We start from the raw sequence: 53,978 nt of genomic DNA, 5'->3' as shown, positions 1-53,978 counted from the left end.
GCCGGCATCGAAGTCGACCGCAAGGTACTCTCCGATCTCGCCATCCGCGAGCCGGCGGCGTTCCAGGCGATCGTCGAGAAGGCCAAGGCTGCCCTGCCAAAGACCGCGTCGGCGGCCTGACGCCGCGACGGCGGTCGCCCGTTCGGAGCGACGGATGATCGATGCCGCCTATGTTCAGCGGATGGCTCGGTACAACCGCTGGCAGAACGACAATCTCTATACGGTTGCCGACGCACTCTCCGACGACGAGCGCCGCCGCGATCGCGGCACTTTCTTCGGCTCGATCCACGGCACGTTCAGCCATCTGCTCTGGGGCGACCGGATGTGGATGAGCCGCTTCGCCGGCTGGCCGAAGCCCGAATGCGGCATCAAGGGTTCGCCCGCGCTCGTTCCCGGCTGGGACGATCTCAAGCGCGAACGCGCGGCGGCGGACGCAAAACTCATCGCGTGGGCCGACGCGCTCGACCCGCGCTGGATCGACGGCGACCTGACCTGGTTTTCCGGCGCGGTCGGCCGCGAGATCAGCAAGCCGCGCTGGCAGCTCCTGATGCATTTTTTCAATCACCAGACCCATCATCGCGGACAGGTTCATGCCATGCTGACGCAGGCCGGCGGCAAGCCGCACGATACCGACCTGTTCGTGATGCCGGAGTAAAACCATGGCGGATATCTCAACGCTCGAACAGGACCTGATCGGCGCGGTCGACAAGGCCGCCGACGAAGCCGGACTGGAGGCCGTGCGCGTCGCCGCGCTCGGCAAGAACGGCTCGGTGACAGGTCTCCTGAAAACGCTCGGCGCGATGTCGCCGGACGAGCGCAAGACGCAGGGCGCGGCGATCAACGCGCTGAAGGACCGCGTCACGGGCGCGATCAATGCGCGCAAGGATACGCTGAAGACCGCCGCGCTCGATGCAAGACTTGCGAGCGAGACGGTCGACGTCACCTTGCCGCTGCGCGACACGCCGGCCGAGACCGGCCGCATCCATCCGATCAGCCAGGTGATCGACGAGCTGACCGCGATCTTCGCCGACATGGGCTTCGCCATCGCCGAAGGGCCGGACGTCGAGACCGACGACTACAACTTCACCAAGCTGAACTTCCCGGAAGGCCACCCGGCCCGGGACATGCACGACACCTTCTATTTCCCGCAGAAGTCGGACGGCTCACGCATGCTGTTGCGCACCCACACCTCGCCGGTGCAGGTGCGCACGATGCTCGCGCAGAAGCCGCCGATCCGCGTGATCTGCCCCGGCCGCACCTATCGCAGCGACTCGGACCAGACCCACACGCCGATGTTCCATCAGGTCGAGGGGCTTGTCATCGACAAGTCCTCGCATCTCGGCCACCTGAAATGGATCCTCGAGGAATTCTGCAAGGCGTTCTTCGAGGTCAACACCGTCAAGATGCGGTTCCGCCCGTCGTTCTTTCCGTTCACCGAGCCGTCGCTGGAAGTCGACATCCAGTGCAAGCGCGACAAGAACGAAGTGCGCTTCGGCGAGGGCGACGACTGGATGGAGATCCTCGGCTGCGGCATGGTGCACCCGAACGTGCTGCGCAATTGCGGGCTCGATCCCGACGCCGTGCAGGGCTTCGCCTGGGGCATGGGGATCGACCGCATCGCCATGCTGAAATACGGCATGCCGGACCTGCGGCCCTTCTTCGAGGCCGACGTGCGCTGGCTCAACCACTACGGTTTCCGCCCGCTCGACTTCCCGACGCTGGCCGGAGGGCTCAGCGCATGAAGTTCACCCTCTCCTGGCTGAAAGAGCATCTCGACACCGACGCTTCGCTCGGCGAGATCGCCGACAAGCTGACCATGATCGGCCTCGAGGTCGAGGCGATCGAGGACAAGGCAAAGCAGCTTGCGCCCTTCGTGATCGCCTCGGTGATTTCCGCCGAGAAGCACCCGAACGCCGACCGGCTGCGCGTCTGCATGGTCGACACCGGTGATGGCAAACCGATCCAGGTCGTCTGCGGCGCGCCGAACGCGCGCGGCGGGATGAAGAGCGTATTTTCCCCGCCCGGCACCTACATTCCCGGCAAGGACATCACGCTGTCGGTCGGCAAGATTCGCGGCGTCGAAAGCCACGGCATGCTGTGCTCGCCGGCCGAGCTGATGATCTCCGACGACCATGACGGCATCATCGACCTGCCGGCCGATGCGCCGGTCGGCACACCCTATGCCGCATGGGCGAGCTTGGGCGATCCCGTCATCGAAATCGGCCTGACGCCGAACCGCCCGGACTGCACCGGCGTCGCCGGCATCGCCCGCGATCTCAGCGCCGCCAGCATCGGCACCTATCGCGACGGGCAGGCCAAGCCCATCAAGGGCGAGTTTCCCTGCCCGGTGAAGGTCACGCTCGATTTCGGCCAGACCCATCCGCTGTGCCCGGCTTTCGGCCTGCGGCTCGTCAGGGGCATCAAGAACGGCGCCTCGCCGGAATGGATGCAGAAGCGGCTGACCGCGATCGGGCTGCGCCCGATCAACGCGCTGGTCGACATCACCAACTACATCACCTTCGACCGCGGCCGGCCGCTGCATGTGTTCGACGCCAACAAGGTGACGGGCAACCTCACCGTCCGCCGCGCGAAGAACGGCGAGACCGTGCTGGCGCTCGACGGGCGCACCTACACGCTCGACGAAGCGACGTGCGTGATCGCCGACGAGAAGGGCGTCGAGTCGCTCGCCGGCATCATGGGCGGCGAGGAATCCGGCTGCGACGAGAAAACCAGCGACGTGCTGATCGAGTCGGCGCTGTGGGATCCGGTCAACATCGCGCAGACCGGCCGCAAGCTCGGCATCAACACCGACGCGCGCTATCGTTTCGAGCGTGGTGTCGATCCGGCCTACATGCTGCCCGGCCTCGACCTCGCCACCAAAATGGTGATGGAGTTCTGCGGCGGCACGCCGTCGGAGGTCGTCGTCGCCGGCGAGGTGCCGCACCCGGAACTCGTGATCGACTTCCCGCTCACTGAACTGACCCGCCTCACCGGCCTCAAGACGTCGCTGCCGGAGGCGCGGCGCATCCTGGAGAAGCTCGGCTTCTTCGCCGCCGGACAGAGCGACAGGGTGAAGGTCGCGGTGCCGACCTGGCGGCCCGACGTGTCGGGCAAGGCCGACATCGTCGAGGAGCTGGTGCGCATCATCGGCGTCGACAACGTTCACTCGACGCCGTTCGAACGCGACGACACCGCGCGCAAGCCGGTTCTCACGCCGATCCAGCTTCGCACCCGCAAGGCCAAGCGCGCGGCTGCCGCGCGCGGCATGGTGGAAGCGGTCACCTGGTCGTTCGTGTCGAAGCACGAGGCCACGACCTTCGGCGGCGGCGCGGGCACGCTCGCGCTTGCCAACCCGATCGCGGCCGAACTCTCCGACATGCGGCCGAGCCTGCTGCCGGGCCTGATCGCCGCCGCGCAACGCAACGCCGACCGCGGCTATAACGACGTCGCGCTGTTCGAGGTCGGGCAGATCTTCAAGGGCGACAAGCCCGAGGACCAGTTCATCGCCGCGTCCGGCCTGCGCCGCGCGCTGGCGAAGGCGAGCGGAGCCGGCCGCCACTGGTCCGGCGCCAATGCGGGCGTGGACGCCTTCGACGCCAAGGGCGACGCGCTTGCCGTGCTCGCGGCCGCCGGCGCCCCCGCGAACGCGCTGCAAGTGGTGCCCGGCGGGCCGGCCTGGTTCCATCCCGGCCGCAGCGGCACCATCCAGATCGGCCCGCAGAACGTGCTCGGTCACTTCGGCGAGGTGCATCCGCGCATCCTCGAAGCCCTGAAGGCCGAAGGTCCGCTGGTCGCCTTCGAGGTGGCCCTCGACAAAATTCCCGAGGCCAAGGCGAAGCCGACCCGCGCCAAGCCGATGCTCGAGCTTTCGGCGTTCCAGCCGGTCGAGCGCGATTTCGCGTTCCTCGTCGACAGCACGGTGAAGGCCGCCGACGTGGTTCGTGCTGCGCAAAGCGCCGACCGCAAGCTGATCGCCAACGTGACGGTGTTCGATCTCTACGAAGGCAAGGGCATCGATCCGGGTAAGAAGTCGGTCGCCATCGCGGTGACGATCCAGCCGCGCGACAAGACCATGACCGACGACGAGATCGAGGCGTTGGCCGCCAAGATCGTCGGCGAGGTCACCAAGAAGACCGGCGGCACGCTGCGGGGTTAGTGCGGTCGTTCCGTCAAACGCCGCTCACCCCCGCGAGAGCGGGGGCCCATTGCAACGACAAGCGTAATTGCTTGTAACACTGGATTCCCGCTTTCGCGGGAATGAGCGGAGCGTGTTCACCCCGCCAACACCAGGTCCGCATAGACAAACTGATCGCGCCGGACGACCTCGCCCGGCGTGACGACAACGCTGCGTGAAAACATCGGCCCGCCGGTGACGCAGGTGTGAAACTCGCTATTTTCGCCGCACGGGTCGGCGGATGGCGGCAGATCGCGCAACAGCGCCTCGTCGAATGTCCGGCCGGCGAAGTTTTCATCCACCTGCCCGGTGTCGACACAGACCAGCCGCGCCTCCAGTCCACTCGCGATCATGTCGCGCGCCAATTTATCAGTCGGCCTGCCCCACAGCGGAAACACCGGCGCAATGCCGGTGCCGGCGAGTTTCCGCTCCCGATAAGCCCGCACGTCTTCGAGAAACAGGTCCCCGAAGATCATGTGCGTGACGCCCTGCGCCCGCGCGTCGCGCACCGCGTCAGCCATGCGCGCCTCGTAGGTTTCGTTCGGACACGGCCAGGGAATCGGAACGATCAAGGGCGGCAGTCGGGCAGCGGCGAGCTGCGCCCGCAGAATTTCCTCGCGCACGCCGTGCATGCTGACGCGGCCGAAGGTTTCGGTCACCGTCGTCAGCGCACCGGCGATGTCGTAGCCGCCCGTGCGCCGCACCTCATGCAGCGCGAAGGCGCAGTCCTTGCCGCTCGACCACGAGACGATCGCCTTGTGAGGTTTCATTTGGAGAGCATCAGCGGCGGCGGCGACGAGGCGCCGGCTTGTCGTCGTCCCGCTCTTTCAGCGCTCCGATTTTTTTCAGCGCCGCTTCCGCCGCACGATTGCCGGACTCCCAGGCACCGCCGACGGTACCCCACAGCGACTGATGCACCGCCTCGCCGGCGAACCACACGCGCTCGCGCAGCGGCTCCATCAGCACGCGGCGCGCATCGGCGCCGTTCGGCGCGGCGGCGGAGAACGCGCCGAGCGCATAAGGCTCGTCGTTCCAGCGTGTCGCCGCCGTTTTGCCGATCCGTGCGCCGACATCATTGCCGAACATCGTCTTCAGCCAGTCGCGCGCAAAGGCGGCCATCGCCGGCTCGCCCTGCCGCGCAAGATCGCGGCCGAACCCGCCCGCGACATCGACGGTACACAGAGATGTGCCGCCGATATTGGCAAGCAGCGCCGCGGTTTTCGGTCCGGACGACTTCTCGATCACCAGATCGTCGCGGTCGAGGCCGAGCGGATTTCCCGGAAGATCGAGCGCGATGTGATCGTAGCTTCCGAGCGACAACGCATTGATGGCATCCATCTGCCGCTTCGGCAGCGCCGGCTTGAAATTCAGCTTGCCGGCGGCGAGCGCGCCGGTCGAGGCGGTGACGATCGCCGCGCGGGCGCGGAACCTGCCCTTGGAGGTCGCGATGACGACGCCGTTGTCCCAATCGATCTCGTCCACCGGCGTGCCGAGCCGCACCGGCAGCCCGGCCGCGAGCTTGACCAGCAACGCGCCGAAACCCTCGCGGCAGAAGGCATCGCGGCCGCGCTCGACCGCGCGCGACATGTCCGTGGCGGATAGCTGCGCCAGCTCCTTGCCGGTGCTGTAGGGGCCGATGGAAAATTCGATGGTGTCCCGCCAGTCGCCGAGATCGGCCGGCAGCGCGGCGGCGGCCGGCAGATCGCCTTTCGCGCGTCCCGCTTCGACGATGGCGCGGTTGGCATGCACCAGTTTGGTGAAATAGTCCTCCAGCTCGATATCGCGCGCCGCGCGCGGCGGCACCCGCAGCTTCAATCCGCGCGGCGCGTCGTAGAGATCGAGGCCCGTCGAGGGCGCAAGCTGCGCCAGCGGATTGCTGTCCGGCAGGTGAAGCCAGTGCGCACCGCGATCGAACGGCACGCCGAAGATCGCATTGTCCGTGATACAGCGGCCGCCGAGCCGGCCGGTCGCCTCGACGATCACGCAACGCCGCTTCGCTGCGATAACGCGGCGCGCGGCGGCGATACCGGCCGCGCCGCCGCCGATAATCGCAACGTCGACATCGGCAAAGCCTTGCGCGCGCACGGCCGCCGGCGCCGCGACGGTTGCGGACGCAGCGGCGGACCCGGCGAGGAATTCGCGGCGATTAATCGTCGGCATGGTATCCGGATGATTGACGAATGCGGCGCGACAATGCCCGAAGCCATGCGCCATCGCAAATTTCATGGCTAACATGACGTTACACCGGCGCGGCCGATGAACTAATCTGCAATGAGTCCGCCTTACAGTCGCACACGGGGATAAAGCATGCGCCGCATCGCTGGCGTGGCGTCTTGGGGATGCAACATCATGGGTTGGGCGCTCGACGGAATCGGGCAACTGATCGCCCGCTATCTGGAGAAGCCGGAGGCCGGCTACGAGCCGTTCACGCCGAGCGAAGCCGACGCGCTGCGCGAAATCCTGCGCCCCGGCGACGTGCTGCTGGTGGAAGGCAACAATCATATTTCCGGCGTTATCAAGTATCTGACGCAGTCGACCTGGTCGCATGCCGCGCTCTATGTCGGCCCGATCGGCGACCGCGTCACCGCGCAGGGCGAGCCGCTGGTGCTGGTCGAGGCCAATCTCGGCCAGGGCGTGGTCGCCGCGCCGCTTTCGAAATATGCCCGCTACCACACCCGCATCTGCCGGCCGGTGGGGCTGACCGACGAGGACCGCGCGCGCGTCTGCACCTATGCGAGCGAACGCATCGGCTTCGACTACGACCTGAAGAACATCACCGACCTGCTGCGCTACCTGTTTCCGCTGCCGGTGCCGCAGCGCTGGCGGCGGCGCATGATCGCGCTCGGCTCCGGCCATCCGACCCGCATCATCTGCTCGGCACTGATCGCGCAGGCTTTCGAGAGCGTTCGCTTCCCGATTTTGCCGACCGTGACGCAGAGTGCGGCGGCGCATGAGGAATTGCTGGAAATCCGGCACTCGTCACTGTTTGCGCCGCGCGACTTCGACATCTCGCCCTATTTCGAGGTGGTGAAGCCGACCATCGTGCGCGGCTTCGACTACCGGGCGATGCACTGGACCGACACCGTCGGCCGGGAAGAGGCTGAGACCATCATCCCGCCGCCCACCGCGCAGCCGGCAACGTTCAGCCCCGCCTGATCCGGCCGTCGCGCCACTTGCCGGAGAGCGTCCGCCATCCTAACTCTGGCTGATGCTCGACGCTGCTTTCAAAGCCTTCGGCCAGATGGTCACGCCGCCGCTGCGGGCGGTGCTGTTCAAATCCATCGGCCTGTCGCTGCTGCTGATCGTGCTGATCGGCGTCGGCCTGCAACGCCTGTTCGCCTGGCTCGCCGGCAGCGGCGCGGTGTGGGCGGAGGGCACATGGTCGAGCACGTCGCACGCGCTCTGGGAGACGATCTCCTGGATCCTGTCGATCGCGGCGGGCCTCGGTATCGTCACCGGCGCGGTGTTCCTGATGCCGGCGGTCACCGCCTTTGTCGGCAGCTTCTTCGTCGACGAGATCGCCGACGCCGTCGAGCGCGTTCATTATCCCGCCGACGCTCCGGGCCGCGCTTTGCCGTTCGTGACCGCGATCGTCGAAGGCATCAAGATCGCGGTGCTGACGATCGTCGTTTATCTCTGCGCCCTGCCCTTCGTGCTGTTCGCGGGCGTCGGATTTCTGATCCTGTTCCTTGCCAACGCCTATCTGCTTGGCCGCGAATATTTCGAGCTGGCCGCCATGCGCTTTCGCCCGCCGGCGGAGGCCAGGGCGATGCGCCGCGCCAACCGCGGCTATCTCTGGCTCGCCGGCCTGCCGATCGCCTTCATCGTGTCGATCCCGGTGGTGAGCCTGATCACGCCGCTGTTCGCGATGGCCTATATGGTCCACATCCACAAGCGGATGTCGGGCCCGCGCGCGGAGCTGATCGAGCCGGCACGGGCAGAAACACCGGCAAGACGCTAGCCCTTCGCCCTCAGGTCGTTGACGCGCTTCGCCTTGCCCATCGAGCGCTCGACCGAGCCGGGCTGCACCGTTTTGATCTCCGCGGTTACGCCGATCAGGTTCTTGATGTGATGCGCGAGGTCGCGATTGCAGGACGGCCACTCGCCGTCGGCAACGCCGCTGCGCGCCTCGACGATCACCGTCATGCTGTCGAGCCGGCCGTCGCGGCGCAGTTCGATCAGGAAATGCGGCGCGAGCCGCTCGTCCTTCAGGATGATCTCCTCGACCTGGGTCGGGAAGACATTGACGCCGCGCACGATCATCATGTCGTCGGCGCGGCCGGTGACCTTCTGCATCCGCCGCATCGAGCGCGCGCCGCCGGGCATCAGCCGCGACAGGTCGCGGGTGCGATAGCGGATCACCGGCATGGCTTCCTTGGTGAGCGAGGTAAAGACCAGTTCGCCCAGCTCGCCGTCCGCCACCGGCTCGCCGGTCTCGGGATCGATCACCTCCGGGTAGAAATGGTCCTCCCAGATCACAAGGCCGTCCTTTTCCTCGATGCACTCGACCGAGACGCCAGGCCCGATCACCTCGGACAGCCCGTAATTATCGGTGACGTGCATGTCGAAGGCGTCTTCCAGCTCGTCGCGCATCGCCGCCGTCCACGGCTCGGCGCCGCACATCGCGACTTTCAGCGATGAAGCGCGCGGATCGACGCCTTGCTTACGGAACTCGTCGAGGATCGCCAGCAGATAGCTCGGCGTGGCGAACATCACGTCCGGCTTGAAGTCGCCGACGATCTTCACCTGCCGTTCGGTCATGCCGCTCGACACCGGCACCACCGTCATGCCGAGCTTTTCGGCGCCGTAGTGGAAGCCGATGCCGCCGGTGAACAGCCCATAACCGAAGGCGTTGTGCACCAGCATGCCGGGCCGGCAGCCGGCGGCGCGCTGCGTGCGCGCCATCACGCCGGCCCACATATCGAGGTCATTCTTGCTGTAGCCGACAACGGTTGGCTTTCCGGTGGTGCCGGACGAGGCATGCACACGGGCAAGCTGCTCGCGCGGCATCGCCAACATGCCGAACGGGTAGTTGTCGCGCAGGTCGTTCTTGGCGGTGAAGGGAAACTTCCGCAGGTCGTCGAGCGATGTGAGATCGTCGGGATGAACGCCGGCGTCGTCGAACTTCTTTTTGTAGGGCGTGACGTTGTTATAGGCGTGCGCCAGCGTCCATTTCAGTCGCTTCAGTTGCAACGCCGAGATTTCGTCACGCGAGGCAATCTCGATCGGATCGAGTGTCTCGCGGCGCGGCGTCAGGTCGGCGCCTTTCAGGCGTAGTCCCGGCATGGCGTGTCCCGTCGTTGGACGATGAGGCTACATCTTGCGGCTGGCGGCGTTCCAGTGCTTTTCGAGATTGGCGATCAGCGCCGGACTGAAATGGCAGTAAGCCTGCTCACGGCAGTAGGTCGCCATATAGCGGCGGAACAGGTCGAGCGGCTCCTCGCCGACGCGCAGCGCCCGGCGGTTGCCGGAAGCGCTGACGACGCCGGAACTCGTATAGTCCTCGACCACGCCGGCGATCGCGCTGTCCACCTGATCGTCCGGCACCACGAGATCGCACATCAGCTTGCCTTCGGGGCTGTCGCAGTCGATCCGCTTGTCCATCATGATCGCCTGCCGGGCGATGCGCGGGCCGACGAAGCGCGGGAAGCGCAGATTGGCGAGGCCGGGGATGATGCCTTCCTTGCGCGCCGGCAGCGTCATGTAGGCGCTCTTGCCGGCAACAACATAGTCCATCGCCAGCAGATACTGGCAGCCGCCGCCGATGGCGAAAACGTCGACGCCGGTGATCCAGGATTTCTCGCGCGTGCCGCCATGCACCTCGTCCGGGCTCGCCGTGCCGGTCGCAAGCCCGCGCATCATCTTGTTGACGATGCCCATGTCGCGAACGATGTACCAGAGATAGGGAATCTTGCCGTTGTAGATGTGGGTGAGATTGATGCCGCTGCAGAACACCCGGCGGCCGGCATATTTCGGATGCTGCACCGGTCCACCGCGCAGCACGCAGATCTGGCTGTCGGCGTCGAGGATGGCGATGTCCGCCGCCGTCTCGGTGTCATCGAGCGTGCCGGTATCCTCCGCATTGAGATAGCGCGGGTTCTGGATCGTGACGACGGAGGCCTTGCCCTGCCGCTCGACGCGCGCCGCGCCGAAATCGATCAAACCGGTACGCGCGTATTCGGCGGCGCGCTCGAGCGCCTCGGGCTTCGGCCACAGCATCGCCTCGCACAGATGCATACCGTTGGCCGGATCGGCGAGCACATGGGCGAGAAAAATGCCTTGGTCGACCTCGACGCCGTCTTTCTCGCCCTGCTTGAACTGCGCTTCGGCGTCGACCTGCTTGCGACTCGGCACCAGACCCGGCACCAGCTTCGCCGCGTCATAGGCGAGCTGTTCGAGCCGCACGAAGTTCGAGAGATTTTTCGTCAGCTTGCGATAGATCGCATCGGCGTGGCGCATGAGATAGGCCTCGCGCGAGGCGCGGCCCTTCGTCAGGATTGCCTCGGCGGCGCGCTGCTCGGCGGCGCTGCGCGTCGGCTTGCGCGGCAGCTTGGCGAGCAGGTCCGTGCCCGCCTTCCAGAACTTGCCGTGTGCGGCGGTGTCGCGCGCATAGCTCATAGTGACGCGCGGCTCGGACTTCAGCCAGGCCGCGGCGGCTTTCGGCGAAACTCCGCCGGCGGCGAGAATGGTTTTGGGGTCGTCACTATCCGGCACTTTCACGGCTTTGGTCATCGTCTTTCCTCCGGCATCGTTGTTATTGCGCGACCGTTTTGCCCGGCCACTTGCACAAATCGTTGATGATGCACGTCTCGCACAAGGGCTTGCGCGCCACGCAGACATAGCGGCCGTGCAGGATGAGCCAGTGATGCGCATGACGCTTGTAGTGATCGGGAATGACGCGCTCGAGATTCTGCTCGACCTCGAACGGCGTCTTGCCGGGCGCGAGGCCCGTGCGGTTTCCGATCCGGAACAGATGGGTATCGACCGCGATGGTCGGCTCGCCGAAGGCGATGTTGAGCACGACATTCGCGGTCTTGCGTCCGACGCCGGGCAACAGCTCCAGCGCCTCGCGCGAGGGCGGCACCTCGCCGCCGTGCTGCGCAATCAGCTGCCGAGACAGTTCGACGACGTTCTTTGCCTTGGTGCGGAACAGGCCGATGGTCTTGACGAGATCGCGCACGCGATCCTCGCCGAGCGCCACCATCTTCTCCGGCGTGTCGGCGAGCGCGAACAAAGCCGGCGTCGCTTTGTTGACGCCGGCGTCGGTCGCCTGCGCAGAGAGCACGACGGCGACCAGCAGCGTGTAGGGATTGACGTGGATCAGCTCGCCCTTCGGCTCCGGATTGGCGGCCTGAAAGCGGCGGAATGCCTCCTCGATCTCGGCCGGCGTCCAGGGCTTCGATGCGATTGAGGGAACGAAGGGCGCTTTCGCTGACGTCTTTGCGGCGTTTTTTTTCGTGGTCTTTCGGGCGGTTTTTCTGGCGGCCCCGGCCATTCTTGCGACTTTACCGGCCTTGGCCGTCCGTCCGGACTTTCCACCGCGCGCCGGCTCCGTGCGCCTTGCCGCTGTCCGTTGTTTCGCCGTCTTTCGCGTCATATGTCACGCCTACCGAAAGCCACGGTATACTGCCACGATGACGTTGGACAATCTCTCTGGCACAGCCAATGCGATGAATGGCACGCGGCCGATCTTCACTGCGATTATCACGCCGCATCGCTCGCTCGGGCCGCGCGGCTTCCTGATCCTGATGGCGGTGATGTCGGTGTTCTCCTTCGCCGCCGGCATCGCCTTCCTCATCATGGGGGCCTGGCCGGTATTCGGCTTCTTCGGACTCGACGTGGCGCTGCTCTATCTCGCCTTCCGCATCAATTATCGCCGCGCCACCGCCTTCGAGGAGGTCGTCATCACGCCGGAACAGATGACGGTCCGCAAGGTCAGCCACCACGGCAAGGTGCGGGAATGGAGCGCCAATCCGCTGTGGGTCCGGCTCGAGCAGGAAGTCGACGCCGATTATGGCGTCGAGCGGCTCGATCTCGTCTCGCGCGGCGAGAGGGTCAGCGTCGCCGGCTTCCTCGGCCCCGACGAGAAGGTGAGCTTTGCCCGCGCGCTCGACCGCGCGCTGGCGCTGGCCAAGCGCGGCCCGGACCGCACTGTGCTCCCCTAGACCGCTGAAAAAGCCAGAAATCGGGTGGTTCGGCGCTGGCCCGCTCCCTAGATTTCCGGCCATGATGACAGCAACGCAAAACAGCCAGACCGCCATGTCCGTGAAAGACTTGTCCGCGAAAAAGCTCGCGCTCGCCAAAACCTCGCTCGTCAGGAACCTGCCCGGTTTTGCCCCGCTCACGACGGCTGCCGCCGACTACGACATCGTGCGCCGCGCCATCGCACATATCCGCGGCAACTGGCGCTCGCAGCCGGAGATCGACACCATCGCCGACGCCGCCGGCGTCACCGCGACCGACCTGCATCATCTGTTCCGCCGCTGGTGCGGGCTGACGCCGAAGGCGTTTTTGCAGGCGCTGACGCTCAACCACGCGCGCGACCTGCTGCGCGGCAAGGCGAGCATTCTCGATGCGGCTTACGGGGTCGGCCTGTCCGGTCCCGGCCGGCTGCACGATCTGTTCGTCACGCATGAAGCGATGTCGCCCGGCGAATGGAAGGCCGGCGGCGAAGGCCTGACCCTGACCTACGGTTTCCATCCTTCGCCGTTCGGCATGGCGCTGGTGATGACGACACCGCGCGGGCTCGCCGGTCTTGCGCTCGCCGACGCCGGCAAGGAGCGCGCCGCGTTGAAGGACATGAAATCGCGCTGGCCGCGCGCCAGATATGTCGAGGACTTCGCGGCGACCGCACCGACCGCGCGGCGCATCTTCGACACCGGACTGTGGAAACCGAACCAGCCGCTGCGCGTCGTGCTGATCGGCACCGACTTCGAGGTTCGCGTCTGGGAGCAGCTGCTGTCGATCCCGATGGGCGGTCTCGACACCTATTCGGGCATCGCCGGCAAGATCGATGCGCCGAAGGCGGCGCGCGCGGTCGGCGCCGCGGTCGGCAAGAACCCGATCTGCTTCGTGGTGCCGTGCCATCGCGTCGTCGGCAAGGACGGCGATATCACCGGCTATCACTGGGGCATCACCCGCAAGCGCGCGATGCTCGGCTGGGAAGCGGGACAGGCGGCGACGGCGGCTTAAGCCGCGAGGTCCTTGCGGTCCTGCACCGTGGAATCGGCATTGAGCCGGTAGACGATCGGCGCGCCGGTGCCGATCTCGCGCTTCAGGATGCCTTCCGGCGTCAGCCGTTCCAGCACCATCACCAGCGCGCGCAAGCTGTTGCCGTGCGCGGTGACCAGCACGCGCTCGCCACGCAGCACGCGCGGCTGAATTTCGGTGACGTAATAAGGCAGCGTGCGCGCCAGCGTATCCTTCAGACTCTCGCCGCCCGGCGGCGGCACGTCGTAGGAACGCCGCCAGATGTGCACCTGCTCCTCGCCCCATTTCGCGCGCGCGTCATCCTTGTTGAGACCGGAGAGATCGCCGTAGTCGCGCTCATTGAGCGCAAGGTTGCGGATCACCGGGACTGTCGTCTGCCCCATCTCGGTGAGGATCAGCTCGTTGGTGCGCTGCGCGCGCTTCAGCGCCGACGTATAGGCGACGTCGAACACGATGCCCTGCGCCTTCAGCTTGCGGCCGGCCTCCTGCGCCTCGCCGACGCCCTTCTCCGTCAGATCGACATCGCGCCAGCCGGTGAACAGGTTTTTCAGATTCCATTCGCTCTGGCCGTGACGCACCAGCACAAGCAAGCGTTCGCTCATCACAATCGTTCCTGGCTTGGTATCAAATTCAGATCGCACCGAGACCGAGCACGTCGGCCATCGAATAAAGTCCCGGCTTCTGGCCGCGCGCCCACAGCGCTGCATGCAGCGCGCCGCGCGCGAAGATCATGCGATCCTCGGCCTTGTGGGTGAGTTCGATGCGCTCGGCGGGCCCCGCGAACATCACCGTATGCTCGCCGACCACCGTACCGCCGCGCAATGCGGCAAAGCCGATGTCGCCGGGATTGCGCTTGCCGGTATGACCGTCGCGGCTTCTGACCGAACGCTGGTCGAGATTGACGCCGCGGCCTTCCGCCGCCGCGCGACCCAGAAGCAGAGCGGTGCCGGAGGGTGCATCGATCTTCTGATTGTGATGCATCTCGACGATTTCGATGTCGAACGTATCGTCGAGCGTCTTGGCGACGCGGCGCGCCAGCGCGGCGAGCAGATTGACGCCGAGACTCATATTGCCGGATTTCACGATCGTCGCAGTCTTGGCGGCGAGCACGATCTTCGCCTCGTCGGCCGCGCTCATGCCCGTCGTGCCGATGACATGAACCTTGCGCGCCTTGGCCGCGATCTCGGCGTAATGCAGCGTCGCAACCGGCACGGTGAAGTCGATCACGCCGTCGGCCTCGGATATCGCCTTCTCCGCATCGCCGGTGAGCTTGACGCCGATCTCGCTGATGCCGGCCAACATGCCGGCGTCCCAGCCGATCAGCGGCGAGCGCGGATCCTCCAGCGCACCCGCGAGCGCAAGCCCTTTCGTCTCGGCGATCGCCTTGACCAGCGTGCGGCCCATGCGCCCGCCGGCGCCGGCCACCACCAGCCGCATATCGCCGGACTTTTCGCTTCTGCTGTCGGCCATGTACCCGCTCCCGGATTTCAGGCCGGTATAGCGGGCCGGCAGTTCGATGGAAAGCCGCGCCGGAACCGCCGGGTCAGGCGCCGGGCTGCGGGCCGTCGTAGCCTTCGACCACGACGATGTCGGCCTCGGCGGCGGCCATGCGCACCGCCTTGAGCTTGGCGTAGTCGGCCGAGCGGTAGCACTCCAGCGCCGCCTGGTAGCTCGGAAACTCCAGCACCACGACGCGGCTCTTGCCCTTGCCTTCGACCTGCTCGGTCTGGCCGCCACGCGTCACGTATTTGCCGCCGAATTTCGCCAGCACCGGCCCAAGCACCGCGGCGTAGTTGGCCTTGTAATCGTCCGCGTTCTTCACCTCGACCTGCGCGACCCAGTAACCCTTGGCCATGTCCTGCTTCCCTTCAGTCAGCTTTTCGCGGTGGCAATTTCGGCGACGATCGCCTCCGCCGCCGTCTTCGGATCGGCGGCTTCCGTGATCGGCCGTCCGACCACCAGATAATCGGCGCCGGCGGCGATCGCCTTCGCCGGCGTCATGATGCGCTTCTGGTCGCCGGTCGCGGCGCCCGCCGGCCGGATGCCCGGCGTTACCAGCGCCATCGACGGGCTGACGATGCGGCGCAGCGCGGCCGCTTCCTCGGCCGAACAGACGATCCCGTCGATGCCGGCGTCCGCGGCCTGGCGCGCGCGCGTCGCGACCAGGTCCGTGACAGTGCCGCGGTAACCCGCAGTCGCGAGGTCATTGTCGTCGTAGGAGGTCAGCACCGTCACCGCGAGAATTTTCAGCGACGAGCCGCGCCTGCCGGCAACGGCGGCTTTCATCGTCTGCGGATAGGCGTGGACGGTGAGAAACGTCGCGCCGAGTTTCGCGATACTCTCGGTGCCTTTTTCGATCGTGTTGCCGATGTCGTGCAGCTTGAAATCGAGAAAAACCTGCTTGCCCTCGCCGATCAGCTTCCGGGCGAACGACAGGCCGCCGGCGAAGCCGAGCTGATAGCCGATCTTGTAGAAACTCACCGCGTCGCCGCAGCGCGTCACCAGCGCCTGCGCCGCCTCGACCGAAGACAGGTCGAGCGCGACGATCAGACGGTCTCTTGCAGTCATCGCCATTGCTTGCCTTGTTGCTTGCAGGGTCTCACGTCATCAGCCGGGCGGTGTCGATAAGCCGTTGCGCCACGTTACGCAACTGATTGGCGGAGCGGGTATCCGCCAGTTCGTCCCGCTCGTTGAACGCATGCTCGGCATTCATTACCGAGATCTGTTCGGGGATCACGGTCGCGCCGCAGCCGATTTCGAGCGACTGGCGCAGCGCGAGCAATCCCCGCATGCCGCCGAACGGGCCCGGCGAGGCCGAGCCGAGCGCGAACACGCGGCCCTTGTAGGCGGCGAGCGGCGGATCGTTACGCTCGCGGACGCGCGACACCCAGTCGATGCTGTTCTTGGTCAGCGGATTGATCGACGCGTTGTATTCGGGGCTCGCGAAAAACACGCCCTGATGCGCGCAGATCATCTGCTTGAGCGCCAGCGCGTTGGCTGGCGGGCCGGCCTTGTTCTCGAGGTTCGCGTCATAGATCGGCAGCGGGTAGTCCTCGAGCGAGATGCGCGTCACCTCGACGTCGAGCAGCGTCAGTTCCTTTACCATCAGAGCGGCGAGCTTGATGTTGTGGGAGCCCGCGCGAAGCGAGCCCGGAATGACGAGAATTTTCGGTGACGGCATGGAGCCCCCGGCGAGTGACGCGAGGGCTTCCATAGCACAAAAGCCGATCAGTGGCCGCGATAGACCCAGACGCGCGCCGGGGGCAGGTTGAGCCAGATCACGTCGGAGCCTTCGGCGGAGACCGCATCGAAAGCCCGCGGGATCGGCGGCACCACGGCATAGGTGAACTGGATGAAGGGCGCGCTCTTCGCCAGGAAGTGCATCGCATCAGCAAACAGCCGAAGCCGCGTGCGCATCGGCTTGGTCATCAGCGGCAGGCCGGACACCATCGCCGCCGCGGGATCGCGGACCAGCGGGCCGAGCAGCGAACGCAGCCGGTAGGCGTCGCCCTGCACGACGGTCGCTGCCGGATAGCGTGCGCGCAGCAGGCTGCAGAAGGTCGGATTGAACTCGACGAGCACCAGACGCGCCGGATCGACGCCGCGCGCCACCAATGCTTCGGTGACCGGACCGGTGCCGGGACCAAGCTCGATCACCGGACCGTTCGAATTCGGATCGACGTAGTTCGCCATGGTGCGCGCGAGCGCGCGGCCGGACGGCATGACTGCGCCGGTTGCCAAGGGCTTTTCAAACCATGAGCGAATGAAGCGCATTTCGTCGTCGAGGCGGAGCGACTTCTTCTCGACGCGAGCGACGGACGGGAAAGACATTTCGACCTTACCGGAATGTCACGGGTCTGAACCGACTGTTGCAGCAACGTGACGCACCCAAGCGGTATAGCGGGGCGGAATTAGGGTCAAGATCGTCAGTGCGCAGAGCTGCCACCACCGCCAAGCCCATCAATAAACTCTTTGACTTTACTGAAGAATCCGGCGGACTCGGGCTGCGTATCGGTGGATGACAGGCTTTCGAACTCGGCCAGCAGCTCGCGCTGCCGCTTGGTCAGATTTTGCGGCGTTTCCACCGTCACCTGCACATACATGTCGCCCATCCGCTTGGCCCGCAGCACCGGCATGCCCTTGCCGGCCAGCCGGAATCGCTTGCCGGACTGGGTGCCCGGCGGGATTTTGACGCGCGACTTCGAGCCGTCGACGGTCGGAACCTCGAAGTCGCCGCCGAGCGCGGCGGTCACCATCGAGATCGGCACGCGGCAATAGAGATCGGCGCCGTCGCGCTGGAAGAACGTGTGGCTGGCGATGGACAGGAAAATATAGAGGTCGCCGGCGGGGCCGCCACGCAGGCCGGCCTCGCCCTCACTCGACAGGCGAATGCGCGTGCCGTCTTCGACGCCGGGCGGAATGTTAACCGACAGCGTACGGTCGCGCGTCACCCGGCCGGAGCCGGAGCAGGACGTGCATGGATTATCGATGGTCTGGCCGCGGCCCTGACAGGCCGGGCAAGTCCGCTCCAGCGTGAAGAACCCTTGCTGATGGCGGATGCGCCCCGCGCCGCCGCAATGGGCGCAGGTGGTCGGCTGGGTGCCGGGCTTTGCGCCCGAGCCGGAGCAGGCTTCGCAGGTCACCGGCGTCGGGATGCGGATCTGCGCCGTCTTTCCCCGGAAGGCGTCCTCGATCGAGATCTCCATGTTGTACTGGAGATCGGAGCCGCGTTCGCGGCCCGAGCCGCCGCCGCGCTGACTGCCGCCCATGCCGAAGATGCCTTCGAAAATATCGGCGAAGGCGTCGCCAAAATTCGATCCGAAGCCGTGGCCCTGCCCGCCGCCCATACCCTGCTCGAAAGCCGCATGGCCGAACCGGTCATAGGCCGCGCGCTTGTTGCCATCCTTGAGGACGTCGTAGGCCTCGTTCAATTCCTTGAAGCGATGCTCGCAGTCCTTGTCGCCCGGATTGCGATCCGGGTGATGCTGCATGGCGAGCTTGCGATAGGCGGTCTTGAGTTCGATTTCCGTGCAGGTACGCGTGACGCCGAGCACTTCGTAATAATCGCGCTTGGACATCGCCGCCCCGATTCAAAAAGCCGTCACCCCCAGGCTTTCGCCCGGGGGTGATGTCGTCGCGTTGTCGGTTGCCTTGGACACGGTTCAGCGCCGCACGTCAGGCGGATTTCTTGTCGTTCTTGTCGTCGTCGACCTCGGTGAACTCCGCGTCGACCACGTCTTCCTTCTTGCCGTCGGCGCCGGTAGCGCTCTCACTGTCGTCCGCCGGCTGGCCTTCGGCCTGCTGTGCCTTGTACATCGCCTCGCCGAGCTTCATCGATGCCTGCGCCAGCGTGTTGGTCTTGGCCTGAATCTCCGCGGCGTCGCCGCTCTTGAGAGACTCCTTCAGATCGGCAAGCGCGTTCTCGATCGCGTTGCGATCGGCCTCGCCGACCTTGGCGCCGTGCTCGGACAGGGCCTTCTCGGTCGAATGGACCAGCGTCTCGGCGTGGTTCTTCGCCTCAACCTCGGCCTTGCGCTTCTTGTCCTCTTCGGCGTGCGCTTCGGCATCCTTCACCATCTTTTCGATGTCGGTTTCCGAAAGGCCGCCAGAGGCCTGGATGCGGATCTGCTGTTCCTTGTTGGTCGCCTTGTCCTTGGCGTTGACGTTGACGATGCCGTTGGCGTCGATGTCGAAGGTGACCTCGATCTGCGGCACGCCGCGCGGCGCCGGCGGAATGCCGACCAGGTCGAACTGGCCGAGCATCTTGTTGTCGGCCGCCATCTCGCGCTCGCCCTGGAACACGCGGATCGTCACCGCGTTCTGGTTGTCCTCGGCGGTCGAGAAGACCTGGCTCTTCTTGGTCGGGATCGTGGTGTTGCGGTCGATGATGCGGGTGAACACGCCGCCCAGCGTCTCGATGCCGAGCGACAGCGGAGTCACGTCGAGCAGCAGCACGTCCTTGACGTCGCCCTGCAGCACGCCGGCCTGAATGGCGGCGCCGATGGCGACGACTTCGTCAGGATTGACGCCCTTGTGCGGCTCCTTGCCGAACAACTGCTTCACGACTTCCTGCACCTTCGGCATGCGGCTCATGCCGCCGACCAGCACAACCTCGTTGATCTCGGCCGCCGAAATGCCGGCGTCCTTCATCGCCTGCTTGCAGGGCGCGATGGTCTTCTGAACGAGGTCGTCGACCAGCGCCTCGAACTTCGCGCGGGTCAGCTTCATGGTGAGATGCTTGGGGCCGGAGGCGTCCGCCGTGATGAACGGCAGGTTGATCTCGGTCTGCGTCGTCGAGGACAGCTCGATCTTCGCCTTCTCGGCGGCTTCCTTCAGCCGCTGCAGCGCGAGCTTGTCCTTGCGCAGATCGATGCCCTGCTCCTTCTGGAACTCGTCGGCGAGATAGCCGACCAGGCGCATGTCGAAGTCCTCGCCGCCGAGGAACGTGTCACCGTTCGTCGACTTCACCTCGAATACGCCGTCGCCGATTTCCAGAATCGAAATATCGAACGTGCCACCGCCGAGATCGTAGACCGCGATGGTGCCGTTCTGCTTCTTGTCGAGGCCGTAGGCGAGCGCGGCCGCCGTCGGCTCGTTGATGATGCGCAGCACTTCGAGGCCGGCGATCTTACCGGCGTCCTTGGTGGCTTGACGTTGCGCGTCGTTGAAGTAGGCCGGGACGGTGATGACCGCCTGCTCGACCTTCTGCCCGAGATTGGCTTCCGCCGTCTCCTTCATCTTCTGCAAAATGAAGGCGGAGATCTGCGAGGGCGAATACTGCTTGCCGTCCGCCTCGACCCAGGCGTCGCCGTTCGACGCCTTCGCGATCTTGTAGGGGACGAGCTTCTTGTCCTTCTCGACCATCGGATCTTCGTAGCGGCGGCCGATCAGGCGCTTCACCGCGAAGATGGTCTTTTCCGGATTGGTGACGGCCTGACGCTTGGCCGGCTGGCCGACGAGACGCTCGTTGTCGTCGGTGAATGCGACGATCGAGGGCGTGGTGCGCGCGCCTTCGGCGTTCTCGATGACTTTCGGCGTCTTGCCGTCCATGACGGCGACGCAGGAATTGGTGGTGCCGAGGTCGATCCCGATGACCTTGCCCATGACGTAATACCTCTCAATTTGCGGCAGGCCGGCCGGACCGAATGAGCATCCGGATAGAGCGCCGCGGGCTTCCCGCGGGTCCCTTCACCGACCCCCTGGGGGACGCGATTTGCCGCGTATTTGCGGCCTCGAAGCTCATATAGGAGGGCTGCCCTGCCCTGCAAGACAGATGGTCACATTTCCGTGTCCCGATGGGCGGCAGACACCGCGGAAACCGTTAACAGCCCCTTCAAACCGGCCGTTCAAACACCTTGGCGCGGCGCCCGATCGGCGCTTCGATTGCATGGGCGGCGCGGGGCGGGCGCAAGAGGAGCGAGATGGCGATGATCGACCGGCAAAGACGGCTTCTCACCTTCGGATTGATCGCAGCCGGCATGGCCGGCGGTTTGACCGGCCGGACGGCCCCGGCCCTCGCCGCCACCGTCCGGCCCGACGGCAGGAGCGTGCTTCTCGTCGTCGACGTGCAAAACTGCTTCCTGCCGGGCGGCAGCCTCGCCGTGAAGGACGGCGACCAGATCATTCCCGTCATCAACCGCATCGCCCGCGGCTTCGCGAATGTGGTTCTGACGCAGGACTGGCACACGCCGCGTCACACCTCGTTCGCCTCGCGCCATCCCGGCAAGGCGCCGTTCGAGACGACGAAACTGTCCTACGGCACGCAGGTGCTGTGGCCCGACCACTGCATTCAGGGGACGCCGGACGCGGAGCTGTCGAAAGACCTGAAGCTGCCGCAGGCGCAGCTCGTCATCCGCAAGGGCTATCACAACGACGTCGACAGCTACTCGGCCTTTCTCGAAGCCGACCGCAAGACGCCGACCGGGCTCTACAGCTATCTGAAGGAGCGCAATCTCGGCACGGTCTTCATCGCCGGCCTCGCCACCGACTTCTGCGTTGCCTGGTCGGCGATCGACGCGCGGAAAGCCGGCCTGACCGTCTATGTGATCGAAGACGCCTGCCGCGGCATCGACGTCAAAGGCTCGCTCGCCAAGGCGTGGGAAGACATGCGCAAGGCCGGCGTCAAGCGCATCCAGTCGCGGGATCTCGCGATCTGAGGATCAGTCGTCGTTGGCCGAAGCGGCCGCGGCCTTCGGCGGCGCCTTGAAGACCGCCACCATCGCAGGGCGCAGTACGCGCTCGCCGATCTTGTAGCCGTCCTGGATCACCTGCGCGACGGTGCCGGGAGCAGCGCTCGCATCCGGCACTTCGTACATGGCCTGATGCATGTTCGGATCGAACTTCTCGCCGAGCGGCGAGAACCGCTTGACGCCGTGCTTCTCCAGAACCTTGAGCAGTTCGCGCTCGGTCAGTTCGACGCCCTCGACGAGCACCTTCACGGACTCATTGCCGCGCAACTCATCTTCGAGCGCCTGCATGGCGCGCTGCATATTGTCGGCAACGCCGAGTACATCGCGGGCAAAGCCTGAAATGCCGTAAAGACGGGCATCCGACACCTCGCGCTCGGTGCGCCGGCGCAGGTTCTCCATCTCGGCGAGCGTGCGCAGCAGCTTGTCCTTCATCTCTGCGGCCTCGCGCTGGGCTTCGGCCAGCGGATCGCGAACCGCTTCGGCGCCGGGCGCGGCCGCCGCATCGGCGGGCTCGGGCGCTGCCTGATCTTTGTGATCTTGCGGGCGCGCTGTCGGGTCCGTCATTATCCTCATTCCGTCAGATTGATCGTCGTCAGACCGCCATATCAGGTCTGCGGCGGTAAAAATCAAGCGATCAGCCGGACAAGAGCCGGCTCACCACCCGCGCCGTGTAATCGACCATCGGGATGACGCGGGCGTAATTGAGCCGCGTCGGGCCGATCACGCCGATCACGCCGACGATACGGCCGGCGCCGTCGCGGTAGGGCGCGACGATGGTCGAGGACCCCGACAGCGAAAACAGCTTGTTTTCCGAGCCGATGAAGATGCGGGCGCCGTCGGCCTGCTCCGCGCGGCCCAGGAGGTCGATGACGCCGCGCTTGGTTTCCAGCGCATCGAACAGCGAACGCACCCGCTCGAGATCCTCGACCGCTCTGAGATCTTCAAGCAGATGGGCGTGGCCGCGCACGATCAGCTGGCGCTCGTCGGCGCCGCCGCCCGACCAGCTGGCAAAACCCGCCGCGACGATCTTCTGCGTCAGCGCGTCGAGTTCGGCGCGGCCCTGCTCGACCGTGCGTTCGAGTTCCGCGCGCAGCTCGGCCAGCGTCTTGCCGCGGATGCGGGCATTAAGGAAATTCGCCGCTTCGGTAAGCGAGGAGGTCGGCAAGCCCGCCGGGACGTTGAGCACGCGGTTTTCGACCGTGCCGTCCTCGGCGACCAGCACCGCGAGCGCGCGCTCCGGTTCAAGCCGCACGAACTCGACGTGCTTGAGCCGCGTCGTGGTCTTGCTGGTCAGCACGATGCCGGCGGAGCGGGTCAGGCCCGACAGCAATTGCGAGGCTTCGGTCAGCACCGTCTCGAACGATTTCGCCGCGCCGGCGGTCGCGACCTGCGCTTCGATCGACTTGCGATCCTGCTCGGTGACGTCTCCGATCTCCATCAGCGCATCGACGAAGAACCGCAGGCCGAGTTCGGTCGGCAGCCGGCCGGCCGAGGTGTGCGGCGCCCAGATCAGGCCGAGCTGTTCGAGGTCCGACATCACGTTGCGAACGGATGCCGGCGACAGTGACAGCGCCAATTTACGCGACAGATTGCGCGAGCCGACCGGCTCGCCGGTGGTCAGATAGGATTCGACGATCTGCCGGAAAATCTCGCGCGAACGCTCGTTGAGCGCGGTGAGGCTGACCTGTGTCGATCCGATCGGGATGTCGTGGGACGCCACCGTAAACTCCTACCTTTCCGCAAGAATTGACCATATGGACCGTCTTGTTCAAGACCGCCTTGCCGCGATGCTGCCGCAATGGCACATTTCTAATGAGAGAACGACAGGTTCCCGGGTATCGCATCCGCATGTTTCACCGGTTCACCAGTGCAAGCCGTATCCGCCTCGCGGCGGCGTTTGCGCTCGGCTATGCGCTTTGCGTCGCCTCGCCCGCAGCCGCGCTCGCGATCAACGGTCCTGCGAACGCCCCGGCACACTGCATGACCGAGTATCAGGGCGTCGCCGCCACCCATATCCACATGGCCGACACGTCGCATCACGCCGGCGCGGCGCACCACCCGGACGCCGCACCGGGCAAAGCCATGCCCGATACGGCGAACTCGCCGGCCAAGTGCTGCGGGCTGTTCGGCGTCACGGCGATCCCGCAGGCGCAGACCGTTATCGCGCTTCCGGCAATCATACCGGCAAAGTGCCGCGTCGCCGCGGCCGACAGCCTGTTCGGGCAAGGTCCCGGCCGCATCGACCGTCCTCCGATATCCCTCGTGTTGCTGTGAACCGCGGCGCGGGCCGGCTTCCGCCGCCCGCGCACAGGATCATTCGACACATGAGGGACAACTATGTCCGCGTTCATCCGCGCGCGCGTGGCCGCCAGCCGGCGGCACGTCAGCCTGTGGCAACTCCATATCGTCGTTTCGTTGATGCTGCTCGCGCTTGCGGGCTGCGCCGCGCCGCAAGCGTCAAGCCGCATATCCGACCCTTCCAACGCCGAAGCCGCGGCACCCGGCACAGCCTATCGCGGCGTGCTCCGCAATTATCAAAGCCGCCGTCCCGCGACGCCTGCTGACTGGCGCAGCACCAACGACGCCGTCGCCCCGAACAAGGATTCCAAGTGATGCAACCGCGTGTCCGAACGGGCGCGGTAGCGCTCATTGCTTCGCTACTGCTGAGCGGCTGCGCGGCGTTCTCTCCCGACGGCGGCATGAGCTTTGTCGCCGACACCGCAGGCCACGAGCTTCGCAAAGATGTCGCGGCTATCCGCAGTGACGAGGATGCGAGCGCCGCTCGCGAGGCAGTTACGCGGCTGCTCAAGCGCCCGCTCACCGCCGATGCCGCGGTGCAGGTCGCACTGCTCAACAATCGGGGCCTGCAGGCAGCCTATGCCGAACTCGGCATCGCCGAGGCGCGCATGGTTGCTGCAAGCTTGCCGCCAAGCCCCACACTGTCGGTGTCGCGACTCGCCGGCGGCGGCGCATCCGAAATCGAAGGCAAGCTGCTTGGCGATATTCTCGCGCTCGCAACCCTGCCGGCACGCAGCGAAACCGCCCACAAGCGGTTTCGTCAGGCGCAGCTCCGCGCCGCAGAGGAGACATTGCGGCTCGCGCAGGAGGCGCGGCGCACGTGGTATCAGGCCGTCGCGAGCCAGCAACTTGTCGGATACCTGTCGCAAGCGCAGACCGCGGCCGACACCGCCGCCACTCTTTCGGAACGGCTCGGCAAGACCGGCGCAATCAACAAGCTCGATCAGGCGCGGCAACAGACCTTTTACGCGGAGACCGCCGCGCAGCTCGCGACCGCCCGGCAGGGCGCCGCGAGCGATCGCGAACGGCTTGTCCGCGCGCTGGGTCTGTGGGGACGCGACCTCAACTTCCGGCTACCTTCGACGCTGCCGGCACTGCCGCCGCGGCCGCTGGTGCAACCCGCGATCGAGCGGGAGGCGATCAAGCGGCGCATCGATGTGCAGATCGCGAGACTGGAAACCGAGGCGCTCGCGGCCACGCTCGGCCTTACCCAAGCGACACGCTTTCTCGACGTGTTCGAACTCGCGGGCCTCGGCAAGCGCACCAAGGCCGGAGACGAGATCGAGCGCGAGCGCGGGCTGGAGGTCGAGCTGCGGATTCCGCTGTTCGACTTCGGCGAGAGCCGCGTTCGCGAGGCCGAGCAACGCTACACGCAGGCGATCAACCGTCTTGCCGAAACCGCGGTCAATGCACGCTCGCAGGCCCGCGACGCCTATCGCAGCTATCGGGCGACCTACGACATCGCCGGTCACTATCGGCGCGAGATCCTGCCGCTTCGGCAGATCATCTCCGACGAAATGCTGCTTCGCTACAACGCGATGCAGATCGACGTCTTCACGCTGCTCACCGAAGCGCGGCAACGCATTGCCGCAAACACCGCCGCAATCGAAGCGAAGCGCAATTTCTGGCTCGCCAGCACCACGCTGTCGGCAGCCGTGATCGGTGGCATGCCGGCCGGCGCCTCGTCATCGCCCGCCATGGCGATGGCTGGCGGCGGCGAAGCAGAAGGGCACTGACATGACATCCGACAATCCACGGAGAAAAACCATGATCTCTCGCCGCAGCCTGGTCGGTGGATCGGCCGTTCTCGCCGGGGCCGCCGCTATCAGCGGACGGGTGCAGGCAGCCGGCATTCCAGAGGCGCCAACCATGACGTCGCCGGCGATGCAGCCGCCGCTCCATCCCGCAAGCGGTCCGGACTATCAGCCGGTGGTGACGCTGAACGGCTGGACGCTGCCGTGGCGGATGAACGGCGACTGGAAGGAGTTTCATCTCGTCGCCGAGCCTGTGGTCCGCGAGATAGCGCCCGGCATGAAGGCGCATTTGTGGGGCTACAACGGTCAGTCGCCCGGCCCGACCATCGAGGCGGTCGAAGGCGACAAGGTGCGCATTTTCGTCACCAACAAGCTGCCGGAACACACCACGATCCATTGGCACGGCATGCTGCTGCCGAATGGAATGGACGGCGTCGGCGGCCTGACACAGCCGCACATCAAACCCGGCAAAACCTTCGTCTATGAATTCGTGCTGAAGAAAAGCGGCACGTTCATGTACCACCCGCACGCCGACGAAATGGTGCAGATGGCGATGGGCATGATGGGCTCCTTCGTCGTGCACCCGCGCGATCCGAAATTCATGCGGGCCGACCGCGACTTCGTGTTCCTGCTCAACGCCTACGACATCGACCCCGGGGCCTACATGCCGAAGGTCATGACGATGACCGACTTCAATCTGTGGACCTTCAACAGCCGGGCGTTTCCCGGCATCGACCCGCTGGTCGTGCGCAAGAGCGACCGCACGCGTATCCGCGTCGGCAACCTGACGATGACCAACCATCCGGTGCACATGCACGGCTATCACTTCGCCGTCACCTGCACCGACGGCGGATGGGTTCCGGAGGGTGCGCGCTGGCCGGAAGTCACCATCGACATTCCGGTCGGCGGCATGCGCGCGTTCGAATTCGTTGCCGACGAGCCGGGCGACTGGGCGCTGCACTGTCACAAGTCGCATCACACCATGAATGCGATGGGACACGGCGTGAAAACCTTCATCGGCGCGCAAAAGCGCGATCTCGTGCGCGCGATCCGCGGCGTCGCCTCGCCGGACTACATGCCGATGGCGACAGCGGGCATGGCCGACATGGGCGAGATGGAAATGCCGATGCCGGACAACACGCTGCCGATGATGACGGGCTTTGCGCAATTCGGCCCCGTCGAGATGGGCGGCATGTTCACGGTGGTGAAGGTCCGCGAAGGCCTCGCCGCCAATGACTACAAGGATCCGGGCTGGTTCAAGCACCCGCCCGGCACGGTCGCCTACGAGATCGCCGCCGCTCCCGGCGGCGAACCGCCGCGTCAACGCGGCGAAGCACCGAAGAAACCCGCCATCGAAGTCGATGTCGTCAAGCCGGGGGCACGCAGACCGCACTCCGGTCAGCATTAAATCAAGGAGAGAAAGCACATGCTGAAAACGACACTTGCGGTTCTGACCGTCGCAACGGCGCTCGTTGCAACCGCGGCTCCTGGCTCGAGCCATGAATCGAAATCGGGCCACCCGCAATTCTCCGCGGGCGAGCCGGGCGATCCGGCAAAGCCATCGCGCACCGTCAAGGTCATCATGCGTGAAGACGGCAAGAAGATGCTGTTCGAACCGAACAGCATCGCCGTCCGCAAGGGCGAGCAGATTCGCTTCGTCCTCGATAATGCGGGCGCCAAGGATCATGAGTTCGTTCTCGCCACCGTGACGGAGAACAAGAAACACGCCGAGATGATGAAGAAGCATCCGCACATGGAGCACGACGATCCGAACGCCAAGCAGCTCGCCGCGTCGCTGAGCGGCGAAGTTCTCTGGAAGTTCACCAAGACCGGGACCTTCGAGTTCGCCTGTCTTATCCCCGGCCACTACGAGGCTGGGATGCGCGGCTCGATCACCGTGAAGTAGCTAACCGCAATCGGAGAAAGGACGTTGAAATGAAATCTATCCGCCGCTCGCTCCTCGCCGGCATGCTGTGCCTGAGCGCCGTTGCAGGCACTACGGCATTTGCGCAGTCGAGGCTGATTCAGGGCCAGGTTACCAAGGTCGACCAAAGCGCCGGCAAGATCACGATCAAACACGGCCCGGTCAAGAAGTTCGACATGGACATGGGCATGACCATGGTGTTCCGCGCCGCCGACCCGTCGATGCTCAAGGCGGTGAAGGCGGGCGACAAGGTCAAATTCGACGCCGACAAGGTGAACGGGCAGTTCACCGTCACCAAGATCGAAAAGGCGAAATAACCCACCTTGAAAATGGCCGGACCGCACTTGTCCCTGCGGTCCGGCCCGCCTAAAAGGCGGCTTGCCCGTGCTCAACCCGCACACGGGCGGACACGAGGTTTTTCATGCGCCCCAGCCGCCGCCAGCCCGACGATCTTCGCGCGGTGTCGCTCGAGCGGGGCGTGGTCAAATACGCCGAAGGCTCCTGTTTCGTGAAATTCGGCGACACCCATGTGCTGGTGACGGCGAGCCTCGAGGAGCGCCTGCCGCCGTGGCTCAAGGGCCAAGGCCGCGGCTGGGTCACCGCCGAATACGGTATGCTGCCGCGCGCGACCTCCGAGCGAACCCGCCGCGAGGCTTCCGCCGGCAAGCAGGGCGGCCGCACGGTGGAAATCCAGCGGCTGATCGGACGCTCCTTGCGTTCGGTGATCGACCTGCCCGCGCTCGGCGAACGGCAGATCACGGTCGACTGCGACGTCATCCAGGCCGACGGCGGCACCCGCACCGCCTCGATCACCGGCGCATGGGTCGCGCTTGCCGACTGCCTCAACTGGATGAAATCGCGCGACATGATCAAGCAGCCGGTGCTGCGCGATCACATCGCGGCGGTGTCGTGCGGCGTCTATCGCAATGTCGCGGTGCTCGATCTCGACTATGCGGAAGACTCTGAAGCCGAGACCGACGCCAATTTCGTCATGACCGGCAGCGGCAACATCGTCGAGATTCAGGCGACCGCCGAAAAGACCCCCTTCAGCGAGGACGAGTTCAATGCGCTGCTCGGTCTCGCCCGCAAGGGCATTGCGCGGCTCGTGGACCTGCAGAAGCTGGCGGTGACGTGAGCGAGCAAGCGACCTCTCGCGATGAAACGGCGCATCGGCAACTGACCGACCGCGTCGTCATCGCCACGCATAATTCCGGCAAGCTCGTCGAGATGCGCGACCTGCTCGCACCCTATGGCGTGTCGGTCGTCTCGGCCGGCGAATTGAAGCTCGCGGAACCGGAGGAAACCGGTACCACGTTCCGCGCCAATGCCCGCATCAAGGCGGAAGCCGCGGCAAAGGCGACCGGCCTGCCCGCATTCGCCGACGACTCAGGTATTGTCGTCGACGCACTCGGCGGCGAGCCCGGCATCTATTCGGCGCGCTGGGGCGGCCCCAACAAGGACTTTCAGTTCGCGATGCGCACCATCGAGGACAAGCTTCAGGCCCTCAAGACCGCCGATCGTCGCGCGCATTTCGTCTCGGCGCTGTGCATCGCCTGGCCGGATGGCCACCTCGAAGAATTCGAGGCGCAGGTCGACGGCGTGCTGGTGTGGCCGCCGCGCGGCACGCAGGGCTTCGGCTACGATCCGATGTTCCTGCCCGACGGTCATGACCGCACCTTCGGCGAGATGAGCGCGGATGAGAAACACGGCCTGCCGCCGCGCGGCAAAGGCCTGTCGCACCGTGCCCGCGCTTTCGTGAAACTGGCGGAGGCCTGCCTTGTCCGCCACTGAGAACAACCAGGATTTCGGCGTCTACATTCACTGGCCGTTCTGCCTGTCGAAGTGCCCCTATTGCGACTTCAACAGCCATGTCCGCCATCAGCCGCCGGACGAAGAGCGCTTCCTGCAAGCCTTCGCAGCCGAGATCGCGACCACTGCGGCGCGCGCGCCCGGCCGCAAGGTCTCGACCATCTTCTTCGGCGGCGGCACGCCGTCGCTGATGAAACCGGCAACCGTCGGCGGCATTCTCGACACCATCGCGCGGCACTGGACGATCGCGCCGAATGTCGAGGTGACGCTCGAAGCCAATCCGTCGAGCGTCGAGGCGCAGCGCTTCCGCGGCTATCGCGGCGCCGGCGTCAACCGCGTCTCGCTCGGCGTGCAGGCGCTCGACGACGCCAGCCTGCGCGAGCTCGGCCGGTTGCACACCGCGGAGGACGCGCTGGCCGCCGTCGCCACCGCGCGCGGCATTTTCCAGCGTTACTCGTTCGACCTGATCTATGCCCGGCCGCAGCAGACGCCGGAGGCCTGGGCCGCCGAACTCAAACGCGCCATCGCCGAGGCCGCCGAGCACTTGTCGCTTTACCAGCTCACCATCGAGCCCGACACGCCGTTCGCCGCGCTGCATAAGGCCGGCAAGCTCGTCACGCCGGACGAGGACACCGGCCGCGCGCTCTATGACGTCACGCAGGAGATTTGCGCGGCGGCGGGCCTGCCGGCTTACGAGATTTCCAACCATGCGCGGCCCGGCCGCGAATGCCGGCACAATCTCGTCTACTGGCGCGGCCACGACTATGCCGGCATCGGACCCGGCGCGCATGGCCGCCTCACCGTCGACGGCGCGCGCCTCGCAACCGAAACCGACAAGCGCCCCGAAGGCTGGCTGATGCGCGTCGAAGCGAACGGCCACGGCATCACCGTCGAGGAAGAGCTGACGCATACCGAGCGCGCCGACGAATATCTGCTGATGGGCCTGCGGCTTGCCGAGGGCATCGATCTCGACCGTTTCAAGGCGATTGCCGGCCGCGACATCGATCCGGAGAAGATCGCCTTCCTGCGCGAGCAGGGCGCGGTCGAAACCACCGCGGACGGCAAGCTGCGCGTGACGCTCGAAGGCTTCCCGATCCTCGACGCCGTGGTCGCGGATCTCGCCGCCTGATCTGCGATTAAAGTTTTAAGAGCCGAAGCTGCGCGGCGGCTGACTGATGACGACCGAACCGGTCGGCTTGATTTCCATCACCGCGAGACCGCGCTCATTGGTGCCATCGGCGCGGAAACGGAATACGCCGTCGATGCCGGCGAAGCCCGACGAATTCGTCAGCGACTGGTCGTTGAGACTCTGCGGCCCCTGCGTCTTCACCAGCGCCGCGATCAGCGCCACCGCGTCATAGGCGAGCGAGGACGTGCGCACCGGCTCCTGCCCATAGCGCGCGCGATAACGCTGCGAGAAATTGCGGAACCCGTCCGCGCCCGGCGCGGCAAACCAGCCGCCGTTCATCGACGGATTGGCGAACAGAGCCGGCTCGTCCCACAGCCCCGTGCCGATCAATTGCGCGCGGCGCAGATTGGCGCCGGCTGCGGTGAGCCCCTGCACGACCTGCGGAACTGTTTCGGCATTGTCGGGAATGAAGATCGCGTCGGCGCGGCGCGCGGCCTGTGCGATGCGGCGGATCGCCTCCTGCCGCCGCGCCGGATCGGCCGGATAGCGCTCGAGCGCAACGACGCGTCCGCCGCGGCGCGCCGCCGCCTGCTGCAACGCCGCCTCGACCACCGTGCCATAGGCATTGTCGGGAATGAGCGCGGCGAAGGAGCGTTTGCCGCGGCTGACCGAGTAATCGACGATGCGATGAACGTCGGTCTCCGGCAGGAAGCTCAGGAGATAGACGCCGCGCGCTGCGACATTGGTGTCGGTCGAGAATGCGATGATCGGAACGCCGCGCTGACGCGCGATCGGCGCGACCGCGCTGACGGATTGCGCGAAGATCGGCCCGACGATGATGCGCGCGCCTTCGTTGAGCGCCTGCTGAACCGCGTTCTGCGCGCCCTGCGGCGTGCCGCCGTCGTCCTTCACCAGAAGCTGAAGATCGGGATTCTTGAATTCGGTGATTGCGAGTTCCGCCGCGTTGCGCATCGAGGTCGCGGCGATGCCGGCATTGCCGGGCGCCGACAGCGGCAGGACGAGGCCCACGCGAACCTGGCCGGTTCCGATCGCGGTCGCGCCCGGCGCTTCACCCGGCGCAGGCGCACCACCACCCGGCGTTTCGACGCCGAGACGGTCGAACGTGCCGCTCGTGCAGGCGGCCAGCGCGGTGCTCGACAGGAAAGCGGCGGTCAGACGAAGCACGCTGCGGCGCGAGACGCGCATATCGGTTTCGCTGTGCGGCTTCCCCATCATAACCCCTTGCGACGCTCTCGGCCTTCCGTCCGCGCCCGCCCCCGGACGCACGCTGCGCAAAATACTGGCGTTTGAAGGTTAAGTAAATGAAAAGGAACGGGAATTTGGCGACCCGATGACGCGGCGGAAAGCGCTGTTTAGATTGCCGGAATGACAAGCGAAAGCAGCACAGCGACGCGGCCGAGCCGCCGCTACACGGTGGCCGGCGCCGAGATCGAGGCGCCGCCGCTCGCGCTCGGCCTCCACGTCGTGGCAACACCGATCGGCAATCTGCGCGACGTGACGCTGCGAGCGCTCGAGGTGCTCGCCGCGGCGGATGTGATCGCCTGCGAGGATACGCGCATCACCCGCCGGCTGCTCGATCACTACGGCATCGCGACGCCGCTGACGCCCTATCACGAGCACAATGCGGCGGACGTCCGGCCGAAGATTCTCGCGCGGCTCGCCGCCGGCGAGCGCGTCGCGCTGGTCTCCGACGCCGGCACGCCCTTGATTTCCGATCCAGGTTTCAAGCTGCTGCGCGAAGCGAGCGAAGCCGGTCACGCCGTCACCGCCATACCCGGCGCGTCCTCGGTGCTCGCCGCGCTCAGCGTCGCGGCGCTGCCGACCGACCGGTTTTTCTTCGAAGGTTTCCTGCCGCCGAAACAGACCGCACGCCAGAAGCGCATCGCCGAACTTGCGCGCATACCGGCCACGCTGGTGTTGTTCGAGACCGGACCGCGGATGGCGGCCGCGCTCGCCGACCTCGCGGACGGTCTCGGGCCGCGCACGGCCGCGATTTGCCGCGAACTGACGAAGCTTCACGAAGAAGTCCGGCGCGACGAACTGCCGAAACTTGCGAGACATTACGCAGGTGACGCCGAAACGCGCGGCGAGTTCGTTCTCGTCATCGCTCCACCGCCCGACGAAGAGCCCGGAAGCATCGATATCGATGCGATGCTGCGTGCGGCGCTGGCGCGCACGTCGGTCAAGGACGCGGTCGGCGAAGTCACGATGGCAACCGGCCTGTCGCGGCGCGAGGTTTACCAGCGCGCGCTCGAGCTTGCGAAAGAGGCCGGCGATGGCGTCCCGTAGCAGACCGCTCGGAACCCCGCGCGCCGCAGCGCCGGAAAGGGTCGCGGCGTTCCGCACCGGATTGTCGGCGGAAAGCCGCGCCGCGGCTTACCTGATCGCCAAGGGATTTCGTATCCTGTCGCGCCGCTGGAGAAGCCCGCTCGGCGAAATCGATATCGTCGCGCGCCGGCGCGGCCTGCTGATCTTCGTCGAGGTGAAGGCGCGCGCGACACTCGATGAAGCCGCAGAGGCCGTCACGCAGCGTCAGCAGCGGCGCATCGCGCAGGCCGCGGAAGCCTGGCTCGCGACGTTTCCGAAAACGGCCTTCACCGACGCGCGTTTCGACGCGGTGCTGGTCGCACCGGGCAAACTGCCGCGTCACATTCCGGCGGCGTTCGAAAGCTGAAAAACCGAAGCCGCCTCAGGCGGCGGCCGATGTCGTCTGCGCGCGCGACGCGATCTGCGGCAGGTCGATCAGCGTGATCATGCCGTGCTCGTCGGTCAGCAATCCGCCGAACAGGTTGACGTCGCTGTCGCGCGTGACCTGCGGCACCGGCTGAATCTTGCTCGCCTCATAAGGCACGATATCCAGCACCTGATCGGCGAGCAGGCCGACGAGCTGATCGGCGATGCTGACGATGATGACGATGTGCGTCGCCGTCGCGTCGGTCATGCCCTGGCCGAAGCGGCAGCGCAGATCGACGATCGGCACCATGACGCCGCGCAGGTTGAGGACGCCGCGCACGAAGTCGGGCTGGCCGGCGAGCGGAGAAACGCCCGACCAGCCTTTGATCTCGCGAACCGACATGATGTCGACGCCGTAGCGGTCATCGCCGATCGCGAAGGTGACGAATTCCTGGATGCCGGCTTCGTTGCCGCGCGCGCCGGCAACCGCATGATTGGCGGCTTCGAGCGCAGCGGTCTGATCCTGATGATGCATGGTCGGTTCCCGAAGGTGGGCGGGTCAAAACGGAGGGAGCCCCTTGCGGGCGAACCATCCTGCGGACAGTCCCATCATGTCGGATGCCCCCTTATGACTGGTAAACTTGAGGGCGCGGAGGCCGCATTTTTCCGAATCACCGACCGCCATCCCGCCGGACCATGGCAGCAATGCCGGGACCGGGTGCTTTCTTGCTGCAGCCAATGGCGATCTTCTGCTAAAACGCGCGAAATTCCCGATGCGCAGGCTCTTTGCGCAGCGTTCTTGCGGACCTTCCATGACACTTTCCGTTGCCGTCCAGATGGACCCGATCGAGCGGATCAACGTCCGCGGCGATTCGACCTTCGCCATGCTGCTCGAAGCGCAGAAGCGCGGGCACGCTCTGTCCTATTACACGCCGGACAAGCTCGCGATGCTGCAAGGCGAGGTGTTCACCACCGCGCAGGCGCTGACGGTGCGCGACGAGGTCGGCAACCATTTCACGCTCGGCGAGGCAAAACGTCGGCCATTGGCTGAGTTCGACGTGGTGCTGCTGCGGCAAGATCCGCCGTTCGACCTGTCCTACATCACCACGACGCACATGCTGGAGCGCGTCCATCCGAAGACGCTGGTGGTCAACGATCCCGCCCATGTGCGCAACGCGCCGGAAAAGGTCTTCGTCACCGAATTCCCGGACTTGATGCCGCCGACGCTGGTGACGCGCGACCTCGCCGAGATCAAGGCGTTCCGCAAAGTGCACGGCGACATCGTGATGAAGCCGCTCTACGGCAAGGGCGGCGAAGGCGTGTTCCGCCTCGCGCCGGAGGATCTCAATTTCGGCTCGCTCTACGACCTGTTCGCGGTGACGTTCCGCGAGGCCTGGGTCGTGCAGAAGTTCCTGCCGAACATCAAGCACGGCGACAAGCGCATCATCCTGGTCGATGGCGACTATGCCGGAGCGGTCAACCGCGTGCCGGCGGCGGACGACCTGCGCTCCAACATGGTGCGCGGCGGCACGCCGAAGGACACTCAGTTGTCGGCACGCGAGAAGGAGATTTGCGACCGCATCGGCCCGGCGCTGCGCGAGCGCGGCCTGCTGTTCGTCGGCATCGATGTGATCGACGGCTGGCTGACCGAGATCAACGTCACCTCGCCGACCGGCATCCGCGCGATCAAGAATCTCGGCGGCCCCGATATCGCGGCGCTGCTCTGGGACAAGATCGAAGCGAAGCGAAAGGGCTGAGGCGGCCCGGAGACTTGTCAGGCCGCCCGCGGCGCCTGATCGAGATCCTCGTCGAAACCGGCGATCGAGAACACCAGACGCTGGTGGCCGGGCCGGAAGTCCTGAATCTCGCGGATCATGTCATCGACATCGGTGAGCGCCGCTTCGGCCTCGCGCCGCGCCGCCCGGGCAAGCTCAAGCTCGCTGTCCATCATCTGCCTGTCGATCATCGCGATCACCTTTGGTTGGTCCGCGCCGACCCGGAACCTAGCCTGAGTCGTTTTGTTCTGCAAATGTTCTTGTCGGCCACTGGCCGATGGGTTACAATTTTTGCGGGTGCCGAGGTCGGCCAACGACCTTGTGCGGCTTTGGGCTGGGGCTGGCCGATGGTTCAGCGGGTGAGCACGGTGGCGTTCGAGGGGATCGAGGCCCGCGCCGTCGACGTTCAGGTGCAGGTCGCGCCCGGCCTGCCCGCCTTCACCATCGTCGGCCTGCCCGACAAGGCGGTGTCGGAAGCCAAGGAGCGGGTCCGCGCCGCGCTGATCGCCTCAGGCCTCGCGCTGCCGGCGCGGCGAATCACCGTCAATCTCGCGCCCGCCGACCTGCCGAAGGAAGGCAGCCACTACGATCTTCCCATCGCGTTGGGGCTGATGGCGGCGATCGGCGCCATTCCGCCGGACGCGCTCGCCGGCTTCACCGTGCTCGGCGAACTCGGCCTCGACGGTTCGATTGCGCCGGTCGCGGGCGTGCTGCCGGCGGCGATCGGCGCCAATGCACGCAGCGAAGGCCTGATCTGTCCGGTGGGTTGCGGACCGGAAGCGGCCTGGGCTTCGCCGGAGATCGAGATCGTCGCGGCGCGCTCGCTGATCCAGCTCGCCAACCATTTCAAAGGCACGCAGGTGCTGACACGGCCGCAGCCGAAGGTGCGCGAAACCGAAGGCGCGCCGCTCGACCTCGCCGACATCAAGGGGCAGGAAAGCGCCAAGCGGGCGCTCGAGGTCGCAGCCGCCGGCGGACATAACCTGCTGATGGTCGGTCCACCCGGCTCCGGCAAGTCGATGCTGGCCGCACGGCTGCCAACCATCCTGCCGCCGCTGTCGCCGACCGAACTGCTCGAAGTGTCGATGATCGCCTCGGTCGCCGGCGAGATCGAGGGCGGCGCGCTGACCAACCGCCGGCCGTTCCGCGCGCCGCATCATTCGGCGTCGATGCCGGCGCTGGTCGGCGGCGGCTTGCGGGCGCGGCCCGGCGAAATATCGCTGGCGCACAACGGTGTTTTGTTCCTCGACGAGATGCCGGAATTCGCCGCGCAGGTGCTCGACTCGCTGCGCCAGCCGCTCGAAACCGGCGAGGTCGCGATCTCGCGCGCCAACCACCGCGTCACTTATCCGGCGCGCTTCATGCTGGTCGCGGCGATGAACCCCTGCCGTTGCGGCCGCGCCAACGATCCGGGCTTTTCCTGCAAACGCGGCGCGAACGTGCGCTGCGCGGCGGATTATCAAAGCAAGCTGTCCGGGCCGCTGCTCGACCGCGTCGACCTGCATATCGAAGTGCCGGCGGTGACCGCCGCCGACCTGATCCTGCCGCCGCCGGCGGAAGGCTCGCGCGAGGTTGCCGCCCGCGTCGCGCGCGCCCGCGACATCCAGGCCGAACGCTATGCCGCGCTCGGGCTCGAAAACGTGCGCACCAATGCGCAGGCCAACGGTCCGGTGCTGGAGGAAGTAGTGTGTGCCGACGCCGCCGGCATGACCTTGCTGCGAGACGCAGCCGACGCCATGCAGCTCTCCGCGCGCGGCTATCATCGCGTGCTGCGGGTCGCGCGCACGCTGGCCGATCTCGACGGCGCCGAGAAAGTCGGCCGCGTGCATCTCGCGGAGGCCCTGTCCTACCGCGCGCTGGCCGACGAAATCCGCCGCGCCGCCTGAGCGCCGGCTGGCCCAAGAGCCTGCCTTAACTCTCCGTTCACCATACCGACCGGCCCCGGCCGCCTCGCCTTTATGGTGAAGAAAATCTCAATCACTGCGGCGTCAAATGCGCCCCGACAAACGAACTGTGCCGCCCGAAGCGTTCAGGAGTACGGGACCGCATGCGAGCCGACCGCCCCGGCAATGCCGCCGGCAAGACCGATATCAAATCCGATATCAAGGCCGACCCATCTCACCCGCCCCTGACGAATTCCGGCCGCGTGGTCGTCGGCGCGCTGTCCGTCATCGCCGCCGTGCTCGGCGCGATCGCCATTATCCGCCTGCAATACGCGGTCACCGATCCGTTCGCCTACACCGCTGGCGTCGCGGCGTTCCTGGCGACGGCCTGCGCCTATATCGCCTTGCTCGGTTTCCAGCGCCGCGCGCTCGCCGCGCGTGTCGAAACGCTCGAAGCTCAAAATGAAGCACTGGCCGACGGCAACTGGGAACTGCGTGAAGAAATCGAGCACGCACAAAGCCTGATCGAAACGCAGGGCGACCTGATCGTGCGCCGCGACGCGATGGGCCGCATTACCTACGCCAACAACGCCTACTGCAAGCTCGCCGGCAAGACGCGCGACGCCCTTCTCGGAACGATGCAGAAGCTGCCGGTCGCCATTCAGGCAAACATCGTCGTGCTCGGCGACGGCAGCCGCACCCACGACCAGAAGATAGGCACCGGCGAGACCGCCCGCTGGATCGCCTGGCATGACGTCACCGTGCGTAGCGAGGCCGGAACGGAAATCCAGAGCGTCGGCCGCGACATGACGGCCCGCATCACGCTCGAGCGCGAGCAGGCCGCGACGCGCGAACAGGCGCAGGCCGCCAACCGCGCAAAATCGCAATTCCTCGCGATGGTCTCGCACGAGATCCGCACGCCGCTGAACGGCATTCTCGGCATGAGCGATCTGCTACTCGACACCAAACTGACGGCGGAACAAACGAACTACGCTCGCGCCGCGCGCACGTCCGGTGAAACGCTGCTGGCGCTGATCGAGGATGTACTCGACTTTTCCAAGATCGAAGCCGGCAAGTTCACCATCGAGCAGCGTCCATTCTCGCTCGCGCACCTGATCGAGAACGCGGTCGAGCTGCTTGCGCCACGCGCGCAAGCCAAGGGCATCGAGATCGCTTCGCTGATCGACGAACGTCTGCCCGACGAGGTGACGGGCGACGGTGCACGACTGCGCCAGGTATTGCTCAATCTGGCCGGCAACGCAGTGAAATTCACCGAAACCGGCGGCGTCGCCATCATCGTGGAACCGGCGGAAACCGCCGGCCATATCAGGCTTTCGGTGCGCGATACCGGCATCGGGCTGAAGAACGAGGACAAGGAGCGGGTGTTCCTCGATTTCGAGCAGGCCGACAATTCCTCGACGCGAAAGTTCGGCGGCACCGGCCTCGGCCTTGCCGTTTCGAAGCGGCTCGTCGAGCGCATGGATGGCGCCATCGCGGTCGAAAGCGAATTCGGCAAAGGCTCGACCTTCTCGGTCACGCTGCCGCTGCCGGCCACCAGCAGCGCGGAGGTGGCGCGGTTCGACATTCCCGACCTCGCCAGCGCGTCGGTGATGATCGTTGCCTCGGCGCAGATCGAGGCGTCCCTGCTCGCGCAACGGCTGACACGCTGGGGCGCGCAGGTGTCGCTTGCCGCGGATGCCGCGATGGCGGCGGCGCTGTTGCCCGAACGCACATGGCATACGCTGCTGGTCGATCATGCGCAGGCCGCTGCGCTCATCGAATCCGGCGCGCTTCGCAAGCTCGACGGCACCCGGCGCATTGTCTTGATCACGCCGGCACAGCGCGGCGATCTCGGCCGCCTGCGCGAAACCGGCTTCAACGGCTATCTCGTCAAACCGGTGCGCGCGGTATCGCTCGCCGCGCGGCTGCGGCCGGACGACGCCTTCGATCAGGCGCCGGCCGACACGGCCGACGAAACAGCGGCTGTCGAACCGGCCGCAAGCGGCGGCGGCCTGTCGATCCTCGTCGCCGAGGACAACGAGATCAATGCGATGCTCACGCGCGCACTGCTGACGCGGCTCGGTCACCGCCCGACAATGGCGAGCGACGGCGCCGCCGCGGTCGAAGCCTGGCTCGCCGCGCGCGCGGCCAACGACCCGTTCGATCTCGTGCTGATGGACGTACAGATGCCGGGCACCGACGGCCTTGCGGCCACCAAGCAGATACGCGCCGTCGAGCTGGAAGGCGGCGGCCACACGCCGATCGTCGCGCTGACCGCAAGCGCCTATCCGGAGGATCGCGACGCATGCGCCGCCGCCGGCATGGACGACATCCTAACCAAGCCGCTCGACCGCGACCGGTTGAGCGCCCTGCTGAAGACAACGTCGCGGCGCGTGCGCGCGCAAGCCGCAGCATAGACATGCCGTAAAGACAGGCCTGCCAAAAGACGGCGGACTGGCAGCGGAACGGGCTTTGTCATAAATTAGTGGTGGAGCCGTGGTCTACCGGCACCCGCGAATTCTCAGTGATTCGCCGCCGTGACCCGGCTCGAACCCGGACCGGCGCCCGCAAGAGGACAACAGCTTCCATGGACATTCGCGACCGTGATGGCCTGCGCGACCATGACGGCCTGCCGCGGCGAATGCTGGGGCGGCGCCGGCTGACGCCGGCCACAATCGGCATTCCCGGCTGGCTTCCGGCACTGCAGGCCTATAGCGGCGTGCAGCCGTCGGCGGCGCGGGCGCTGCGGCCGACGCAGACACTGGGGCGAATCGGCTCGCTGGAGGTGCGGCTCGCGCAGACGGCGGCCGAAATCCGCAAGGCGCAGAAGCTGCGTTACCAGGTGTTCTATCAGGAAGGTTCCGCGCTGCCGGACCCCGGCCGCATGTTCGCGCGGCGCGACATCGATTCCTTCGACGCGATCTGCGACCACCTGCTGGTGCTCGACCACGCCGAGCGCGACAACAATCTGCGCGGCGGCCCCGCGGTGGTCGGCACCTATCGCCTGCTTCGCCAGCAGCTCGCTGAGGACTATGGCGGTTTCTACACCGCCGGAGAATTCGACATCTCAGGCCTGCTGTCGCGCCATCGCGGGCTGAGCTTCCTTGAACTCGGCCGCTCCTGCGTGCTGCCGCCTTACCGCAACAAGCGCACGGTCGAGCTGCTGTGGCACGGCATCTGGACCTATGTGCTGCAGAACCGCGTCGACGCGATGTTCGGCTGCGCAAGCCTCGAAGGCACCGATCCAAGCCGCCTCGCGGTGCCGCTGTCGTTCCTGCATCACAACGCCCGCGCGCCGGAAGCCTGGCGCGCCCGCGCCCTGCCGGAGCGCTATGTCGAAATGAATCGCATCGCCAGGAACGCGATCGACGCCAAGGCTGCGCTGCGTGCGCTGCCGCCGTTGATCAAGGGATATCTGCGGCTTGGCGCCTATATCGGCGACGGCGCGGTGATTGACTATCAGTTCGGCACCACCGACGTGCTGGTGGTGCTGCCGGTGTCGGCGATCAACAGCCGCTATATCGACCACTTCGGCGCCGGCGCGGAGCGTCACGCCGCCTGATTTTTTTGGACGGCGGAGCGTTTTCAAGCGAAGTGGGCTTCCGGTTCGCGTTAAGAAAACGCGACAAACAAAAAATCACAGTCGCCGCAGCGCTACCTGCTCGACCAGGTGGCTCATGCTCTTCTTCAGAATGAGATCGGCGCGCTGCCGGGTCGGCAGAATGTTCTCGTGCAGATTGACGAGGTTGATCCGCTGCCAGATCGAGGTCGCGGTCTCGGTCGCCTCATCGTCCGACAATCCCGAATAGCGATGGAAATACGACTTCGGATCGCGGAACGCCGTGCCGCGCAGCGTCAAAAAGCGGTCGACATACCAGGACTTCAGCACGTCCTCGTCGGCATCGAGATAGACCGAGAAGTCGAAGAAGTCCGACACGAAGGGAATCGCCTTGCCGTCCTTCGGCAAGCGACCCGTCTGCAACACGTTGAGACCTTCGACGATCAGAATGTCCGGCCGGTCGACCTCGACCCACTGGTTCGGTGTCACGTCATAGGTCAGATGCGAGTAAACCGGCGCCCGCACCGGACGCCGGCCTGCTTTTACATCGGACAGGAAACGCAGCAGCGCCGACAGATCGTAGCTTTCCGGAAAGCCTTTTTTCTCCATCAGGCCTTCGCGCTCGAGCACCGCGTTCGGGAACAGAAAACCGTCGGTAGTGACGAGATCGACCTTCGGCACGTTCGGCCAGCGCGCCAGCAGCGCCTGCAGCACGCGCGCCGTCGTCGACTTGCCGACCGCGACCGAACCGGCGACGCCAATGATATAGGGCATCTTGACGTCTTCGGTGCGCAGGAAGTTTTGCTCCGCGCGAAACAGCCGCTGCGTCGCCACCACGTAAAGTGAAAGCAGCCGCGACAGCGGCAGATAGATCTCCGCGACCTCTTTCATGTCGAGGCGGTCGTGCAGCGAGCGAAGCTTTGTGACCTCCTCCTGCGTCAACGTCATCGGCGCGTCTTCGCGCAATTCAGCCCACTGCGGCCGCGTGAAAACGCGGTAGGGCGAAACGTCGTCGTCGATGCGGTGTTCCATGGCCGGCGCCGTCCGTTCAGGCCCGCGAGCGCTTGCGCGACTTGTTCTTGCGCGCCTTCTTGCGCAACTGGGGCCGCTTCTTCTTGCCCTTGCCCGCGCGGGAGGCTTTCTCGGCCAGTCCGCTCTGCGCCATGCGCTTCGCCAGCGCCGCCTCGACGTCCTTCAGCGCGATCCTGCGCGCGCGAAGAACGACCAGCAGATGATAGAGCAGATCGGCAGCTTCGGAGGTCAGCCGTTTGCGGCTTTCTCCGACGGCGGCAAGCCCGGTCTCGATCGCTTCCTCGCCGAGCTTCTTGGCGCATTGCGCCACGCCACGATCGAGCAGCTGTCGGGTATAGGACACCGCCGGGCTCGCCTTCGCCCGCGCCGCGACGCGTTTCTCGAGATCGTGCAGGGTGAACTTCGTCATACCGGAACCTTTAACATTTCCACGGTCGCACCGGGAGTGGACCGACGGGCATGATCTCGAAAAGTGGAAACCGGTTTTCGGATAAGATCATGCCCAAAAACTTACGGATCGAGCCGCATCGGCAGGCCGGCCTTCGCCATGTAATTCTTCGCCTCACGGACGCTGTATTCGCCGAAATGGAAGATCGAAGCCGCCAGCACGGCGGTGGCGTGCCCGTCGCGAATGCCGCCGACCAGATGGTCGAGATTGCCGACGCCGCCCGAGGCGATGACCGGCACCGCGACTGCATCGGCCACTGCGCGGGTCAGCGCGATATCGAAACCGCTCCGGGTGCCGTCGCGGTCCATCGAAGTCAGCAGGATTTCGCCGGCGCCGAGCGACACCACCTCGCGGGCGTAGTCGACCGCATCGATGCCGGTCGGCTTGCGGCCGCCATGGGTGAAGATTTCCCAGCGCGGCGGCGCGCCTTCCTGCGACACCTTCTTGGCGTCAATCGCCACCACGATGCACTGATCGCCGAACTTCTCGGCCGCTTCCTTGACGAAGGCGCGGCGCGTCACGGCGGCGGTGTTGATCGAGACCTTGTCCGCGCCGCAGGTCAAAAGCTTGCGGATGTCCTCGACGGTGCGCACGCCGCCGCCAACCGTCAGCGGCATGAAGCAGGCTTCCGCCGTGCGCGTCACCACGTCGAAGATCGTATCGCGGTTCTCGTGACTCGCGGTGATGTCGAGAAAGCAAAGCTCGTCCGCGCCCGCCGCATCATAGGCAATGGCGGCTTCGACAGGATCGCCGGCGTCGCGCAGGTCGACGAAGTTGACGCCTTTGACGACGCGGCCATCCTTGACGTCGAGACAGGGAATGACGCGGACCTTGAACATGCTCAGGCCCGCGCCGCTTTGAGAACGTCGATGGCTTCAGCAGCGTCGATTCGTCCGTCATAGAGCGCACGGCCTGAAATGACGCCTTCGACATTCGGATGCGCACGCTGCACGGCGGCGCGCAACTCGGCCACATTGGAGAGGCCGCCGCTCGCGATCACCGGAATGCGGGTGTGATCGGCAAGCTCGTAGGTCGCGTCCCAGTTGACGCCCTTGAGCACGCCGTCACGATCGATGTCGGTATAGACGATGGCGGCAACGCCGGCATCGCTGAAGCGATCGGCAAGATCGAGCGCCGTGATTTCGGATTTCTCGGCCCAGCCTTCGACGGCGACCATGCGCTCGCGCGCGTCGATGCCGACGACGATCCGGCCGGGAAACGCCTTGCAGGCTTCCTTCACCAGCGCCGGATTACGCACCGCGGCGGTGCCGATGATGACGCGATTGATGCCTTTCGACAGCCAGCCTTCGACCGTCTTCATGTCCCGGATGCCGCCGCCGAGCTGGACGCTCATGCCGATGGTTTCGAGAATGCGTTCGACCGCCGCGGCGTTCATCGGCTTGCCGGCAAAGGCGCCGTCGAGATCGACGACATGCAGGTGCTTGAATCCCTGGCGCTCGAAGGCCTGCGCCTGCTGCGCGGGATCGCGATGGAACACGGTCGCGCGCGCCATGTCGCCCTGTTCGAGGCGCACCGCGAGGCCTTCCTTCAGATCGATAGCGGGAAACAGGATCACGGCGACCACTTCAGAAAATTGGCGATCAGCGCCAGGCCGAGCTTCTGACTCTTCTCGGGATGGAATTGCGTGCCGACAATGTTGTCGCGGCCGACGATCGCGGTGAGCGCGCCGCCATAGTCGGCCTGCGCGACGAGATCGGTCTTCTGCTGCGGGCGCAGTTCATACGAGTGCACGAAATAGGCGTGCAGGCCGTCCGGGCCGGTGGCGATGCCGTCGAGCAGCTTGTGCGGCTTGGTCACGTTGAGCGTGTTCCAGCCCATGTGCGGAATCTTGAGGGTTGCGTCGCTCGGCGCGATGCGGTCGACGTCGCCCTTGATCCAGCCGAGGCCGGGCGTGACGACATATTCGCGGCCACGCTCCGCCATCAGCTGCATGCCGACGCAGATGCCGAAAAACGGCCGGCCGTTTTTCGCCACGCTCTGCTCGAGCGCGTCGATCATGCCGTCGATGGCATCGAGACCCTTGCGGCAGTCGGCAAAGGCGCCGACGCCGGGCAGCACGACGCGGTCGGCTTTTGCAACTTTGTCCGGTTCGCTGGTGACGACGATCGGCTGATCGTGCCCGCTTTCACGCGCGGCGCGCTCGAAGGCCTTGGCCGCCGAGTGCAGGTTGCCGGAGCCGTAATCGACGATGGCGACCGTCATCGCGGCAGTCCCGGCTGCGGGAACAGCCCAATGACGTCCGGCGTCGCGCGCTGCGGCAGCGGCGCGGAGACGACCGGCGGCGGCTTTGGAATTGACGGAGGCGGCGCGGAGGGCGGCGGCGGCACGGCCCGCGCGACACCCTCGACCCATTGCGCGAAGAAGCGCCGCTCGGCGAGTTCCTCATCTTCCGCGACCACGTAACCGAGCTGCGTCCACTTGCGGAGCGTCCAGCGGCGCAGCGACGCCGCTTCAAGCCCGATCAGAATCCCGAGCAACAGGTTCGCGACTGCATCCGCCCATTGCGGAACATCGGCGACGGCAAACTCAACCGTCATCGCGATCACGACGACGATGTAGCCGATCAGCACCAGCCACATCCGGTGCAGCAGCATCCACAACGGCGGCAGCAGAAACGCCCAGACATGGAAACCGTCACGTACAAAGGCAAAGCGCTCCGGCCCGGGAACGGGCCGGCCTTCGCGCTGCGGCGGTTGGTGCACGGTATAGGTTGGCATCTCGGTTACGCTTTACGGAAACGACGGCGAAAATCAGCCGCCGAGCGAGCCCTTGGTCGACGGAATCTCGTCCTTCGCCCGCGGATCGATGGCGACGGCAGCGCGCAACGCCCGCGCCAGTGCCTTGAAACAAGACTCCGCGATATGATGGTCGTTGCTACCGTAGAGGCACTCGGCATGCAGCGTGATGCCGGAATTCATGGCGAACGCCTGAAACCACTCCCGCACCAGCTCGGTGTCGAAGGTGCCGATCTTGTCGCGCACGAACTCGGCCTTGAACACCAGGAACGGCCGGCCGGAAATGTCGAGCGCGACGCGGGTCAGCGCCTCGTCCATCGGCACATGCACGTCGGCATAGCGCGTGATGCCCTTCATGTCGCCGAGCGCCTGCTTCACCGCCTGGCCGAGCGCAATGCCGGTGTCCTCGGCGGTGTGGTGGAAATCGATGTGCAGGTCGCCCTTGGCTTTCACCGTGATGTCGATGCGTGAATGCCGCGCCAGCAGGTCCAGCATGTGATCGAGAAAGCCGATGCCGGTCGCGACCGACGAGCGGCCCTGACCGTCGAGATTAATCTCGACCTCGATGTCGGTTTCCTTGGTCTTGCGCTTGACCTGGCCTGTGCGCATGTCGTGATCCTTGTCGAAAGCGCGCCCCGGACCTTGCCGGGACGCCGATTTGCGGGCCTTTTATCAGGGGTGCGGCAGCTTGGCCACCGCACCGCACGGCAAAACCGGGCCGAAGCCCGGCAGCGTTAACCGACGCGCAGCACCGAAAGCGAGCGCAAGCCGCCCGCCGGCGTCTGCCATTCGATGGACTGCCCGGCCGACAGGCCGATCAGGGCGGCGCCGATCGGCGTCAGCACCGAAATCCGACCGATCGAGATATCGGCCTGCTCCGGATAAACGAGCGTTACGGTCCGCACATGGCCGGTGACGTCGTCCCGGAACTCGACCTGCGAGCCCATGGCGACGGCGCCGTTCAGCGGGAATCCTGAGGGCACCACCGTCGCACGCGCGACTTCCCGCGCGAGGAAATCGGCAGTCTCCGGCACCCGGTCGGACGCCAGTTCGGCGAGCTTGGACAGTCGGTCGGAGTCAATTCCGCTGATGGTGATCGGCGGCAGTTCTTTGCGTGCGGTCGTCGTGGTCATGATGCTTTGCCTTTCGGTGGCATACCTTCTGCTGGTCGATGGACGCGCGCCCAGCACCGGTGCGAAGCACCCGTGAAAGCGCGCTCTGGTGTGGTGATGGACGTTAAGAGAACGAGAATCGGCCCGGGCCGACGACAAAGGTCGCCCGGGCTACCTGCCTGCTTGCAGGTGACCCGCGCGCGAAAAGCGGCGAAGGCGATGGCCGAGCGGTCCGTTCATAACGCCGGAATGTAGGGTTGAGGCACCGGAAGTCAATGCGGCAGGTGGCCTCCGCTTGCGCCGGTTTGCAACGCCGGGCCGCGCGCCCTACATCTTCAAGCACTCGCGAGGATTAAAGGCATGTCTTCCAACGAAATTCCGAGCTGGCACGGCACCACGATCCTGACCGTGCGCAAGAACGGCGCCGTGGTGATCGGCGGCGACGGCCAGGTCTCGATCGGACAGACCGTCATTAAGGCGAACGCCAAGAAAGTCCGGCGGCTCGGCAAAGGTGACGTGATCGGCGGCTTCGCCGGCGCGACAGCCGACGCCTTCACGCTGTTCGAGCGGCTCGAAGCGAAGCTCGAGCAATATCCCGGCCAACTCACCCGCGCCGCGGTCGAGCTTGCGAAGGATTGGCGCACCGACCGCTACCTGCGGCGGCTCGAAGCCATGATGATCGTCGCGGACAAGGATGTGTCTCTGGTGCTGACCGGGACCGGCGACGTGCTTGAGCCCGAGAACGGCGTGATGGGCATCGGCTCCGGCGGCAATTACGCGCTCGCCGCCGCGCGCGCCCTGCTCGACAGCGCGCACGATGCCGAGACGATCGTACGCAAATCGCTCGATATCGCCGCCGATATTTGCGTCTACACCAATCGCAACGTGACCATCGAATCGCTCAAAGCCTGAATGGACACCCGGTGACCGACTTTTCCTTCTCACCCCGCGAGATCGTCTCCGAGCTTGACCGCTACATCGTCGGCCAGGCCGACGCCAAGCGCGCGGTCGCCATCGCTCTGCGCAACCGCTGGCGGCGGCTGCAGCTCGACGACAGGCTGCGCGAGGAAGTGCTGCCGAAGAACATCCTGATGATCGGGCCGACCGGCGTCGGCAAGACCGAGATTTCGCGGCGGCTCGCCAGGCTCGCCGGCGCGCCGTTCCTGAAAGTCGAAGCGACCAAGTTTACCGAGGTCGGCTATGTCGGCCGCGATGTCGAGCAGATCGTGCGCGACCTCGTCGAGATTTCCATCGCACTGACGCGCGACCGCAAGCGCAAGGACGTCACCGCGCGCGCCGAAAAGGCGGCCGAGGAGCGCGTGCTCGACGCGCTGGTCGGACCCGGCGCCAGCGCCGCGACCCGCGACAGCTTTCGCCGCAAGCTTCGCGCCGGCGAACTCGACGACAAGGAAATCGAGATCGAGGTGCAGGCCTCCGGCGGCGGCATGCCGCTGATCGATATTCCCGGCATGCCCGGCGCGCAGATGGGCGCGATCAATATCGGCGACATCTTCGGCAAGATGGGCGGCCGCACCAGAACGCGCCGCATTACCGTCAAGGACTCGCACCCCATCCTCGTCAACGAGGAATCCGACAAGCTGCTCGACAACGACAATATCGTGCAGGAGTCGATCCAGGTCGTCGAACAGAACGGCATCGTGTTTCTCGACGAGGTCGACAAGATCTGCGCCCGCGAGGGCCGCCACGGCGCCGACGTTTCGCGCGAGGGCGTGCAGCGCGACCTCCTGCCGCTGATCGAAGGCACCACCGTCAGCACCAAGCACGGGCCGGTGAAGACCGACCACATCCTCTTCATCGCTTCCGGCGCGTTCCACATTTCCAAGCCCTCGGACCTGCTGCCAGAACTGCAGGGCCGCTTGCCGATCCGCGTCGAACTCAACGCGCTGACGCGTGACGACTTCCGCCGCATCCTCACCGAGCCGGAAGCCTCGCTCATCAAGCAGTATGTCGCGCTGATGCAGACCGAAGGCGTGACGCTCGACTTCACCGACGACGCCATCGACGCGCTGGCCGACATCGCGGTGTCGGTGAATTCCTCGATCGAGAATATCGGCGCGCGGCGCTTGCAGACCGTGATGGAGCGCGTGCTCGACGACATCTCCTATCGCGCATCCGACCTCGGCGGGCAGACCATGACGATCGACGCCGACTATGTGCGCCATCACATCGGCGACCTCGCCAAAAACACCGATTTGTCGCGGTTTATTCTCTAGGGCCGTCAGCGCGCGCGCCGCAGCCGCACATAAAGCGCGCCGTCGCCGCCGTGACGGACATGCGCGGTCTCAAAGCCGATCGTCAGTGCGCGAAACTCCGGCAGCGCGAGCCACTGCGGCACCTGCCGGCGCAACACACCGCTCTTGCCGGTGATGACGAGGACGAGCCGCGCATCGCGCGCCGTCGCGCTGCGCAGGAAATGCAAAAGCTCCGTATGCGCTTCGCTCTGCGTCAACCCGTGCAGATCGAATCGCGCGTCGATGGCGTCGCGGCCCGACGCGACGCGGCGTTTCGCCCGCCGGTCGAGCGGCGCAAGCGAGGGCGGAAGCGGCGGCGCAGCGGATGAGCCGGCGCGCGCGGGCGGAGCCTGCGACGCGGCGGCGCGCTGCCGAGACGTCTTGGCGGCGGGCGGCGGTACGTCCTGCGCGTCGTCAGGCGCCTCATCGAGGGCCGCACGCTTCGGCAACGGCATAATGGCTTTGGTGAAAGTCGTCCAGATCACGCGTTCTTCGCGCGTCAGAATACGCCGGCGGCCGCTTTTGTGATCCGGATCGCGACCCTTGCCGCTCATGAAGATGATCAGGTTTTGGGGCGCGTCGCCACGGCCGGCAAGGACGGACTATTGCTGTCGTCTTTCTTCTCGGCCCCGTCATTCTCCGCGGACGCCTTCGGCGGCCGCGATTTCGGCGTCGGAACGGTGGCGACCGTCGGCTCTTCGACCGCGATGCCTTTCGGCACCAGCATGACGAAGCGGCCGAACTGCTTGATGCGGCCGGCGACGCTCGGCGCGTCGCCGCCATAACCGAAATAGATATCGGCGCGCGCCGGCCCGCGAATTGCCGAGCCGGTGTCCTGCGCGATCACGAGATGCTGGAACGCATCGATCGGCGCGTCGCCTTTGATCGGCAGCTTCGCGTCGATCCAGATCGGCGTGCCATAGACATGGATCGAGGGATCGACCGCGATCGAGCGTCCCGTCGTCAACGGCACGCCCTGCGCACCGATCGGCTCTTCGTGCGGCTTGAGCGACGTCTCCCGGAAAAACACATAGGAACGATTCTTCAGGCGCAGCTCCGCGCCTTTCTCCGGATTCGTCTCCATGTATTCGCGGATCTTGTCCATCGTCATGTCTTCGGCGGAGATAATGCCGTCATCGATCAGGATGCGCCCGACCGGCGTGTAAGGCTTGCCGTTGCTGGCGATGTAATTCAGCCGCAGCATGTCGCCGGTGTCGAGCTTGACCCGCGTCGAGCCCTGGATCTGCGCGAAGAACGCATCGATCGGGCTTTTCACCCAGCAGATTTCGAGACCCTTGCCGGCAAGCGCGCCCTCGACGATGTCCTTGCGGTCGAGATGCCCGAACACCGTGCTTTTCTTGCCCGCGACTTTGCCCGGCACGCGATAGAGCGGATATTTGTATTCCTCGCTCGGCAGCCGAGAACCTTCGACCTGCGGCTCGTAGTAGCCGGTGAAGAAGCCGTCGGTGCCGGTGTAGAAACCGTAAGAGCGCGTTGGCGGCAAAATGCGCACCGGCTGGAAATTGTCCTCGAAGAACTTGCGCGCGCCGTCCCCGTTCGGCTGCTTGATGAGCTGCGCCTGCTGGCAGGCTTTGTAGAGCTTGCCGAGCAGCGGCTTCTTGCGGTGCATTGCCGGCGTGCTGTTGAGAATGGCGCGGCAGCTGTTGAGGAAGGAGCCGAACGCGGCGGCCTGATCGTCGTCCTTCCAGCCTTCGAGCGTCGCAAAAGACAGCGGCTCGAGCCTGGCGCCCGGAATGTGCACGCTGCTTTTGGCATGAGCCTTTTTGGCGTGCGCCTTCTTGGCCTGCGCGATCGCCGGACTGACGACCCATGCGCCGGCCGCCAGCAATCCGATGGCGGCGATGCCACTCAATCCCGATGTGAGGCGTCGACGGCCAGCCATCCGGTCACTGCCCGGGTTCGGTCGCAACCAGTTTCCAGTTCGGGTCGCGCGACGACACATCGCGCGCAAAGGTCCAGCTGTCGGTGACGTCGGTCACCTTCTCGTCGCTGCCGTCGATCACTTCGCCGTCCTTGTTCCGCGTCGCGGTGACGAGTTGCGAATTGAACTTCACGGTGATCTGCGCGACGCGGCTGCGCAATTCCGCCGCCACCACGTCGGCATTGTCGATCGAGACGAAGCGGCTTTCGACTTTCTCCCCGCGCCGGTCACGTTCGGCGATGGCCGACTCGAAGCCCTCATAGACTTCCTTCGAGAGCATGCCCTTCAGGGTCCGGGTGTCGCCTTCGGCGAAGGCGGACACGATCATCTCGTAGGCGCTGCGCGCGCCGGTGAGAAAGTGCTTGGCATCGAATGCCGGATCGGCGGCGGCAATGGCATTGAGCCCGGCGAACTGCGGCGAGCCGGGTTTGGCAATGCCATTCCAGCGATCGCCGCTGTCGGCGGCCTTTTCGGGCTCGGCCGGCTCAGCCGGTTTGTTGTCTTTGTTGTCTTGGCCGTTCTTGGCCTGCTCCGCGGAGCGGTTCGGCAGCGCGACAACCTTCTCGGAGGCCGGCCGCATCGCGTCGCGCGCGGAATAAGGATCGTAAGGCGGCCGCTCGCGGCCGGTACGCTGCCCCAAGACGCTCCGCAGCCGCAGGAAAATGAAGACTGCAAGCGCCAGAAAGATGATGGTGTAAATGTCGAACACGTCTCGCATGCTTTCGCGGTCGGCCTGTCGGCGCTCTCCCGCGGTCCAGCGGGCCGACAAACACTCGCAGACGGACCTTGCTCTGCTTATCTAGGCCTCGGGTTCAGGCAATCCAGTGGCGCGGAAGGATTCCGAAGCGATGTTGCATTGCACCGACGGACTCTAGACGATTGCGCCGGACAGGCCAACACGATCCCCCGGAATATGGATAAAGCATGACGTTGCTTCGCGGTCTGATTTTGGCGGTTCTGGCGCTGCCATTGCTGGAAATCGCCGCCTTCGCGCTGGTCGCCGCGGCTATCGGCCTCGGCCCGGCCTTCGCGTTGATTGTCGCACTCTCCGTCCTTGGGGCGCTGGTGATCCGATATGGCGGGGCGGCGCACATTTCGCGCGTGCGGGTTGCACTCGGCGAAAACCGGCTCTCGGCGCTGCAGGCGGACGGGTCCGGCGTGCTCACGGTGATCGCCGGCATTCTCTTGCTGGTCCCGGGCTTCATCACCGGCCTGATCGGGCTGCTGATGCTGATCGTGCCGCTGCGCCGTCTCGCCGCACGGGCGGCCGGCTGGCGGCCGGCCGGAGACAGCGCAGCAAACGACAACGTGGTCGACCTTGCGCCCGAGGACTGGCGGCAGGTGCCCGATCCGCAGATCGGCCGCCGCCGCGATCGCGACGATGCACGCTAAAAGCCCGATCCTTGTTCGCCTTCCGGTGCTGTGTTAGCCAACCCGCCGTCAACCGGCCGCGGCCGAAGGAGAGACCATGACGAACGGTAACGGCAACGGCGGTGCGGCCCAGACCCCGTCTCAGGCGCAGGCGGTCGCGCCGCAGATCAATATTTTCGCGCAGTACACCAAGGATCTGTCGTTCGAGAACCCCCATGCGCCGCGCTCGCTGGCGCCGTCCGGCCAGCAGCCGGAGATCAGCATCCAGGTCAACGTCTCGGCCAACCCGCTGCAGGACGGCACCGTCGAGGTCGTTCTCAAGATCGACGGCAAGGCCGAGTCGTCCGGCACCGTCCTGTTCAATTTCGAGCTGACCTATGCCGGCATCTTCCGCATCCAGAACGTGCCGCAGGAAAATTTCCACCCGGTCGTGATGATCGAATGTCCGCGGCTGCTGTTCCCCTTCGCGCGCGAGATCGTGGCGACGGCGGTGACCAATGGCGGCTTCCCGCCGCTGCTGCTTGACCCGATCGACTTCGTCAGCCTGTATCGGCAGAACCTGTCGCAGGCGCCGGCCGCGCCGCCGCCGACCGCACAGGCGTGACGTCGGCGACCAATCGTTTCTTCGACTGAAGACGCTTTAGTTTCCCGCCGCGTATTTCAGCCAAACCGCATCCTCGCCGAGCGTCGCGACGAATTCGTCGTGCGCGGCGCGTTCCGCGTCGGTGAGGCGCGGGCTGAGCGGAACAGGCCGTGGCGCAATGGGCGTGCCGCGCGAGGACGACCGGATCACGGTGGTTTCCGACAGGATAAGTTGCGCCTGACGCGCGCCGATCAGTTCGAGATAGACCTCGGCGAGCAATTCGGCGTCGAGCAGCGCGCCGTGCTTGGTTCGCTGCGAGTTATCGATCCCGTAACGCACGCAAAGATCGTCCAGCTTGTTGGAGCCGCCGGGATGCTTGCGGCGGGCAAGCAGCAGCGTATCGACCAGCCGTTCGCGCGCGATCGCCGGCTTTTTCAGCCGCGCCAGTTCGGCGTTGAGAAAGCCGTGATCGAAGCTTGCGTTGTGAATGACCAGCGGCGCGTCCTCGCCGATGAATTCGAGAAACGCATCGGCGATCTCGGCGAACAGCGGCTTGTCGGCCAGAAACTCCGCCGACAGGCCATGCACCGCGAAGGCTTCCTTCGGTACATCGCGCTCGGGATTGAGATAGAAATGGAACCCCTGCCCGGTGGGAATCCGGTTGATCAACTCGACGCAGCCGACTTCGACGAGCCGGTGACCCTGCCCCGGATCGAGGCCGGTAGTTTCGGTATCGAGAACGATCTCGCGCATCGCCATCGGGCAGCCCTTCGAATCAGTCGCGCCGCTTCGGCATTGTAGCGACGGCTTTGAGGATATCACGGACCTGCGCCCGCGCGGCATCGAGGCCGCGCGAACTGTCCACCACGAAGTCGGCGCGGCGGCGCTTCTCGGCGTCGGGCATCTGGCGCGCCAGCAGCGCGGCGTATTTTTCATCGGTCATGCCGGGCCGCTCGAACACACGCGCGCGCTGCACGTCCGCCGGCGCCGAGACGACGACCACCGCGTCGCAGCGGCTTTCGCCGCCGGTCTCGTAGAGCAGCGGAATGTCGAGCACCGCGATTGGCGCGCCGCTTTTCTCCGCCGCCGCGAGAAAATCCCGTTCGGCGGCACGGACCAGCGGATGAACGATTGCTTCGAGTTGTTTCAGCGCGGCGGGGTTACCGGCGATGCGCTCCGAAAGTTTCGTGCGATCGACTTTGCCGCCGCCGGTCACGCCCGGAAAAGCGGCCTCGATCGGAGCGACGGCCGCGGCTTCATAGAGACGATGAACGGCAGCGTCGGCGTCGTGAACGGGCACGCCCTCCTCGGCAAAGAATGTCGCCGTGGTGGACTTTCCCATTCCCATCGAGCCGGTCAGGCCGAGCACGAACATCGTCGATCAATCTCCATTCACGCCGCGATGAAGCCGTTGCGCCGCAGCCAGTCGAGCAGCGGCAGCAGCGGCATGCCGAGGATGGTGAAGTAGTCGCCCTCGATGCGCTCGAATAGCTGAATCCCGACGCCTTCGATCTGATAGGCGCCGACGCTCAAGGATACCGCCTCGCCCGCCGCGTCCAGATAGTGCTCGATCGCCGCCGCCGACAAGGAGCGCATGGTGAGGCGCGCCACGCTGCAATGCTCGAACAGAATGGCGCCGTCCCGCGCCAGCGCGAAGGCCGAATGCAGTTCGTGCGCATGACCGGAGAGTTCCTGCAGCTGCGCCTGCGCGCCGGCGCGGCCGGCCGGCTTGGAAAACCGCTTCTGTCCCAGAGCCAAAGTCTGATCGGCCCCGAGCACCAGGCGGCCAGGCAACGCTGCCGACACGGCAAGCGCCTTGGCGCGAGCGAGCAATTGCGCTGCTTCGCCGGGACCGGACGGCCCGGCGGCCGCCTCGACCGCGCGCTCGTCGATGTCCGCGGGATGGATGTCGACGGAAATACCTGCGTTCTCCAGAACGCGCCGGCGCGACGGGCTTTTCGAGGCGAGCACCAGCGGCTTGCGCGCGATCCAGAGCGTCATCGCGTCATCCGGGCCGACGGCGGCGTTCGGTGAGAAGCTTCATGACGGCGGCCGCGGTTTCCTCAATCGAGCGCCGGGTCACG

The 53,978-nt window shown here is 65.8% G+C and carries 60 protein-coding genes and 1 pseudogene (2 of these 61 running past the window's edge); 28 read left to right on the top strand and 33 right to left on the bottom strand.

Translation table 11 applies throughout. The features are described 5' to 3' along the window. The 4 genes in view from rplT to pheT are tightly spaced (at most 34 nt apart) and all read left to right on the top strand, a layout consistent with a single transcriptional unit that may run on beyond the window. On the top strand, window positions 1–120 hold the final stretch of the coding sequence (rplT, locus tag AB7F10_RS12170) for a 50S ribosomal protein L20 (RefSeq protein WP_428561228.1). It extends 255 nt beyond the left edge of the window; only the last 120 of its 375 coding nucleotides appear in the window; its start codon lies beyond the left edge, outside the window; it ends in the stop codon at window positions 118–120. A gap of 34 nt (window positions 121–154) precedes the next feature. Next, window positions 155–655 (top strand): DinB family protein, encoded by a 501-nt coding sequence (locus AB7F10_RS12165; RefSeq protein ID WP_428561225.1) that lies wholly within the window; start codon window positions 155–157, stop codon window positions 653–655. A 4-nt stretch (window positions 656–659) separates the two neighbouring features. Then, entirely contained in the window at window positions 660–1,742 is a 1,083-nt protein-coding gene (pheS, locus tag AB7F10_RS12160; RefSeq protein WP_428561222.1) for a phenylalanine--tRNA ligase subunit alpha, read from the top strand. Then, window positions 1,739–4,156, top strand: a complete 2,418-nt coding sequence (gene pheT / locus AB7F10_RS12155) for a phenylalanine--tRNA ligase subunit beta (RefSeq protein ID WP_428561219.1) — start codon at window positions 1,739–1,741, stop codon at window positions 4,154–4,156. Before pheS ends, pheT begins: the two co-directional genes overlap by 4 nt. 116 nt (window positions 4,157–4,272) lie before the next feature. On the opposite strand, the gene AB7F10_RS12150 is transcribed toward pheT, so the two are convergent. Further along, entirely contained in the window at window positions 4,273–4,944 is a 672-nt protein-coding gene (locus AB7F10_RS12150) for an ATP-binding protein (RefSeq protein ID WP_428561217.1), read from the bottom strand. A gap of 10 nt (window positions 4,945–4,954) precedes the next feature. Further along, a complete protein-coding gene (locus AB7F10_RS12145; RefSeq protein WP_428561214.1) occupies window positions 4,955–6,409 on the bottom strand; it encodes a flavin monoamine oxidase family protein in 1,455 nt (484 codons plus the stop codon). A gap of 114 nt (window positions 6,410–6,523) precedes the next feature. Here AB7F10_RS12145 and AB7F10_RS12140 point away from each other — a divergent pair, with 114 nt between their 5' ends. Further along, entirely contained in the window at window positions 6,524–7,330 is an 807-nt protein-coding gene (locus tag AB7F10_RS12140) for a YiiX/YebB-like N1pC/P60 family cysteine hydrolase (protein ID WP_428561594.1), read from the top strand. A 52-nt stretch (window positions 7,331–7,382) separates the two neighbouring features. Then, entirely contained in the window at window positions 7,383–8,135 is a 753-nt protein-coding gene (locus AB7F10_RS12135) for a sulfate transporter family protein (protein WP_428561213.1), read from the top strand. Here AB7F10_RS12135 and paaK read toward each other — a convergent pair. From paaK to nth, 3 genes are read right to left on the bottom strand one after another with little or no spacing between them, the layout of a single operon-like run. Further along, on the bottom strand, window positions 8,132–9,460 hold the full coding sequence (paaK, locus tag AB7F10_RS12130) for a phenylacetate--CoA ligase PaaK (protein WP_428561211.1): 1,329 nt from the start codon (window positions 9,458–9,460) through the stop codon (window positions 8,132–8,134). The two genes, AB7F10_RS12135 and paaK, sit on opposite strands and share 4 nt — an antisense overlap. A gap of 27 nt (window positions 9,461–9,487) precedes the next feature. After that, entirely contained in the window at window positions 9,488–10,906 is a 1,419-nt protein-coding gene (locus AB7F10_RS12125) for an enoyl-CoA hydratase/isomerase family protein (protein ID WP_428561208.1), read from the bottom strand. A gap of 22 nt (window positions 10,907–10,928) precedes the next feature. Next, window positions 10,929–11,669 carry an endonuclease III gene (gene nth, locus AB7F10_RS12120; protein WP_428561205.1) on the bottom strand — a complete coding sequence of 247 codons (741 nt, stop codon included), beginning with the start codon at window positions 11,667–11,669 and terminating at the stop codon, window positions 10,929–10,931. Window positions 11,670–11,808: 139 nt separating this feature from the next. Between nth and AB7F10_RS12115 the strand changes: the two genes are divergently transcribed. Further along, window positions 11,809–12,339 (top strand): DUF2244 domain-containing protein, encoded by a 531-nt coding sequence (locus tag AB7F10_RS12115; protein ID WP_428561202.1) that lies wholly within the window; start codon window positions 11,809–11,811, stop codon window positions 12,337–12,339. A gap of 94 nt (window positions 12,340–12,433) precedes the next feature. Beyond that, window positions 12,434–13,366, top strand: a complete 933-nt coding sequence (locus tag AB7F10_RS12110) for a methylated-DNA--[protein]-cysteine S-methyltransferase (RefSeq protein ID WP_428561199.1) — start codon at window positions 12,434–12,436, stop codon at window positions 13,364–13,366. Here the strand turns inward: AB7F10_RS12110 and AB7F10_RS12105 are convergent. From AB7F10_RS12105 to dnaK, 8 genes are all read right to left on the bottom strand, one after another. After that, window positions 13,363–13,986, bottom strand: a complete 624-nt coding sequence (locus tag AB7F10_RS12105; protein ID WP_428561196.1) for a 2,3-bisphosphoglycerate-dependent phosphoglycerate mutase — start codon at window positions 13,984–13,986, stop codon at window positions 13,363–13,365. The two genes, AB7F10_RS12110 and AB7F10_RS12105, sit on opposite strands and share 4 nt — an antisense overlap. Before the next feature lie 28 nt (window positions 13,987–14,014). Further along, window positions 14,015–14,854, bottom strand: coding sequence for a 4-hydroxy-tetrahydrodipicolinate reductase (gene dapB / locus AB7F10_RS12100; protein WP_428561193.1), 840 nt, complete (start codon window positions 14,852–14,854; stop codon window positions 14,015–14,017). A 73-nt stretch (window positions 14,855–14,927) separates the two neighbouring features. Then, the gene (locus tag AB7F10_RS12095; protein ID WP_428561191.1) at window positions 14,928–15,239 is read right to left on the bottom strand and encodes a DUF1330 domain-containing protein; all 312 of its coding nucleotides are present in this window, start codon (window positions 15,237–15,239) and stop codon (window positions 14,928–14,930) included. A 17-nt stretch (window positions 15,240–15,256) separates the two neighbouring features. Continuing rightward, window positions 15,257–15,952: an orotidine-5'-phosphate decarboxylase gene (gene pyrF, locus AB7F10_RS12090; protein ID WP_428561189.1), complete on the bottom strand. Its 696-nt coding sequence runs from the start codon at window positions 15,950–15,952 to the stop codon at window positions 15,257–15,259. A gap of 31 nt (window positions 15,953–15,983) precedes the next feature. Next, on the bottom strand, window positions 15,984–16,565 hold the full coding sequence (locus AB7F10_RS12085; protein WP_428561187.1) for an NADPH-dependent FMN reductase: 582 nt from the start codon (window positions 16,563–16,565) through the stop codon (window positions 15,984–15,986). Between the two features lie 47 nt (window positions 16,566–16,612). Beyond that, complete coding sequence (locus AB7F10_RS12080; RefSeq protein WP_428561185.1) at window positions 16,613–17,215, bottom strand: class I SAM-dependent methyltransferase; 603 nt, start codon at window positions 17,213–17,215, stop codon at window positions 16,613–16,615. Window positions 17,216–17,310: 95 nt separating this feature from the next. Beyond that, on the bottom strand, window positions 17,311–18,462 hold the full coding sequence (dnaJ, locus tag AB7F10_RS12075) for a molecular chaperone DnaJ (protein WP_428561182.1): 1,152 nt from the start codon (window positions 18,460–18,462) through the stop codon (window positions 17,311–17,313). 97 nt (window positions 18,463–18,559) lie between these two features. Continuing rightward, window positions 18,560–20,488 carry a molecular chaperone DnaK gene (gene dnaK / locus AB7F10_RS12070; protein WP_428561180.1) on the bottom strand — a complete coding sequence of 643 codons (1,929 nt, stop codon included), beginning with the start codon at window positions 20,486–20,488 and terminating at the stop codon, window positions 18,560–18,562. 323 nt (window positions 20,489–20,811) lie between these two features. Between dnaK and pncA the strand changes: the two genes are divergently transcribed. Then, the gene (gene pncA, locus AB7F10_RS12065) at window positions 20,812–21,540 is read left to right on the top strand and encodes a bifunctional nicotinamidase/pyrazinamidase (protein ID WP_428561592.1); all 729 of its coding nucleotides are present in this window, start codon (window positions 20,812–20,814) and stop codon (window positions 21,538–21,540) included. Window positions 21,541–21,543: 3 nt separating this feature from the next. Here the strand turns inward: pncA and grpE are convergent, their stop codons facing one another. Both grpE and hrcA read right to left on the bottom strand, forming a co-directional pair. Next, a complete protein-coding gene (gene grpE / locus AB7F10_RS12060; protein ID WP_428561178.1) occupies window positions 21,544–22,137 on the bottom strand; it encodes a nucleotide exchange factor GrpE in 594 nt (197 codons plus the stop codon). 70 nt (window positions 22,138–22,207) lie between these two features. Next, a complete protein-coding gene (gene hrcA, locus AB7F10_RS12055; protein ID WP_428561175.1) occupies window positions 22,208–23,293 on the bottom strand; it encodes a heat-inducible transcriptional repressor HrcA in 1,086 nt (361 codons plus the stop codon). 128 nt (window positions 23,294–23,421) lie between these two features. Here hrcA and AB7F10_RS12050 point away from each other — a divergent pair, with 128 nt between their 5' ends. The 9 genes from AB7F10_RS12050 to hemW all read left to right on the top strand — a co-directional run bounded on the left by AB7F10_RS12050 (window position 23,422) and on the right by hemW (window position 30,487). Then, the gene (locus AB7F10_RS12050) at window positions 23,422–23,847 is read left to right on the top strand and encodes a hypothetical protein (protein ID WP_428561172.1); all 426 of its coding nucleotides are present in this window, start codon (window positions 23,422–23,424) and stop codon (window positions 23,845–23,847) included. A gap of 63 nt (window positions 23,848–23,910) precedes the next feature. Then, window positions 23,911–24,186 carry a hypothetical protein gene (locus AB7F10_RS12045; RefSeq protein WP_428561170.1) on the top strand — a complete coding sequence of 92 codons (276 nt, stop codon included), beginning with the start codon at window positions 23,911–23,913 and terminating at the stop codon, window positions 24,184–24,186. Then, on the top strand, window positions 24,186–25,607 hold the full coding sequence (locus AB7F10_RS12040; RefSeq protein ID WP_428561168.1) for a TolC family protein: 1,422 nt from the start codon (window positions 24,186–24,188) through the stop codon (window positions 25,605–25,607). The genes AB7F10_RS12045 and AB7F10_RS12040 overlap by 1 nt, the downstream gene beginning before the upstream one ends. 31 nt (window positions 25,608–25,638) lie before the next feature. Further along, the gene (locus AB7F10_RS12035; RefSeq protein ID WP_428561166.1) at window positions 25,639–27,033 is read left to right on the top strand and encodes a multicopper oxidase family protein; all 1,395 of its coding nucleotides are present in this window, start codon (window positions 25,639–25,641) and stop codon (window positions 27,031–27,033) included. Window positions 27,034–27,051: 18 nt separating this feature from the next. Then, on the top strand, window positions 27,052–27,531 hold the full coding sequence (locus AB7F10_RS12030; RefSeq protein WP_428561164.1) for a cupredoxin domain-containing protein: 480 nt from the start codon (window positions 27,052–27,054) through the stop codon (window positions 27,529–27,531). A gap of 29 nt (window positions 27,532–27,560) precedes the next feature. Further along, on the top strand, window positions 27,561–27,866 hold the full coding sequence (locus AB7F10_RS12025; protein ID WP_428561162.1) for a copper-binding protein: 306 nt from the start codon (window positions 27,561–27,563) through the stop codon (window positions 27,864–27,866). A 104-nt stretch (window positions 27,867–27,970) separates the two neighbouring features. After that, window positions 27,971–28,684 carry a ribonuclease PH gene (gene rph, locus AB7F10_RS12020; RefSeq protein ID WP_428561160.1) on the top strand — a complete coding sequence of 238 codons (714 nt, stop codon included), beginning with the start codon at window positions 27,971–27,973 and terminating at the stop codon, window positions 28,682–28,684. Beyond that, a complete protein-coding gene (rdgB, locus tag AB7F10_RS12015; protein ID WP_428561158.1) occupies window positions 28,681–29,340 on the top strand; it encodes an RdgB/HAM1 family non-canonical purine NTP pyrophosphatase in 660 nt (219 codons plus the stop codon). Before rph ends, rdgB begins: the two co-directional genes overlap by 4 nt. Next, a complete protein-coding gene (gene hemW / locus AB7F10_RS12010; RefSeq protein WP_428561156.1) occupies window positions 29,327–30,487 on the top strand; it encodes a radical SAM family heme chaperone HemW in 1,161 nt (386 codons plus the stop codon). The genes rdgB and hemW overlap by 14 nt, the downstream gene beginning before the upstream one ends. Before the next feature lie 15 nt (window positions 30,488–30,502). Here the strand turns inward: hemW and AB7F10_RS12005 are convergent, their stop codons facing one another. Next, complete coding sequence (locus tag AB7F10_RS12005; protein ID WP_428561154.1) at window positions 30,503–31,693, bottom strand: penicillin-binding protein activator; 1,191 nt, start codon at window positions 31,691–31,693, stop codon at window positions 30,503–30,505. 180 nt (window positions 31,694–31,873) lie between these two features. On the opposite strand from AB7F10_RS12005, the gene rsmI reads away from it, so the two are divergent. Both rsmI and AB7F10_RS11995 read left to right on the top strand, forming a co-directional pair. Further along, window positions 31,874–32,797 (top strand): 16S rRNA (cytidine(1402)-2'-O)-methyltransferase, encoded by a 924-nt coding sequence (gene rsmI, locus AB7F10_RS12000; protein WP_428561152.1) that lies wholly within the window; start codon window positions 31,874–31,876, stop codon window positions 32,795–32,797. Continuing rightward, window positions 32,784–33,182 carry a YraN family protein gene (locus AB7F10_RS11995; protein ID WP_428561150.1) on the top strand — a complete coding sequence of 133 codons (399 nt, stop codon included), beginning with the start codon at window positions 32,784–32,786 and terminating at the stop codon, window positions 33,180–33,182. Before rsmI ends, AB7F10_RS11995 begins: the two co-directional genes overlap by 14 nt. A 15-nt stretch (window positions 33,183–33,197) precedes the next feature. Here AB7F10_RS11995 and AB7F10_RS11990 read toward each other — a convergent pair whose 3' ends face one another. Then, the gene (locus AB7F10_RS11990) at window positions 33,198–33,716 is read right to left on the bottom strand and encodes a chemotaxis protein CheW (RefSeq protein ID WP_428561148.1); all 519 of its coding nucleotides are present in this window, start codon (window positions 33,714–33,716) and stop codon (window positions 33,198–33,200) included. A 277-nt stretch (window positions 33,717–33,993) separates the two neighbouring features. Between AB7F10_RS11990 and gshB the strand changes: the two genes are divergently transcribed. After that, a complete protein-coding gene (gene gshB / locus AB7F10_RS11985) occupies window positions 33,994–34,938 on the top strand; it encodes a glutathione synthase (protein WP_428561146.1) in 945 nt (314 codons plus the stop codon). A gap of 17 nt (window positions 34,939–34,955) precedes the next feature. Here gshB and AB7F10_RS11980 read toward each other — a convergent pair whose 3' ends face one another. Then, window positions 34,956–35,147 (bottom strand): hypothetical protein, encoded by a 192-nt coding sequence (locus AB7F10_RS11980; RefSeq protein ID WP_428561144.1) that lies wholly within the window; start codon window positions 35,145–35,147, stop codon window positions 34,956–34,958. A gap of 156 nt (window positions 35,148–35,303) precedes the next feature. On the opposite strand from AB7F10_RS11980, the gene AB7F10_RS11975 reads away from it, so the two are divergent. The 3 genes from AB7F10_RS11975 (at window position 35,304) to AB7F10_RS11965 (ending at window position 40,401) form a co-directional block, all read left to right on the top strand. Beyond that, complete coding sequence (locus AB7F10_RS11975; protein WP_428561142.1) at window positions 35,304–36,842, top strand: YifB family Mg chelatase-like AAA ATPase; 1,539 nt, start codon at window positions 35,304–35,306, stop codon at window positions 36,840–36,842. 161 nt (window positions 36,843–37,003) lie between these two features. Further along, window positions 37,004–39,256 carry an ATP-binding protein gene (locus AB7F10_RS11970; protein ID WP_428561140.1) on the top strand — a complete coding sequence of 751 codons (2,253 nt, stop codon included), beginning with the start codon at window positions 37,004–37,006 and terminating at the stop codon, window positions 39,254–39,256. A gap of 224 nt (window positions 39,257–39,480) precedes the next feature. Beyond that, the gene (locus tag AB7F10_RS11965) at window positions 39,481–40,401 is read left to right on the top strand and encodes a GNAT family N-acetyltransferase (protein ID WP_428561589.1); all 921 of its coding nucleotides are present in this window, start codon (window positions 39,481–39,483) and stop codon (window positions 40,399–40,401) included. A gap of 75 nt (window positions 40,402–40,476) precedes the next feature. Here the strand turns inward: AB7F10_RS11965 and coaA are convergent, their stop codons facing one another. The 8 genes and pseudogenes from coaA to rnk all read right to left on the bottom strand — a co-directional run bounded on the left by coaA (window position 40,477) and on the right by rnk (window position 45,767). Continuing rightward, the gene (gene coaA, locus AB7F10_RS11960) at window positions 40,477–41,430 is read right to left on the bottom strand and encodes a type I pantothenate kinase (protein WP_428561137.1); all 954 of its coding nucleotides are present in this window, start codon (window positions 41,428–41,430) and stop codon (window positions 40,477–40,479) included. Between the two features lie 97 nt (window positions 41,431–41,527). Further along, window positions 41,528–41,839, bottom strand: a pseudogene (locus tag AB7F10_RS11955) (phosphoribosyl-ATP diphosphatase); the annotation flags it as partial. A gap of 101 nt (window positions 41,840–41,940) precedes the next feature. After that, on the bottom strand, window positions 41,941–42,717 hold the full coding sequence (gene hisF, locus AB7F10_RS11950; RefSeq protein ID WP_428561134.1) for an imidazole glycerol phosphate synthase subunit HisF: 777 nt from the start codon (window positions 42,715–42,717) through the stop codon (window positions 41,941–41,943). Window positions 42,718–42,719: 2 nt separating this feature from the next. Next, a complete protein-coding gene (hisA, locus tag AB7F10_RS11945; protein WP_428561131.1) occupies window positions 42,720–43,463 on the bottom strand; it encodes a 1-(5-phosphoribosyl)-5-[(5-phosphoribosylamino)methylideneamino]imidazole-4-carboxamide isomerase in 744 nt (247 codons plus the stop codon). Next, window positions 43,451–44,101 carry an imidazole glycerol phosphate synthase subunit HisH gene (gene hisH / locus AB7F10_RS11940; protein WP_428561129.1) on the bottom strand — a complete coding sequence of 217 codons (651 nt, stop codon included), beginning with the start codon at window positions 44,099–44,101 and terminating at the stop codon, window positions 43,451–43,453. The genes hisA and hisH overlap by 13 nt, the downstream gene beginning before the upstream one ends. After that, window positions 44,098–44,616: a DUF2628 domain-containing protein gene (locus tag AB7F10_RS11935; RefSeq protein WP_428561127.1), complete on the bottom strand. Its 519-nt coding sequence runs from the start codon at window positions 44,614–44,616 to the stop codon at window positions 44,098–44,100. Before AB7F10_RS11935 ends, hisH begins: the two co-directional genes overlap by 4 nt. A gap of 33 nt (window positions 44,617–44,649) precedes the next feature. Continuing rightward, complete coding sequence (hisB, locus tag AB7F10_RS11930) at window positions 44,650–45,243, bottom strand: imidazoleglycerol-phosphate dehydratase HisB (protein ID WP_428561125.1); 594 nt, start codon at window positions 45,241–45,243, stop codon at window positions 44,650–44,652. Between the two features lie 125 nt (window positions 45,244–45,368). Further along, window positions 45,369–45,767 carry a nucleoside diphosphate kinase regulator gene (gene rnk, locus AB7F10_RS11925; protein ID WP_428561123.1) on the bottom strand — a complete coding sequence of 133 codons (399 nt, stop codon included), beginning with the start codon at window positions 45,765–45,767 and terminating at the stop codon, window positions 45,369–45,371. A gap of 339 nt (window positions 45,768–46,106) precedes the next feature. On the opposite strand from rnk, the gene hslV reads away from it, so the two are divergent. Continuing rightward, window positions 46,107–46,658: an ATP-dependent protease subunit HslV gene (gene hslV / locus AB7F10_RS11920; protein ID WP_428561121.1), complete on the top strand. Its 552-nt coding sequence runs from the start codon at window positions 46,107–46,109 to the stop codon at window positions 46,656–46,658. Between the two features lie 11 nt (window positions 46,659–46,669). Further along, window positions 46,670–47,980, top strand: a complete 1,311-nt coding sequence (hslU, locus tag AB7F10_RS11915) for an ATP-dependent protease ATPase subunit HslU (RefSeq protein WP_428561118.1) — start codon at window positions 46,670–46,672, stop codon at window positions 47,978–47,980. A 5-nt stretch (window positions 47,981–47,985) separates the two neighbouring features. On the opposite strand, the gene AB7F10_RS11910 is transcribed toward hslU, so the two are convergent. The 3 genes from AB7F10_RS11910 to AB7F10_RS11900 are packed head-to-tail and all read right to left on the bottom strand — an operon-like array spanning window position 47,986 to window position 50,658. Then, window positions 47,986–48,552, bottom strand: a complete 567-nt coding sequence (locus AB7F10_RS11910; protein WP_428561115.1) for a Smr/MutS family protein — start codon at window positions 48,550–48,552, stop codon at window positions 47,986–47,988. A gap of 8 nt (window positions 48,553–48,560) precedes the next feature. Next, a complete protein-coding gene (gene mltA, locus AB7F10_RS11905; RefSeq protein WP_428561113.1) occupies window positions 48,561–49,901 on the bottom strand; it encodes a murein transglycosylase A in 1,341 nt (446 codons plus the stop codon). A gap of 4 nt (window positions 49,902–49,905) precedes the next feature. Continuing rightward, window positions 49,906–50,658 (bottom strand): Tim44/TimA family putative adaptor protein, encoded by a 753-nt coding sequence (locus AB7F10_RS11900; RefSeq protein WP_428561110.1) that lies wholly within the window; start codon window positions 50,656–50,658, stop codon window positions 49,906–49,908. Window positions 50,659–50,864: 206 nt separating this feature from the next. Between AB7F10_RS11900 and AB7F10_RS11895 the strand changes: the two genes are divergently transcribed. Together AB7F10_RS11895 and secB are read left to right on the top strand one after the other, a co-directional pair. Continuing rightward, on the top strand, window positions 50,865–51,332 hold the full coding sequence (locus AB7F10_RS11895; protein ID WP_428561108.1) for an FxsA family protein: 468 nt from the start codon (window positions 50,865–50,867) through the stop codon (window positions 51,330–51,332). A gap of 76 nt (window positions 51,333–51,408) precedes the next feature. Next, window positions 51,409–51,915: a protein-export chaperone SecB gene (gene secB, locus AB7F10_RS11890; RefSeq protein WP_428561105.1), complete on the top strand. Its 507-nt coding sequence runs from the start codon at window positions 51,409–51,411 to the stop codon at window positions 51,913–51,915. A 36-nt stretch (window positions 51,916–51,951) separates the two neighbouring features. Here the strand turns inward: secB and dnaQ are convergent, their stop codons facing one another. The 4 genes in view from dnaQ to AB7F10_RS11870 are tightly spaced (at most 22 nt apart) and all read right to left on the bottom strand, a layout consistent with a single transcriptional unit that may run on beyond the window. Continuing rightward, window positions 51,952–52,647 (bottom strand): DNA polymerase III subunit epsilon, encoded by a 696-nt coding sequence (gene dnaQ / locus AB7F10_RS11885; protein ID WP_428561587.1) that lies wholly within the window; start codon window positions 52,645–52,647, stop codon window positions 51,952–51,954. A 22-nt stretch (window positions 52,648–52,669) separates the two neighbouring features. After that, window positions 52,670–53,269 (bottom strand): dephospho-CoA kinase, encoded by a 600-nt coding sequence (gene coaE / locus AB7F10_RS11880; protein WP_428561103.1) that lies wholly within the window; start codon window positions 53,267–53,269, stop codon window positions 52,670–52,672. A 17-nt stretch (window positions 53,270–53,286) separates the two neighbouring features. Then, the gene (locus tag AB7F10_RS11875) at window positions 53,287–53,895 is read right to left on the bottom strand and encodes a Maf family protein (protein ID WP_428561100.1); all 609 of its coding nucleotides are present in this window, start codon (window positions 53,893–53,895) and stop codon (window positions 53,287–53,289) included. A gap of 4 nt (window positions 53,896–53,899) precedes the next feature. After that, a protein-coding gene (locus AB7F10_RS11870; protein ID WP_428561098.1) for a pyruvate, water dikinase regulatory protein crosses the window boundary here: on the bottom strand, window positions 53,900–53,978 show its final stretch. Its footprint extends 752 nt past the window's final position; the window shows 79 of its 831 coding nt (coding positions 753–831); the start codon falls outside the window, past its right edge; its stop codon occupies window positions 53,900–53,902.

Source organism: Pseudolabrys sp. (assembly GCF_050250095.1).
Classification (GTDB): domain Bacteria; phylum Pseudomonadota; class Alphaproteobacteria; order Rhizobiales; family Xanthobacteraceae; genus Pseudolabrys.
This window is presented reverse-complemented; position numbering and strand designations above follow the sequence as displayed.

Bases quoted from the DNA above. Each gene is read 5' to 3' on its own strand.
- AB7F10_RS12165 (WP_428561225.1), top strand. From the start codon at position 155: ATGATCGATGCCGCCTATGTTCAGCGGATGGCTCGGTACAACCGCTGG.
- pheS (WP_428561222.1), top strand. From the start codon at position 660: ATGGCGGATATCTCAACGCTCGAACAGGACCTGATCGGCGCGGTCGAC.
- pheT (WP_428561219.1), top strand. From the start codon at position 1,739: ATGAAGTTCACCCTCTCCTGGCTGAAAGAGCATCTCGACACCGACGCT.
- AB7F10_RS12150 (WP_428561217.1), bottom strand. From the start codon at position 4,944: ATGAAACCTCACAAGGCGATCGTCTCGTGGTCGAGCGGCAAGGACTGC.
- AB7F10_RS12145 (WP_428561214.1), bottom strand. From the start codon at position 6,409: ATGTTAGCCATGAAATTTGCGATGGCGCATGGCTTCGGGCATTGTCGC.
- AB7F10_RS12140 (WP_428561594.1), top strand. From the start codon at position 6,524: ATGGGTTGGGCGCTCGACGGAATCGGGCAACTGATCGCCCGCTATCTG.
- AB7F10_RS12135 (WP_428561213.1), top strand. From the start codon at position 7,383: ATGCTCGACGCTGCTTTCAAAGCCTTCGGCCAGATGGTCACGCCGCCG.
- paaK (WP_428561211.1), bottom strand. From the start codon at position 9,460: ATGCCGGGACTACGCCTGAAAGGCGCCGACCTGACGCCGCGCCGCGAG.
- AB7F10_RS12125 (WP_428561208.1), bottom strand. From the start codon at position 10,906: ATGACCAAAGCCGTGAAAGTGCCGGATAGTGACGACCCCAAAACCATT.
- nth (WP_428561205.1), bottom strand. From the start codon at position 11,669: ATGGCCGGGGCCGCCAGAAAAACCGCCCGAAAGACCACGAAAAAAAAC.
- AB7F10_RS12115 (WP_428561202.1), top strand. From the start codon at position 11,809: ATGACGTTGGACAATCTCTCTGGCACAGCCAATGCGATGAATGGCACG.
- AB7F10_RS12110 (WP_428561199.1), top strand. From the start codon at position 12,434: ATGTCCGTGAAAGACTTGTCCGCGAAAAAGCTCGCGCTCGCCAAAACC.
- AB7F10_RS12105 (WP_428561196.1), bottom strand. From the start codon at position 13,986: ATGAGCGAACGCTTGCTTGTGCTGGTGCGTCACGGCCAGAGCGAATGG.
- dapB (WP_428561193.1), bottom strand. From the start codon at position 14,854: ATGGCCGACAGCAGAAGCGAAAAGTCCGGCGATATGCGGCTGGTGGTG.
- AB7F10_RS12095 (WP_428561191.1), bottom strand. From the start codon at position 15,239: ATGGCCAAGGGTTACTGGGTCGCGCAGGTCGAGGTGAAGAACGCGGAC.
- pyrF (WP_428561189.1), bottom strand. From the start codon at position 15,952: ATGACTGCAAGAGACCGTCTGATCGTCGCGCTCGACCTGTCTTCGGTC.
- AB7F10_RS12085 (WP_428561187.1), bottom strand. From the start codon at position 16,565: ATGCCGTCACCGAAAATTCTCGTCATTCCGGGCTCGCTTCGCGCGGGC.
- AB7F10_RS12080 (WP_428561185.1), bottom strand. From the start codon at position 17,215: ATGTCTTTCCCGTCCGTCGCTCGCGTCGAGAAGAAGTCGCTCCGCCTC.
- dnaJ (WP_428561182.1), bottom strand. From the start codon at position 18,462: ATGTCCAAGCGCGATTATTACGAAGTGCTCGGCGTCACGCGTACCTGC.
- dnaK (WP_428561180.1), bottom strand. From the start codon at position 20,488: ATGGGCAAGGTCATCGGGATCGACCTCGGCACCACCAATTCCTGCGTC.
- pncA (WP_428561592.1), top strand. From the start codon at position 20,812: ATGATCGACCGGCAAAGACGGCTTCTCACCTTCGGATTGATCGCAGCC.
- grpE (WP_428561178.1), bottom strand. From the start codon at position 22,137: ATGACGGACCCGACAGCGCGCCCGCAAGATCACAAAGATCAGGCAGCG.
- AB7F10_RS12050 (WP_428561172.1), top strand. From the start codon at position 23,422: ATGTTTCACCGGTTCACCAGTGCAAGCCGTATCCGCCTCGCGGCGGCG.
- AB7F10_RS12045 (WP_428561170.1), top strand. From the start codon at position 23,911: ATGTCCGCGTTCATCCGCGCGCGCGTGGCCGCCAGCCGGCGGCACGTC.
- AB7F10_RS12040 (WP_428561168.1), top strand. From the start codon at position 24,186: ATGCAACCGCGTGTCCGAACGGGCGCGGTAGCGCTCATTGCTTCGCTA.
- AB7F10_RS12035 (WP_428561166.1), top strand. From the start codon at position 25,639: ATGATCTCTCGCCGCAGCCTGGTCGGTGGATCGGCCGTTCTCGCCGGG.
- AB7F10_RS12030 (WP_428561164.1), top strand. From the start codon at position 27,052: ATGCTGAAAACGACACTTGCGGTTCTGACCGTCGCAACGGCGCTCGTT.
- AB7F10_RS12025 (WP_428561162.1), top strand. From the start codon at position 27,561: ATGAAATCTATCCGCCGCTCGCTCCTCGCCGGCATGCTGTGCCTGAGC.
- rph (WP_428561160.1), top strand. From the start codon at position 27,971: ATGCGCCCCAGCCGCCGCCAGCCCGACGATCTTCGCGCGGTGTCGCTC.
- AB7F10_RS12005 (WP_428561154.1), bottom strand. From the start codon at position 31,693: ATGCGCGTCTCGCGCCGCAGCGTGCTTCGTCTGACCGCCGCTTTCCTG.
- rsmI (WP_428561152.1), top strand. From the start codon at position 31,874: ATGACAAGCGAAAGCAGCACAGCGACGCGGCCGAGCCGCCGCTACACG.
- AB7F10_RS11995 (WP_428561150.1), top strand. From the start codon at position 32,784: ATGGCGTCCCGTAGCAGACCGCTCGGAACCCCGCGCGCCGCAGCGCCG.
- AB7F10_RS11990 (WP_428561148.1), bottom strand. From the start codon at position 33,716: ATGCATCATCAGGATCAGACCGCTGCGCTCGAAGCCGCCAATCATGCG.
- gshB (WP_428561146.1), top strand. From the start codon at position 33,994: ATGACACTTTCCGTTGCCGTCCAGATGGACCCGATCGAGCGGATCAAC.
- AB7F10_RS11980 (WP_428561144.1), bottom strand. From the start codon at position 35,147: ATGATCGACAGGCAGATGATGGACAGCGAGCTTGAGCTTGCCCGGGCG.
- AB7F10_RS11975 (WP_428561142.1), top strand. From the start codon at position 35,304: ATGGTTCAGCGGGTGAGCACGGTGGCGTTCGAGGGGATCGAGGCCCGC.
- AB7F10_RS11970 (WP_428561140.1), top strand. From the start codon at position 37,004: ATGCGAGCCGACCGCCCCGGCAATGCCGCCGGCAAGACCGATATCAAA.
- AB7F10_RS11965 (WP_428561589.1), top strand. From the start codon at position 39,481: ATGCTGGGGCGGCGCCGGCTGACGCCGGCCACAATCGGCATTCCCGGC.
- coaA (WP_428561137.1), bottom strand. From the start codon at position 41,430: ATGGAACACCGCATCGACGACGACGTTTCGCCCTACCGCGTTTTCACG.
- hisF (WP_428561134.1), bottom strand. From the start codon at position 42,717: ATGTTCAAGGTCCGCGTCATTCCCTGTCTCGACGTCAAGGATGGCCGC.
- hisH (WP_428561129.1), bottom strand. From the start codon at position 44,101: ATGACGGTCGCCATCGTCGATTACGGCTCCGGCAACCTGCACTCGGCG.
- AB7F10_RS11935 (WP_428561127.1), bottom strand. From the start codon at position 44,616: ATGCCAACCTATACCGTGCACCAACCGCCGCAGCGCGAAGGCCGGCCC.
- hisB (WP_428561125.1), bottom strand. From the start codon at position 45,243: ATGCGCACAGGCCAGGTCAAGCGCAAGACCAAGGAAACCGACATCGAG.
- rnk (WP_428561123.1), bottom strand. From the start codon at position 45,767: ATGACCACGACGACCGCACGCAAAGAACTGCCGCCGATCACCATCAGC.
- hslV (WP_428561121.1), top strand. From the start codon at position 46,107: ATGTCTTCCAACGAAATTCCGAGCTGGCACGGCACCACGATCCTGACC.
- AB7F10_RS11910 (WP_428561115.1), bottom strand. From the start codon at position 48,552: ATGAGCGGCAAGGGTCGCGATCCGGATCACAAAAGCGGCCGCCGGCGT.
- mltA (WP_428561113.1), bottom strand. From the start codon at position 49,901: ATGGCTGGCCGTCGACGCCTCACATCGGGATTGAGTGGCATCGCCGCC.
- AB7F10_RS11900 (WP_428561110.1), bottom strand. From the start codon at position 50,658: ATGCGAGACGTGTTCGACATTTACACCATCATCTTTCTGGCGCTTGCA.
- AB7F10_RS11895 (WP_428561108.1), top strand. From the start codon at position 50,865: ATGACGTTGCTTCGCGGTCTGATTTTGGCGGTTCTGGCGCTGCCATTG.
- secB (WP_428561105.1), top strand. From the start codon at position 51,409: ATGACGAACGGTAACGGCAACGGCGGTGCGGCCCAGACCCCGTCTCAG.
- dnaQ (WP_428561587.1), bottom strand. From the start codon at position 52,647: ATGCGCGAGATCGTTCTCGATACCGAAACTACCGGCCTCGATCCGGGG.
- coaE (WP_428561103.1), bottom strand. From the start codon at position 53,269: ATGTTCGTGCTCGGCCTGACCGGCTCGATGGGAATGGGAAAGTCCACC.
- AB7F10_RS11875 (WP_428561100.1), bottom strand. From the start codon at position 53,895: ATGACGCTCTGGATCGCGCGCAAGCCGCTGGTGCTCGCCTCGAAAAGC.